We start from the raw sequence: 54,802 nt of genomic DNA, 5'->3' as shown, positions 1-54,802 counted from the left end.
CCTGCAACCGCCAGGACATGGCCCTGGACGATTGCCGCCACGGAACTGCCCATCGCCTGGATCGCGGCGGCAGGCGCCGGATCGACATGCGTCACGACATCGGCGGCCCGAAAATTATCCAGGTGCAGGCAGGCCGTATCCGACGCCGGCGCACAGCCCGCATATCCCATGCGAATCCCGGCATGCCCCGCTGCCGGGATCGAGTCGTCGGTCACGCTGATCGCTGCCGTGCCGCTGCCGCGCAGATACACCCTGAGCTGGTTGCCCACGCACTCCAGCCTGATGGAGGCGGACGTCCCCGTCTCCAGGTCGTACGCGGGATTTCCCAGCAGGGTCGCGACACCCGATACGAATTTGTACAGCTGGACACTGTCCGGATGATCGGATGTGTACCATCGCGCCATGTAGTACGTCTGCTCGGCCGGATGGCACCGCGCCACCACGCCCGCCCCGTAGGCGGCGTCCGACATCTCGTGGATGTCGGCCGAGACGGCGTAGTCGGCGGATGCCGGCTGGCCGGAATGATAATAGAGCGACACGCCGGAACCGTTTCCGCGCACTCGCCCGTCGATCAGCACGGATGAAATGGCCGACCCGGAATGCCGCACCCATGAGGAATCGTGGGCCGACAGATCCGTTCCGCCCGCACCGGCAAAACCATCCGAAGCGAACTGCGCCATCAGATCGGCTGATTCGCGGTATAGGTGATGCTCGGAAAACCGATCGTGTTGCCGCCCGTCACCACCTGGTCGCTGGTCTCGTCGGTCACCCACAGCACCTTCGCAGATCCATCCGTGAAGGCGATGTGCAGGTCCGGCGCCGGGCCGGAACCGGCGGATGCGGTGCCGCTCTTCGCGGCCACTGTGCATACCCGTGGATTGCCGGGCGCACCGGACAGGGTGAAATCGCCGGGAGCCATCGTGATCGTGCAGATGGCATTGCCGGCGACCGTGGCATAGCTGTCTCCCGCCGCGTATGCCTTGATCAGGAGCATGCGGGCGGCGCCGCCCCTGATCGCGTTCAACCCCCCGTCCAGTACGTCGGAATGCACCCACTTCGCCATGCCGTCCTCCTATTGAAAAGCCGCCTGCCCCCGGCGCAGGCCCGGAATCTACGCTTGCTTCAGCCCATCCATCGTCTCGGCCAGCACTACGCCCGTCACCTTCACATTGCCGGACAGCGCGATTTCCAGGTTGTCGGCCTTGTAGCCGGAGGGGAGTCGAAATGCCCGGCTGTCGGCCACCTGCCTCGAGAATCTGAGCCTGCCGTCCGCCCAGAGCTGGAACTGCAACTGGTCGATGGACAGGGGCGGCAAAGGCAGCATCCCGTCCCCGCCGACCTCGTGTTCCGCGAGCGGCTGCTCGGCCATGGCGTCGTTCAACCCGCAGGCATCGATCAACGCCTGGTTCGAGGCGACGATGGCCTGCCGCGCGTGACGCGCGTTCCTCTGTTCCTCCTCCGTCATCTCGAAGTCCGCATCGATTTTCGCCGTGCCGCAGTTCAGCGGTGCGGCCAGGATGAATTTCCTGCTTTTCCACTCATAGGCCAGCTTCGTGCCCGTATCGCCTTCCCATCGGCATATCCTGCCGTCCGTCGCCACGTACAGTTCGCCCGTGCGGGGATCGGCCCAGATGGCGGTGATTCTCTGGTTCACCTTGACGAACGACGCAGTCTCGGCCTTGTCGATCACCAGCATGAGCGAGCTGCCGTCCACCGCGTACCCGGCATAGTAGCGATTGTCCGCGGAGGCCGCGATGAAGCTCCCGGGGTTGAGCGCCAGCCACTCCCTCTGCGTGAACAGATCCTTGGTCACGACGTCGCTGAATCCGCCTCCCGCGATCACCAGACCCTGCGGCGCGGGGTAGCCCATTCCGAAGGCAAAGCCCGCCACGCCCCGCTTGGCCAGGCACGGCCAGGCCACTCCCAGCTTCTCCATGCCGCCGCCCATGGTCATCGGCTCCACGCCGGTGATGGTGAACGGGTTGCCTTTCGTCATTCCCACCAGAGTGGTGCCGTTGATCCCGATCGCCACGATGTCTTCGTCATATGTCTGGCGGTAGGCGAGCGGCCAGGCGTACGGCCGGAAGGGCTCGGAGAAGCAAATCTCGTTGCCGACGAAGCCGCAGGCGATGCCATTCGCCATGATGGCGATGCCGCGCATGCCCGCGGGCGGCATCAGCCAGCCCCCGGACGGCAGGATTTCTCCCAGTGCCGCGTCGGCCTCGCTCGCGGCATCGGCATACGTCGGCGTGGCCGCCGTCACCGTCGCGATATAGTGGTACTCGGTGCCGCTCGCGCTCGTCAGCGTGCGGTAGATGCGCTTGTTCATGCCCAGCGTGTTGTGCGGCGCGGCCCGCGTCCATGTACCGCCTGATTCGTACGCCTGCCCGGTGGACAGGATGACGATCACCCTGGCCGTATCGGCATCGACCCGCGCGAGCTCGAACGTCGCGTTCAGGTCGGTCATGCCCGCCACGGCGGCGAAGGTGACGGTCTCGCCCGGGCGCAGGCCGAAGACGGTATCCAGGGCCACGGTCACGCAGCCGGGCGCCGGTGCATTGCGCACCGCGCCGGATACCATGCCGCCGTTGGGCGGCGCCGCATCCATTCCGGACAGCAGCCAGGTATCGTCGATCCGCCCGGTCGTCACCGCCGACGCGGGGGATGGCGCGGACTCCTCTCCCCATGCCGTCACGAAGGTGTATACGTACGATCGGGAAACGGTGGCGCCGCTCCCGCCGGCAGGCAGAACGGCGGGAGCGGCCGCGGGCGGAGTCACGCCCAGGACATGGCACCCAGAGGGATGGGGGCCGGCACCCGCTGTCGCCGTGTCGTAGTCCGAGACGCGCGGCTCGCCGTCGCCGGTATAGTAGAACCGCTGCGATTCGTTTCCCGCCACCGGGGAGCGCGCCACGTCCACTTCCCGATTCCATGCAAGCCACTTCTCGTTGCCGTCCTTCTCCAGGCGGAACATGGAGCGTATCTCCCCCTGGATGGCAGGGGTGAAAACGTGCAGGGGAGCATTCCTGGGACGCAGGTCGCCGGAGGTCAGGATGCAGTTCGTCGCCACCTGGGCCTGGTTCGGAGCCAGCAGCTGCCGTGCCAGGCGCGGAACGAGGCCGGAAAAACCGGCGATGCGGAAGGCCGTCACGCGGCGCCATCCAGCGGCTCGGCAAGCCGCCGTCCCTCGCAGATGGCACGCTCCTCCGCCCGCCGCTTCGCCAGCCCCGGCAGCACTTTCCTGCCCCCCCTGCCATCGGGCCCCTTGTTGAAGGCCTCGATGCGCTGGCAGGCTTCCTCGTAGCGCCCCGCATTGATCAGGTCGATCAGGTTGGGAGGCCTGCCCGGCTTCGCCTTGCGGCAGAAGGCGCCGATCCCGATGTTGTATGCCAGCGACACGTAGGCCTCATACTCGTGCTGGTACAGCGGCACCGTGACGCAGCGCTTCACACCGGCCGCATACACACCCTCGATTTCGTCGAGCAGGCGCACCAGCGAGCGCTCCGGGGTCGTCCTGTCGCCCATCTTCACGCCGCCGGTAGCGCCGAAGCCGATGGTCGGCACGTCGCCCGCCACCGGAATGTAGGCCTCGTCGCGATACCCTTCGTGCACGGCGATTCCCACGAGCGTCGAGGCGGCGAGCACCATCACCGCGACCGCGGAACGTACCCGGAGTGGAGAAACATCATGCATGGGGGTTCATCCTGGAAAAAGGCAAGATTAAGCGCCTGGAGCGACCACCCGCCGGAACTTCTACTGCCTCTTGCCGCGAGGCCATTGTTCGATGATCCGGTCGAGCTTCTCGTTGAGCTCCTTTGCCGCTTCCCTCTGCTCGATGCGGATGGAGCGGATTTCCTCGGTCAGGTGCTCGTTGACCCTTTCCTGGTAGTGCTCTCCCCGCTTCAGGCTCGCGATGTCGTTCTGCACCGCGTTGTAAGTGGCCACGCCGGATGCCAGCAGGCTGATGATCGCGATCACGCCCCCGAACGAAAGCGTGGAAGTGGACGGCCCCCGCCGCCGCTCGATCTTGATGGGTTTTTCCATGTCCGTCATGTCAGTGCACGCTCCCCAGGAATGAAAGAATGACCACCGCGATCACCCCGTACAGTATCGCGGCGGTCCATCGGGAATAACGCAGCCTGTCGAGAAATCTGTCCGCTTCCGCCTCGGCTCCCGCGTATCGCCGCGCAACCTCTTCCCTGTTGTATCCTCTTCGAAATCGAGTCATTGCCGGCCTCCATAGAAAAAGATTCATCGAAGATTGCCGGGGAAAGAAAGCGGCACGGATTTTCAGGGAGATGATGGGTTGCGTTTCACTCCACCCATCCTACCTCCGCTTTCCGCCCCACCCGTGGATGGGTGAGCGCAGCGCAGCCCATCAAATCCACCCTCGCTTTCCGCCACATCCGTAGGATGGGTGGAGTGCAGCGTAACCCATCAAATCCACTTTCCACCCCATCCGCAGGATGGGTGAGCGCAGCGCAACCCATCAAATCCACCCCCGCTTTCCGCTCCACCCGTAGGATGGGTGGAGCGCAGCGTAACCCATCAAATCCATCCCCGCTTTCCGCCCACCCGTAGGATGGGCCAGCGCAGCGCAACCCATCAAAATCCACCCCCGCTTTCTGCCACATCCGCAGGATGGGCCAGCGCAGCGCAGCCCATCAAATCCATCCCTGCTTTCCGCCCCACCCGTAGGATGGGTGGAGTGAAACGCAACCCATCAAATCCACCCTCGCTTTCCGCCACATCCGTAGGATGGGTGGAGTGAAACGCAACCCATCAAATCCATCCCCGCTTTCCGCCCCACCCGTAGGATGGGTGGAGCGCAGCGCAACCCATCAAAGTCCACTCCCGCTTTCCGCCACATCCGCAGGATGGGTGAGCGCAGCGCAACCCATCAAATCCATCCCCGCTTTCCGCCCCGCCCGTAGGATGGGTGAGCGCAGTGCAGCCCATCAAATCCACCCCCGCTTTCCGCCCCACCCGTGGATGGATCAACGCAGCGCAACCCATCAAATCCACCCCCGCTTTCCGCCCCGCCCGTAGGATGGGTGGAGCGCAGCGCAACCCATCAAAATCCACCCCCACTTTCCGCCCCACCCGTAGGATGGGTGGAGCACAGCGTAACCCATCAAATCCACCTCGCTTTCCGCCACATCCGTAGGATGGGTGGAGCGCAGCGTAACCCATCAAAATCCCGCTTGAGGAAACGATGGGCTGCCACCCTTTTTCCGTGATGGGTTACTACCTGATGGGTTGCGTTTCACTCCACCCATCCTACCCCTGCTCCCATGAAAAAGGCCGCTTGCGCGGCCTCATGAACCCACGAACACCTGGTCACACGCCATCTCCGGCGCCAGACGGCGCAAAGGGAAAGGGTGCCGCCAGCCAGCGATCCACCGCCCACTGGAATTCCGACAGCGTATCCAGCCGGGTATTGGCCACGTCGTCGTACTCGACGTGGCCTTGCATTCCATCCCACTGCACCGCCCGCACGCCCGGCGGCAGCGCTGACAAGTCGATCCTCCTGAATACGCCGTCCACTCCCACGACGCCGTCATCCCGCACGATCGTCACTCGCATGCCTCGGCTCCCCCATGAGGCAGCGTGCGATGACCCGGCGCCAGCATGGCTTCCCGCGTCTTCCGCCCCTGCCGGGCCATCTCGTTGCGGAACGATTCGGTGGCCGCCGCCCCCTTGCGCGACTCATTGGCGGCATTGATCATGAGGGCGGGCAGCCAGGCGATGGCGCAACCCCAGTCGGCGGTCTCCTTTCCCGTATTCGCATCGACGCCGCGAATCTCGACGTACCAGGGGCAGCGATGAAGCACGGGAGTGCCTTCCATCCTGATTTCCTCGCATTTCGCGCCCAGGGGGCAATCCGCAATCCGTATATCCATCACGTCAGTCCTTGCTCGCAAGTATGGCATCGACATATCGTACCGACAGATCTATGGCCGTGCCCGTGAAGCTATGGTTATGGGCACCGCCTCCGCCAGTAAAGTTTGTGTATGCCAATGCATTCATGCTGTTTCCATCGGGAGGGTTGTAATCTGGCAGAACGCTACCTGCTCCAGAACCTATATAAAATGTATGCTGATGTGCAGGTATCTGGGCTTCCGTCAGCGTCGTGGCACTATTGACGCCGTTCACGGCCTGCACCGTGAATGCCGCGGTGAAGGCTACCGACCCTCCCGTGCCGCCCCCCGGCCCGTTCACGATCCGCATCGCCCTGTCGTGATGCGCAACGACCTGCGTCCAGCCGACCGGTGCCGTCGCCTGGAAAAAGGCCATGACGCTGCCGGCGGGAATCAGATCCGATGGAGCTGCGCCCAGCGTGGCGCGCGCTTCGCCCGCAGCGGCGTCATCCAGCAGGGTTCTCGCAAAACCGCTCAGGCTGGTCAGCGCCGCGATGCCGGCCCCGGAAAAATACGGCAGGGTATCCGCCGACGCCGCGAGCGACCCCAGCGCGGCGAGATTCGGATTGGAAAGCGATTCCTCCAGCGCCAGCCGGGTGATGCCGGCTACGAAATGGTCGCCCGCTGCCCAGGTCCTGGCCGTGGTGCCGTCCAATCCCCGTCCGCCCACCGGGATGGTGAAGGTGTCGCCGTTGCGGGCTTCGATCCTGACGATCTCGCGGTTGCCGGACGCGTCCTTGAACGTTCCGTAGAAGTAGTCACCGGTGCCCAGAGACGGAAACAGAATGCCCTTGCCGGCTTCCACCGAGAACTGCAGGCCGGTGGCGCCCTCGGGCGCGGAACCGATCTGCGCCCGCCCGAAATTCGAGAATCTGAGTCCCATTGCCGCTGTCCCCTCGCTTACCGCGCCATGACCGACGTTCGCAGCGCGCTGCGCCCGAATCCGCGGGCGGCGCGCAGCCCCTCCGCTGCCGTGCCGGCCTCGAACCGGCGCTGGTGGTGCGCGGCCAGCTGTGCATGGGTGTAGGGCTTTGCCGGCGACAGCATCAGCTCCGCCAGGGCACCATGCGCGATGGGCTGGCGAAACGCCTCGAACAGGGCATCGTCGATCCCGGCGCTGGCCATGGCAGGCTTCAGCGCCACTTCCAGTGCCAGGAGGCCCGGAGCGCGAGGTTCCGGCGCCAGCTTCACTGAGGTGGCGCTGCCGGAAATGCGCACCGGCCCATGGATCGGCGCAGGCCGATCCCACCGCGCCGGAGCGTGGCCATCCACGACGAAGCCGATCTCCATGCCGTCGAGCGCGGCACGCAGGACACAGGCGGCCACGGCATCCTCAGGAAGAACGAGCGCATATTCCGCCACGCCCGCTTCCACGGCGATGCCGGGATGGTCGAATCGCCAGGCCATCGACAGCTCGAAAAACGCGGCGGCTGCCCGGCGCAGCGCGTGATCGATCGCCTCGGGCGGGCAGCCGGGCAGATCGGGGGCCACCAGATCATGAAAACTGCGCCATGGCTTCACGGCCCGACCTCCATGCCGTACAGCCGTATGAACAGCGCCGCCCGGCCCGAACCGGCGTGCTCGTCGTCCACCATCTCCGCCCTGGCGGTGACGTAGTCCGCCACCAGCTGCGCGTATTCGGCGGGCAGGGGAAGCATGCTTCCCGCACTCTCGGTACCATCCGGCAGATCGCCGAACCTCCCGATGAACAGATCCGGCCGCCGCCTCCGCATCTGCAGCACCGCCTGGCGCGCGTACGACAGCAGCCGGCCATCCGGATGACGCACCCTGTCCTCGTCGTTGAGCGGTATCCTCGCCAGATCGAGGACATCCTGGTAGGTGAAGGCCATGGGCGCTCAGGCTGCCGCGTGGTGCGCCGCGAGCAGACCGACCAGCCTGTGCCGGACGGCATCCTCGCCGAGGCGCCGGTCCAGGCGCTCGTTGTAGGTGCGCTCGGCATACTCGATCATGGCCTCCTTGCTCATGCCATGCAAATCGATCACTGGCAGGGGCTCTTCGACCGTCGCCGCCTCCGCGGCCAGGCCGACCGGCTTGCCCGTCCGGGAACGGCGCGAGACTCCCTCCTTCTCGCGCACCCAGGTGTCGGAAAACGCCAGCAGTCTCTCGGCGGCCTCGGCCGTCACGTTCCTCACCTGGCCCGGCTTCCAGTGCAGGCCGAGCCGGTCTATGCTGTCCGTCTTGTCGCAGGAACCAATGTATTTCACATGCGGCATGTCGCACTCCAAAGAAAAAGGGCGGCCCGTGTGGGCCGCCCGCCGGTATCATACGAGGGGGTTTGCGCGCCTGTCTTTCTCGCCGCCGTCCGCCTCAGAGCGGCACGGTGGAGTCGACCGCGATCACGCCGAAGTCGGTCGGAACCTTGGCGCCGGTGCCGTCGTCGACGGAGAGGCGCACCTTCGCCTTGCCGCAGACCTTCTCGCCCATGACCTCAAGATTGCTTTCGAAGTTGTACCAGTGCTCCTTCCAACCGAACTGCAGGCCGGAAATGCGGGTACGGCCGTAGGCGACACCCAGCGCCTGGGCGCCGAGCAGCAGGCCGCGCTCCACGGCGTAACCGCCCGCCAGGCCCGCATTGACGATCTGGTTGGTCTCGGTGGCGGTCGCCGCGTTGGCCGCCGTGACGATCCGCGTCGTCTCGTTCGGCAGGAAGCGGATGGCACGCTCGTTCTTGATCACCAGGATGCCGTTCCACATGCCGACCTCGCCGGCGAACAGCGGATGGCGGGTGTCGAAGTAGGCAGCGCGGTTGACCGCATTCTGCTGGAATGCCCGCAGGGAACCCTCCGTCAGCAGCACCGAGTACTGGTTCGGCGTCGCCAGGAATATCCACATCTTCGAGGTCTGCGCCGCGCGGTCGCCCGCCAGCCTGACGGCCTGGAGCGGCTGATCCATGTCGTCCAGGCGCCGCCGCAGCAGGTCCAGATGGGACAGCTTCAGCATGTCGGTGGAGACGATGGCCCCCAGCTGCTGGCCGCCTGCGGTCAACTGGGCGCCGTTCACCACGAAATGACGATTATAGGTGGGGGCCTTCACGGGGTTGACCATGATCTCGGCGAACTTCGGGCTGGACTGCAGCGGAATGGTCCAGTCGGTACCCGACTGGGAACCGCGCGCGCCGGCCAGATGCACCAGGGATTCCTGCGTATCGAGCCGCGGGAAATAGCCCGACAGCTGGGCCAGCGCGATCTCGCGCAGGTTGTGCTTGGTGCGCTGCTGCGACATGCTGCCGCCCGCGTCGATCACCTTGCTGGCGAGATCGATGCGGATGTCCATGGACGAGAACGACAGGGCGCTGCCCTTGCCCTCACGGTCGACATCCCCCATCAGGGGCTCGCCGCCGATGGTGTCCACCAGATCCAGCGAGACGATGTCGCCGGCGCTCTTGGCCAGGTTATCGATGCGCACCAGTGGCATGCCGGGCTGGGTCTGTCCCGCGATCTTTTCCATCGCCGCGGTCGGCTCGACCGGCCCCACCAGGTTCTCGATGGCGGAGGCCCCCTTCAGCGTGTTGGCCAGGAGCGCGGCGCTGTAATGCTTGACGGCGATGGAGCTGCCGCTCGCTACGATTGTTTCAGCCATTTAGTTCATTCCTTCAGTCAAGATCGGCTCGCATGGCCGCCGCCTGGTGCGCGGGCATCTTCATGAGTCTCTGGGCCAGTGTCAGGGCGTCCAGGTTCTCGATCTGCTCGCGCTCGGAGGCCGGGTTTGCCCCGCCATGGATATCCGATAGGGTTACGGGTCTCCTCTCCGGAGCCTTGTCGAGCCTGGCCTTCGCCTCGGCCCTGATTCGCTCCGGATCGGACTGTGCCTGCGTTTTCGAAGCCTGGGGCAGAATGGCGCGCACGCGGCGGACGACTTCCTCGAACCGCTCGGCGTAGGGCCTGTTCGCCCACCTGCCGCCGGTACGGAGTATCTCGTCCTGGCGCAGCGCCTCCTCCCAGGCCTCCGGATCGGCCGTCTCCCAATGAACCAGGTCGGGATTGTTCTCCTTCGCCTCCTGCACCTGCTCGGCCACGCTGAGCTGACGGACGCGATCCGCTTCTTCCTTTTCGCGCTTCAGTTCGTCCAGCGTCCTGCGGAGTTCCTCTCCCTGCTTCCGGCCGCCCTCGAGCACCGCGGCGATGACCGGGTAGAGTCCGGGCATCTCGGCCTTGAGGGTGGCAAGGTGCCGCGCCAGCGCATCGTCGGAGACCTCCGCCTCCCCTTCCGCGGCGGCGTGCTCCTTGCGTCCGAGCAATTCCTCCAGCCTGCGGGCCGCCTCGGCCTGCGCCACCTGCGCCGCCTGCAATTGCTCGCGCAGCGATGAGTTCTCGACCCGAAGCTCCTTGTGCTTTTCGTAGGGGATGATTCCCCTGCCGCTCTTGTTCAGCACGACCGGAGCCGCCTCGCCCGTCTCCTCGCCGCCGGACGCCAATGCCTGCCCGGAGTCATTCCCTGCCTGCTCCCGTCCATCGAGAATCTCGGCCAGCTTCTCCGGATGATTCTCCAGCAGCTCGACCTGCTCGGGCGTCAGGCTTGCGACCTGTTCATTGGTCAACTGATCCACTTCCATTTTCCTTCTCCTCCAACTGCGGTGTCGTCGTGAGCACGCCGCCTGAGCGGGGGTTGATGAAACTGCGGTATCGCCGTGAGCGCGAGCCGTCCGGATGTTTCAGGCGGCTGAAAACAAAAAACCGCCCGAAGGCGGTTGCATCAAGTGACTCTTCATTCGATCTATATCTTATCCATTTTTACTCTAAGCTGGGTCACTTGAGGTGGGAATTTTGCCGGTACGGTTCTACATTCAAGATAGCTGCCCCCTGCTGGATAAACCTGCCTGAGGCCCTGCGCATATATCGTCAGATCATCTATACCCGCAGGGTAGCTTCCGGGAGCATATATTCCCTGTTTCCAGTAGCATCCGCGGGTAACTCCTTCATAGACTGTCGGCCCCAAATATCTATAAATTAGCTTGTCGTCCAGGTATAACTCAAAGACTCCATCACGCCCTGTTGACCAGTATATATAGCTTACGACATCATGCCAGATGAGTGAATCTACTGGCCAGAGTGCCACAATCTCGTATTTTTTTGGTGTATCAGATTGAGACCATTTTCTCAGACATACGCCAAACTCATTCACCACTACAGTCCATTTCGGATGGATAAAATTGTCAGTATTCCGAGTCTTGAATTGTTGAATATTAATGCTGTAGTCTTGCCATTGAGGATTCGTAGCTTTCAATAATTTGAATTTTTCAGCCCATTCTGGGTCAAGCATATAACTCCACCAGTACCATCCTCCTCCTGTTCCTAGAGCATACTCCGATGTGTAGTAATCCCGTGACAACTCAACCCGATAGGAGCCTGCAATAATCGGGTCGCCACGCACCAAACGTATCTTTACAACTTGACCTCGCAATCCTGTAGGATCTTCTACCATCATGATTCGATCAGGGTACGAACGTTCTTTAGCGTACTGCGCCGGATCCTCAAGAATCTCAGAAGAGATGATTCTCATGATATTGGGATTTATAGTCATATCATCACCAATTTTACTGAGTAACCGACGAGGTTGATTCGATCTGCCGTATGCGCCGACAGAATTCCAATCGAAACTGTCATGGCTTTCATCAGATCTATGTTAGCTGCTTTATCTTGCAATGCACCCGCAGTTGACGCACCGGGTGCCTGATAACTTACTGTGGTTACAGTTCCTTCATTGAACCAGAGCGACAAATATATTCGTGTATGAAGATTATTAGTTGCTGCAGGTGCTACAGAAAAGACGATCGAATCATTGACATTTCCCGCAGTACCAAGATGGATATTAGCAGTATAAGGACCATTTGCTCCTATTCTAAGAAGCGACGCCTCTATTTCAAGCTTTGCTCTACTTTCCAGTAGCATTCCAGCAGGAATAACCAGAGAACCTGCACCACCTATCGGCTGAAACAATCCATTAGCGACACCTGTTATCGAGCCGACTGGAGACGCCACCGTTCCCCAATTGGATGCCAACACCACAATACCATTCTGAGGAATCCATCCAGCATATGTTGACACCCATGTTGAACCTCCTCCAACATCAATTAGACTTATGGCTGTGCCTGCATCTACTGAAGTGAAATGTGGCTTCTCCGCCCAAGTGGATCCTGTTACCAAGGGAAGATTGATTGCATTTCCATCTGTGATAAGGTCCCTTTCAATGTTTGCTTCAAAATCAGCAATCATGCCAGGAACATAATATTGACCAGCCACGAAGCTATTGCACAAAAATTTGATCATGTCGATTCCTCCAGTTGTTTGATGCCCGGACCATGTTCATGATCCACGTTGTTCTCCGGCCATGGCACGCTGACGCATCATGACCCCGCCAGTGCGGTCATCTGCCGCAACCGCTCCGCCAACTCGTGCCGGTTCGGCACGTCCGACAGCTCCAGCATCGCCGGGTACAGCACCGCCTGGTACGCTGGCGGCGCGGCCTGCACGATGCGGGCGAATGCCTGCAGCTGCTGCGCCCGGAAGGTCGGCGTGGCCGGCACGTCTTCCAGCACGACCTTGACGCGGGCGGTCTCGACGTCGTTCTCGATCACCGCTCCCGCAGGGGTCTCGATCTCGCGGTTGAAATAGACGGTCCTGCGACCGTCGCCCTGCCCGACCGCAAATGCCACCTGCCGGCCAAGCAGGTCGTGCCTGATGAGCGCCAGGAGCTGCTGCCCCACCAGCCGGCGGGCGTAGCGGAAGTTGTCGTTGGGCTCCGCCAGCACGCTGGAACCTTGTTCCACCAGGTTGCTGATGGCAATGCCGCTGGCCGCCTGCGTGTGAGCCCCGAGCATGGCCCGGTAGACGCCGCTCACCGCCTCGATCCTGCGCTTGCGCTCCTCCACCAGCTGGAAGACCTGCGACGCCAGCGCATGCTCGCGCGTCACCTTGAATCCGCCCGCGTTCCTGCGCTGCGCGTTCAGCACCGTCATCGAGCGCAGGCTGCCGACGTTGCGGGCCACTTCCTGGTAGCTGTTCTGGGCCAGATCCAGGGCGTCGTTGTCCACCTCGACCTTCACCGAATTCAGCACCTCGTACAGCAGGATATCCAGATCGAGTATCTGGTCCTGTGGCCCGCGCATGTCGCGGATCAGCCCGTACGGCGCGCGCGAGCGATCCTTGCGGAAGCACCAGAACGGCACGTACGGAAAATCCCGGTGGGGCAGCGGGCTGGGCACGTCCATCAGCTTGTGCGGGCCCAGCCAGATCGACACCCGCATCCGCGGCAACAGGCATCTGCGGGCACGCACCAGCCCCTCGCCCAGGGCCGCCTGGTGATGGGGATTGTCCTCGCGGTATTCCAGCATCTGGCCATCCGGCAATACCAGCACGTATGCATTTTCCAGGTGGCGGTACCACAACTCCGACAGGCGCACCATGCCCGAGCCGCGATTGAGATACTCCTCCTGGAGGTGTCCCCAGGACTGGTTCCATGCCTGCTCCACCTCGCAGGCACGGGCCATGCGCGTGTCGGCGCCCTCGTACACGTCCAGGTGGTTCCAGCCGCTCCAGCTGCCGGCGATGAGCGCGTCCTGCTCCGGGAACATCCGGGCGGCCTGCGCCCGATCCACCCACTTGTCGCGGCGCAGGTAGCGCGCATCCGACAGATCCGGCTCCCTCGACGACCAGTCCCACCAGATCTCGTTGCGATGGATTTCACGCACCCGGTACGGGTAGCGCAGCGGATCGAATTCACGCGACACTTCGACCCAGCCGATCCCCGCGCGGATCATGCTGGAGTAGGCATCCGACATCGCGCGGTCGGCACGGGACTCGGTCTCGACTTCCTTGAGCCGGGCGGAAAGCCCCTCGGCGATTTCCATCTGGCGCTCGTCGTCCGCCATGACCCGGTAGTCCGTGCGGCTGCGCGCCTCGATGCCCAGCACGGCGTTGATGGTCGGCTTGATCAGGTTCGAATCCTGCGGCGGGATGCCGGCTTCCTTGAGCCGCCTGACGACGTCCACGCCAACCTGTGCGCCGTCGTAGTAGTCGCAGTCCGTATCCGAATCCAGGCGCCATCCGGGCTGGCTGCGGATATCCCGGCAGATCCTGCTGTAGGCCTCGACCGAGATGTCCGCCCCGATGTCCTCCGCATCCGCGCCCGCCGGCCCCGGGATCATGTGCGCCATCCCCTCATGCGGATGCCCCGGGCGCTGCCCCCTGGCCGGTCGTCCTCGGCGGCCACCGCGAAGTAGCGGAAGGCGTCCGCCGCATGGCTATGGAGGTCGTGCAGCGGACGCCCGCTGAACCCGCCCGTGGCGGGATCGACGTCGTAGCGATAGCGCCGCAGGCCCTGCAGGCCTTCCACGCACTTGTGTTCGTCGAACCAGCAGCGGTTGAACACCGTGCGGGCGGCATTGATGCCATCATAGATGGAGAGGTCGGGCACGATCCTCACCCGGCGACCGGCCGCGAGCATGATCTCCTCCACGCTGCGCCCCGTCGCCAGCGTCCTGGCGCGCGCGTCGTGCGGGAGCCAGTCGGTGCCGTATACGTACCCCCGTTCCTGCAAGGCGCCGATATAGTGCTGTATCGGCAGCTGGCTGTTGCTGTAGTAGTCGATCAATCTGAATTCGCTCCCAATGCTTTGCGCAAACCATATGCTGGTGCTGTCCGCCCAGCCGAGATCGAAGAACGTGTGCACCGGCCGCGCGGCGTCATAGACGATGCGCCCGATGCGCCCCTCCACCTGCGCCACCCGCAGTTCACGGGCATAGATGGCCCCGTCCAGGGCGGCGCGGCACCGGCCTTCCCAGATGTTCCGGTAGGCGTCGGGGTCGCGCGCCTTCAATTCGTCCTTTTCCCGCCTCAGCGTTTCGGGAAACCATGGGTTGTCGTCCCAGTTGACGTGGACGACCGCGGCGCCGGCGGGCGGGTCGGCCACGAAGCGCCGGTAGGTCTCGTCCGCCTCCAGTTCCGGGTTGAAGGTGATCCAGATCTCGGAGCCCTCCTTGCGGATCGTGGGAATCAATACCTCCCAGCTGCCCTTCGAGACTGCCTGGGCCTCTTCCACCCATACCCGGTCGATGCCCTCGAACGACTTGATCTTGGTGACGTTGTTGCGCAGTCCCGCGAACACGAACTCGGAGCCGTTGCGCCCGTGAATGGCGCTGTTCTGCACCTCGTAGAAGCCTTCCAGCCCGATCTCCGCGATCTGCGAGCGCAGCAGATGGTGCACCGATTCGGCGATGGAACTCTGCAGCTCGCGCGCGCACAGGATGCGCAGCGGCGCCTTCGCCGCCTGGATCAGCAGCGCGCGGGCGACGCTCCAGCTCTTCGCCCCGCCGCGACCGCCATAAAGCACCTTGTATCGGTGGGGCTCGAACAGGAACCTGAGCTTCTCGGGAAATTCCGCCCGGTAGACGGTCATGCCGTCCCGGCGGGCGAATCGCGTACGCCGGAGCCGCGGCCCATGCCTTCCTCACCCGCGCCGGAGGGCGCGACAAAGGCCACCTCGACGCTGTGAACAGCCGGCTTTTCCTGCCCTTCGTCCCACCGGGCGCCGGATGGCCTGTCCCCGTATTTTTTCGGTGCGAGCCTGGCTGCGTACCACTTGCGCGCGTCGATGCGCAGCTGAGAGCGCGCGATGATTTCGCGGTTCGTCACCTCCCTTCCCTTCTCGTCGACGGAAACGTCGCGGCTCCCGTCATCCGAGATTTCGATGATCTCCTCGGCGTAGGCATCCACGCCCAGTTCCCTGGCGCGCTGATACTGCCGCATCAGCCCCGCGTCGCCCGCAAGCCAGTTCCACAGCACCCGCTGGCTGACACCGGTCTCCGCGCACATCGCGCGCACCGATCTGCCCAGGGAAATGCCGCCGCAGATCGCATCCACCAGCTCGCGGGCACCGGGTGCAGGCGCTTTGCTTCCGCGAACCGGGCGCTGCCTGCCCGCATCCGCCGACTTTTGCCGGGAACGGCGCTCACTCATGGCCCGATTCAGGGTCCGATTCCCGCCGGGGCGCACCGTTGCAGCCCTTCACCGCGGCAAGCAGCCTGACCTCGCAGGCGGCGCGCTCCTCGATTTCCACGCGCAGGGCGCGGTTGATGGCCAGAGCGTCGTCCTTGGCGGAGACGCGGTCGACCGCATACGCCGAACTGCACTCCGCCGGCGTTTCCACCCGGCAGGGAACGGCCACCGGCACCTCCAGCAGCTGCGTCTGGATGACGGGCGTGCCGGCGCACCCGCCCAGCATCGCGACGGCCAGTACCCGTGCCGCCATCCTGCTACTGCGACGCGCCATGACGACGGCGATCCTGCACGTATTCCTGCTGTTCCCTGAAAATGGCCTCGCACTGCCCGTCGGCAGAAACATCCGCCACCGGCGGCAGCGCCCGGATCGCCCTGGCCTTTGCCGTATGGGCCGCCGCCACTTTTCCTGCCTCCCGCATCGCCCGGATCGCCTCCTTCTCCCGCCGGACTGCCGCCGCTTTCTGCGCATCCAGGGCAAAGCGCACCGATTCGATGTCGGTGGCGCACCGGTCGTTCGCAGCCGACAGCAGCGCGTTGTCGTTATGGAGCCGCTGTATCTGCATGGTGGCGCGCCAGTCGCCGAGGGCGAACCCTCCACCAAAAGCCAGTGCGACGAGCACCGCAATCACGATCGCTGTAACCGCTGGAGTACCGACCATCGATGCTATCTCCTATCTCCAAATGAAAAGGCCCGCGCGAGGCAGGCCGGAATGAACGATCCTGTGAATCTTCGAGACAAAAAAACCCGCCTGAGCGGGTTCGCGGCTTCCTTCACGGGAAAGGAAGGGTGCAACAAAAAACCCGCCTTCTGCCGGGAGAAGCGCGGGTTCCTGGTACCGCCCTCGCCTGCGGTGGACAACCTCGGGGCGGAGACGGCGGGCCGGCCGGCGTACAGCCAGGCGGCCGTGTGGATTCGACTCGGAATCTATATCCTATGAGCACAAAAATCCACTGTATGGATTCGCATTATAGGGCGTTTCCGGTATTTGTCAAGTTTTTTTGTGCATGCCCCGGTTTGCAGCGCCCGCGCATTGGGATAACATTGGAAATCGGCTTCTTTCCGCCCCATGCCTTCCCACGCGACGACTTCCGGCCGCTTCCCGCCCCACCGCCCGCGCGCGTGGCTCATCGCCTGCGCGGCCGGCGTCCTGCTCCTGGCGGGATGCGCCCGCTTCCGGCTCGCCGCGCCGATGCCCGATCCTGCCGGATACGGCGGGCAGGCCATGGAATACCGCAGGGTGATCGTGCATGACCGCTTCTGGGGCAGTGCCGCCGAACCCCGGATCCTCTTTACGGAATGCACCCAGGGCATCCGCGACGTGATCCTCCACCGCTCCCTCGCGCATGACCTCGCGGGCGTGCTGACGCTCGGGATGTGGATGCCCGTGGAGCTCCACTACCGCTGCGTGGTGCCGCCGGAGAAACCGGCGGCGCGGCCGTCGCCTTCCAGGAAGCGCTCCAGGACCCGGGGCCTGTCCTGAGGCGTGTTCGCCCTCCGCCGCTGGCGGGAAGGCGAAAGATGCCCATCCTACTGCAGCGGAGCCAGCCGCACCACGCGCGGATCGTCGGCAAATTCGAGCAGCAGCAGCCGCACGCGCGCCTGCCAGGCGTGCGCGAACGCGGCCCGCTGCGCGTCGTCGGCGCTGCCCTGGAGGATGGCGGCCAGGCGGCCGCCCTGGGCGGGGTCGCTGGGGATGAGGGAGACGTCGAGGCTGACCTGTACCCCTGCGCCGGTATCGACGCGCGTGAAGGTGATCGCCTCTCCCTCGCGGCGTTCGGCAAAGCTCAGCAGCCCCTTGCGCCGGAAGCGTCCCTGGATGCCGTGGAACCCATTGTCCGCCGCCGCCCCGGTCAACAGGGTCAGCACCTGCGCGGTCACCCCGGTGGTACCGTCGTCCTCGGGCGCGGGCATGCGCACCGCCACCGCGCCGCGCTCGGCCGGACCATCGGGGTAGAGGGCCGTCAGCGCCGCGCGGCCCATCAGGAAGGCGCCCGCGACGGTGGGACAGGAGTGGCCGGCCAGCCGCACCGCGTCCTCGTAGCGATATTCCAGCACGCCTTCACGGGCGGCACCCAGGGTTTCGGCAAATGCGTCCCGGGTGCGCACCACGGGCGCCTGGCTGAAGAAATGGGGAAAATCCATGCGAACCTCCTTTCCACGGAATGATGATGGCATCACGACCCGGCATTCGCGCCGACGACGCCGGGATGGCGCTGCAGCTGCGGAAACAGCACGCGCTCCTCGAAGCGGACGTGGCCGCTGATGAGTTCGGCGAAGCGCTGCAGGCGCGCTGCCGGATCCAGTCCGCACGCGCCCATGGCGAGCGCCCGCAATTCGGCGTGCTCGGCCAGCACCCGCCGCACCGCATGCGGGTCGAGCGTCGCCTGCGCCACGTCGATCAACGCCTCCTCGCGTTCGAAGTGCGCGACCAGTACCGCGCGCCAGTGCGCCTCCACGGCCGCCAGCGCAGCGGCGACCTCCCCCGCCGGGGGAGACTCGTTCGCCTCGAGCATGCGCCGCACGTCGCGCGCCAGCACCAGCGAGCCATGGTGCTCGCGCGACAACGCCAGCAGTGCGCCCAGCCGGGGCATTCAGCGGATGCCGGGATCGGCCATGCGACGCCCCGCTAGTGCAGGGGTTTCAACGCCTCTGCCCACTTGTGCAGCTCGTTCAGCAGTGCCGCGGCCGCGCGGCCGTGGTGCTCGTCCGGCAGGAAACCTCCCGTGCCGTCGAGGCGGGCGGCCACGTTCTGCACCGCCACGGCTTCCACCATCGGCATCATCTTCAACGTCGTGAAGGTCAGCTTCTCGATCAGGGCGGAACGCAGCCCGCCGGACACGCCGCCATAGCTGACGATTCCGGCGGGCTTGTAGTTCCATTCCTTGTAGACGTAGTTGAGCGCGTTCAGGAGGGAAGGCGGGGGGCCGAAGTTGTACTCCGGCGTCACGAACGCGTACGCATCGGCAGCGGCGACGCTGGCGGCCCATCGGCGGGTATGATCGTTCCGGTAGTCCTGGCGGACGGGATGCTCCGGCTCGTCGTACACCGGCAGCCCGAACTCGGCAAGATCGACCAGGATCGCCTCGAACCGGCCGTCCTGCCGCGCAAGCTCGTGGAACCACGCGGCGACTGCAGGCCCCACCCGGCCTGGGCGCGTGCTGCAGATGATGACGTGTAGCCTGAGTGCCATGGCTTCTTCCGCATGAAGGTGCGCCGCATCCCTGCGCGCAGGCGGGTCGCTGCCACGTATTGTATACCCTTTCGTCTCTCCATGTGGACGGGTGCGGCCATGGCGCGCCGGATGCCTCGCCGGCGGGCCGCCGGGGCGGAATCGTGGCGCCCGGCATGACAGGTGCAAGGAGGCTTCGTCGCGCCGGCCCGGCCGGAAAGACGGAACGGCGGAAATCTGCGCGGGAAGGCGGCTGCCGGGAAGAGAAAGAAGCCGTTTCGCCCCCGGGATCGAGCCCACCCGGGAAGGCTTCGCGGCGGGCGCTACACCAGTTCGATCTGGATCCTGCGTCCGACCAGGGTGGCGGCGCGCTGCAGGCTCGACAGGGTAATGTCGCTTCCCGGATCGAGCAGGCGATCCACCTGCGACCGGCTGGTCTTCAGCATGGTCGCCATCCGGCTCTTCGTCAGCGACTGCGCCTTCATCGCCTCGGCGAGCTGCCAGGCGACGGCTTCCTTGATCGCGCCGGCCTGCATGGCCTGCGCGTCCTGGAAAACGGATTCCTGCTTCAGAAAGCCATTGTAGGCCGATCCCGTCCGTAGCGTGCTCATATTGCGACTCCTTGTCTTTTGTATACGAATGATTGCCCTGTCATACTCCCAGCCACCGCTGCGCCCCGCGACGGCGCGAGCCGCCTGCCATGGCTCCGACGCGCCGGCGCGCCACTGCATGACCCTGCCGCGCCGCGATCGCGCTTCAATACCCTACTCTCATCGATGTTAAACGATAATGATAATTATTGTCAATTCAATTGCCCCTTTCCCGCGCAGGGTCGCGGAATCCGCCTGCGTGTGGACCACCGCACGCATCCTTCCGTGAAAACGCGATATGCTGATGCTGGACCTTGGCTTCACCCCTTGCGCCACACCATGACTCGGCTCAGAATGGGTACCCTCGCAACCCGATCCACGCCCGGTTCCCGCTTGAGCCCAACCACCAAGGAGCACTGACATGGCAAAGACCACAGCCCCGAAAAAACGCAATCCCAAGCCACGCCCGCTGGCTACGCCGACCGATCTCCCGACGGCGGCGACGCGGGACATCGTGCAGGCCATGAATGTCGTCCTGGCGGATGTCTACGCGCTCTACCTGAAGACCAAGAATTTCCACTGGCACATGAGCGGCCCCCATTTCCGGGACTACCATCTGCTGCTGGACGAGCAGGCGGTCCAGCTCTTCGCCATGACCGACCTCATCGCGGAACGCATCCGCAAGGTGGGCGGCACCACGCTCAAGTCGATCGGCGACATCTCCCGTAACCAGCGCATCCGCGACAACGACGCCGACTACGTCGAGCCGCTCGCCATGCTGGCCGAGCTGCGCGAGGACAACAAGACGCTCGCCTCGGGCCTGCGCGACGCCCACGATGTATGCGAAGAGCATCACGACATCGCCACCACCAGCCTGATCGAGGGATGGATCGACGAGACCGAGCGCCGCACCTGGTTCCTGTTCGAGGCCAGCCGCCATGGGGATGCGACCGGGCACTGAGCGGCCCTCGCCCGCGGAGCGTCGCGGAACGGGGATGAGGACGAACGAGGGAAAGAGGGAAAAGCGCGCGGGCGATCCCTCCCTGTCGATCCTGCGCGCCATCCTGGAATCGACCGCCGACGCCATTCTCACGACCGACAGGAAGGGCCGGATACTGCACAGCAACGCGTTGTACCTGCGGATATGGCCGCTTCCGGACGATCCGCCGGGCAATCGCGAGCACATGCAGGTGGTGGCGCTCTACGCGCACTATCTGAAGAATCCCCAGGACATCCTGGACAGGACCGCGCACATCTACGCCGCCTGGCCGGAAGACAGCTACGATCTCATGGAACTGCTGGACGGACGGGTGTTCGAGCGCATCTCCAGGGTGCAATATGCCGGGAAGCGATGCCTCGGCCGCGTCTGGAGCTTCCGCGACATCACCGCCCGGCTACGCGCCGAGGAGGCGCTGCGGGAGAGCGGGGAACGGCAGCACTTCATGGCGGAGGCGCTGCCGCTGAAGATCTTCACCACGCGCCCCGACGGCGTCGTGGACTACTTCAACCGCCAGTGGCGCGACTACGCCGGCTCCGGGCTCGACCGGCTGCGGGACTGGGGCACGGCCGACTTCATCCATCCGGACGACGCCGGCAGGAATGCGCACGGCTGGCGCCACGCGCTCGCCACCGGCACGCCCTTCCAGATGGAGATCCGGCTGCGGGGCGCCGATGGCACCCACCGCTGGCACCGGGTGCAGGTGCACCCCAGGCACGATGCGCACGGGCGCATCTCGATGTGGCTGGGCTCCAGCATCGACATCGACGACCTCAAGCGCTCGGAGGAGGAAAAGCAGCTGCTCCTCGAGAACGAGCGTTCCGCCCGCGGCGAGGCCGAGCAGGCCAGCCGGATGAAGGACGAATTCCTCGCCACCCTGTCCCATGAACTGAGAACGCCCCTCAACGCCATACTCGGATGGGCGCAGCTTCTCAGCCAGACGAGCGCGAGCGTGGAAACCCTCCGCCAGGGACTGGAGGTGATCGAGCGCAATGCGCGCGCCCAGAACCGGCTCATCAAGGATCTGCTGGAAATGAGCGGCATCGTCTCCGGAAAGATTCGGCTGGACCTGAGGCCCATGAATCTCGCGGAGGCGCTCGAGGCGGCCATCGAATCGATTTCTCCCGCCATGCAGGCCAAGGAAATCCATCTCGCGCGGGCGATCGATTCCGCCCCCGGCGCCATACTGGGCGATCCGGACCGGATCCAGCAGGTGCTCTGGAACCTGCTCGCCAACGCGGTGAAGTTCACCCCCCGGCAGGGGCGCATCGAGGTCATCCTGCGGAGCACGGATTCGCAGGCGGAAATCACCATCCGGGACTCCGGCATCGGCATACGGCCGGAGTTCCTCCTCTACATCTTCGACCGCTTCCGCCAGGCGGACTCCTCGCTTTCCCGGCACCATGACGGGCTGGGGCTCGGTCTCGCCATCGTGAAGCAGCTCGTGATCCTTCATGGCGGTGCGGTTTACGCGGAAAGCGCCGGCGAGGGACTGGGCGCCTCCTTCATCGTGACCCTGCCGCGCACCGCGGGCATGCACCGGGACCGTTCCGCTGCGGCGGCGCCGGATACCGGCGCCGCCGCCGATCGCAGCGCCGCGCTCCGCGGCGTCCGGGTGCTGGTCGTCGACGACGAGCCCGATTCCCTCGCGCTCGTCGCCCAGATACTGGCAGACCGAGGCGCAGGCATCACCACCGCGGCCGGCGCCGTGGAAGGGCTGGCCCTGCTGAAGCGCAGCCGGCCCGACGTCATGGTCAGCGATATCGGCATGCCCGGACGGGACGGATATCAGCTCATCCGCGACATACGCCACCTCGCCGAGGATGAAGGCGGATACACGCCCGCCATCGCCTTGACCGCATTCGCCGACGACGACGGAGTCCGGGCGATGAGCGAAGGCTACCAGATGCACCTCTCCAAGCCGGTCGAACCCAACGATCTGATCACCGCCATCGGCAGCCTCGCCAGAGGGAATCATCCTCCGGCAGCGATTCCCGTCCGGCATGCCGCGGGCTGAGCCGGCAGCCCGCCGTCCGGTGCGCGGCGGCCCCCGGCACGCCCTGCCGGCTCCCCGCGCCTGTCTCCCGGGGCGAGGACGGCGGCTCCGCCCTGCATGCGCCGCATCCTGACCGCCGTCCTGCTGGCCGGACTGGTTCCCCTGGCAGGTCTCGCCGGCCTGGGAGAACTGCTGAGCGGACCCGTGCCCACCTCGGTCGACAGCCTGGCAGCCTCGATCTCCGCCGACTTCCCGGTCGAGTCCGTCGAAATCCCCGCAGCCGACGGCACCCGTGTGCACGGCTGGCTGAAGCGCGGCATGCCCGGCGCGGGCGCGGTGCTGCTGGTGCATTCGCTGCGCAGCAACCGCGTCGAGATGCTGAGCCGCGCGAAGTTCCTCAACGCCGAGGGATACGGCGTCCTGCTCATCGATCTGCGCGCGCACGGCGAGACGCCGGGCGACCGCATCACCTTCGGCGCACGCGAGGCGGAAGACGTGGAAGCGGCCGTGGCCTACCTGCGGACGCGCTTCCCGTCCGAAGCCATCGGCGCCATCGGCGTGTCGCTGGGCGCGGCCGCCATCGTGCTGGCGCCCGGTCCGCTCAACCTGCGCGCGGTCGTGCTCGAATCCATGCACCCCACGATCCGGGAGGCGGTCGACAACCGCATGCGGCTGCATCTGGGGGAATCGGGGCCGGCGCTCTCCCCGCTGCTGCTGTGGCAGCTCACCTTCCGACTGGGCGGCACCGCCGAACTCGATCCCATCGCGCGCATCGCCGGTCTCGACGCGCCTGTGCTGCTGATCTCCGGCACCGACGACCGCCACACCCCCGTCGCGGAAACCGAGCGCCTGCTGGACGCCGCGCGCGCCCCCAAGCAGGCGTGGATCGTCCCGGGCGGCGGACACTTCAACATGCACGCCTACGCCGGCCGGGAGTACGAGGATCGCATCCTCGAATTCCTCGGCGCCCACATGCGCCGGGCGTGATCCGCGTAGCCGGCTGGCCGGCGCCGAGGGAGCGCGCTGCCGGTCAGCCGGCCGCGTCCAGCGCCTGGGAAATGTCGGCGATGATGTCGTCGATGTGCTCGATGCCCACCGATATCCTGACCAGGCCTTCCGGCACGCCCGCGGCCTTCAGCTCGGCAGGGCTCAGCTGGCGGTGGGTGGTGGAGGCAGGATGGCAGGCGAGGGAGCGCGTGTCGCCGATGTTGACCAGGCGCAGGATCATCCCGAGCGCATCGATGAAGCGCCCGCCCGCCGCCGCGCCGCCCTCGATCTCGAAGCTCAGGATGCCCGAGGCCCTGCCTCCGCTCAGCCGCTTGCACAGGGCGTGGTACGGGCTCGCCGGCAGCCCCGCGTAGTTCACCCGCAGCACCCTGGGATGGGCCTCCAGGTAGCGCGCCACCTGCAGGGCATTCTCGCAGTGCCGTTCCATCCGCAGGCCCAGCGTCTCCAGCCCCTGCAGGATCAGGAAGGCGCTGTGCGGCGCCAGCGCCGCCCCGGTGTTGCGCAGCGGCACCACGCGGCAGCGGCCGATGAAGGCCGCCTCCCCGAACGCTTCGGTGTACACCACGCCGTGGTAGGAGGGATCCGGCTCGTTCAGCAGTGGGAAGCGGCTCCGGTGCAGCGCCCAGTCGAACTTCCCCGAATCCACGATGATGCCGCCGATCGTGGTGCCGTGGCCGCCGATGTACTTGGTCAGCGCATGCACCACGATGTCGGCGCCGAGCTCGAAGGGCCGGCACAGATAGGGCGTCGAGACGGTGCTGTCGACGATCAGCGGCACGCCATGGCGATGGGCGATCCGCGCCAGGCTCTCGATGTCGACCACGTTCCCGGCGGGGTTGCCGATGGATTCGCAGAAGATGGCGCGGGTGGCGCCGTCGATGCTGCGCTCGATGGCGTCGTGGTCGTCGTGCGGCACCAGGCGCGCCTCGATGCCCTGCCGCGGGAAGGTGTGCGCAAACAGGTTGTAGGTGCCGCCGTACAATTGGCTGGTGCTCACGATGTTGTCGCCGGTGCTGGCGATGCACTGGATGGCGTAGGTGATCGCGGCCATGCCCGAGGCCACCGCCAGCGCGCCCACGCCCCCCTCCATCTCCGCGATGCGCTGCTCCAGCACCGCGCTGGTGGGGTTCATGATGCGGGTATAGATGTTGCCCGGCACCTTGAGGTCGAACAGGTCGGCCCCGTGCTGGGTGCTGTCGAACGTGTAGGAGGTCGTCTGGTAGATGGGCACCGCCGCCGCCCGCGCCGGGGCCTCCGCGGTGTATCCATGGTGCAGCGCCAGCGATTCCAGTTTCATGCGATTTCCTCCTGTCTGTCCGGTTGGGTTCGGGGGCGCCGCGCTTCGTCGCGTCCGTCGTCCCGGCGAGGCCCTACCATTTCTCCGCGTAGGGGCGCAGGTCGAGCTCGAATGTCCAGGCCTGCCGGTCCTGCTGCGAGAGGAAATAGACCGACTCGGCGATCCGGGAAGGCTCCAGGAAGAAATCGTCCGGCCTGTCGGCCAGCCGTGCCCGGGTGCGCTCCAGGTTGACGATGCCGTCGAGGATCACGTAGGCGACGTGGATGTTCTCCGGCCAGAGATGCCGCGCCAGCGACTGCGCTAGGCCGCGCTGGCCCGCCTTGGCGGAGGCGAACGGGGCGAAGCCCGCCCCTCCCCTGAGGGATGCGGTCGCCCCGATGGCGACGATGCAGCCGCCGCCCGCGGCGCGCATGTCCGGGATCACGGCCTTCGCGGCGAGGAACAGCCCCCGGCAGTTCACCTCCCAGGCGGCCTGGAAGTCCTCGACGGTGGCATCGTCGATGTTGGCGAAGGCGCCCGCGCCCGCGTTGTAGACGAGCACATCCACCGGGCCGAGCTGCTGGCGGATGCCGGCGAAGGCGCCGGATATCCCCTCCACATCGCGTACGTCATACTCGAACGGCATTGATCCCGCGATCGTCGCGGAGATTTCGCGCAGCTTCGGCAGGTCGCGCGCGCACAGCGCCACCCGGTAGCCCTGCATGGCGAAGTGGCGCGCCATCGCGGCGCCATTGCCGTGCCCCACGCCGACCACCGCGCATACTCCCTTGTCCATGTGGCCCTCTCAACGATCCGTCCGCCCGCAGGCACCCGCCTGAAGCTGAGCAGGCGGCGCACGTCCCGCTAGCTTAATCCACCGCAGTGGGAAGTGCAACGCGCCGGCCTGCGGATTGCGGCACGTTCCGTTTGACAGGCCGCCCCGATCCTCGTATAGTCATTTTTGATTGCATAATGCAATCATTTATCGTGCAGATCCGGACCCCCGCCCATGGATACCCCGGGTACGTCGGTCCGGCCCGCAAAAACAACAGCCGGCGCCGCGCACGCGTCACCCGCGCGCCGCCTTCTTTGGAGAAACGACATGCCACTCTGGAAAGTCTACCACCCAGCAGAAGCGTTCACCCCCGCGGACAAGCAGGCCCTGGCCGAACAAGTGACGAACATCTACGCGCAGGTTCCCATCCCGCGGTTCTACGTGGTGTTCATTTTCGAGGAAATCGCCCGGGGATCCTGTTTCGTGGGCGGCCAGCCGCACGACCGGTTCATCCGCTTCAAGGTCGACCACATCGCCCGGACGCTGCCCGGCGCCGTCATCCGGGAATGGTGGGTTCGGGCGATCGACGAGGCCATCGCACCTTACGTCCGCGACAAGGGATACGACTGGGAGGTCTCCATCGACGAGACGCCGTTCGACCTGTGGTCACTCCAGGGCGAGATACCCCCGCCCTTCGAATCCGTGGCGGAAAAGCGATGGGTCAAGGAAAACAGGGCCAGCCCCTACACGCTGGCGGAGAAGTTGCCGGTCAACTTCATCCTCACGCCGGGCATCGCGGATCGCTAGCCCCGGCGGCCGGGAGCGGCCGGCCCGGCCGCTCCCGGCCAGCCCCTCCACCCGGACCGAGGAGAATCGCCATGACCTACCAGACCGTCAATCCCGCCACCGGCGAGGTGCTCGCCACCTATGCCAACGCCACCGACCGCGAGCTGGAAGCGTCCGTGGCACAGGCCCATGAAACCTTCGCCACCGACTGGCGCCATCGTCCCGTCGAGGCGCGCGCGGCGATCATCTCCGCCGCAGCCGCCCTCCTGCGCACCAGGAGCGAGGAATACGCCCGCCACCTCACGCTGGAGATGGGCAAGCTCATCGCCGAGGCGCGCGCGGAAGTGGCGCTGTCCGCCGACATCCTCGACTACTATGCGGGCAAGGCCGCAGACTACCTGCGGCCCCGGACGCTGCCCGGATCGCCCGGCGCGGAGCTGCACGTCGAGCCGATCGGCGTCATCCTCGCCATCGAGCCGTGGAACTTTCCCTACTACCAGGTCGCGCGGGTGGCCGGGCCGCAGCTGATGGTCGGCAACGTGCTGCTCCTGAAGCATGCCGAGATCGTGCCCCGATCGGCGCTTGCCCTCGCCCGCCTGTTCGAGGAGGCGGGTGCGCCCGCGGGTGTCTACACGAACCTCTTCGCCGGCATCGAACAGATCGGAAGGGTGATCGAGGATCCACGCGTGCGCGGCGTCACCGTCACCGGCAGCGAGCGGGCCGGCGCGGCGGTGGCGGAGCGCGCCGGGCGCAGCCTGAAGAAGTCCGTGATGGAGATGGGCGGCAGCGATCCCCTGATCGTGCTCGAGGATGCACCCCTGGCGTCCGCGCTCGACGGCGCGCTGTTCGGGCGCATGTTCAACGCCGGCCAGTGCTGCGTCGGGTCGAAGCGCATCATCGTCGTCGGCAGGACGCGCGGGCGGGCGTTCCTGGAAGGCCTCGTCGATCGCATGAACGCGCTGCGGGCCGGAGATCCCGGCGCACCCGGCACCACGCTGGCGCCGCTGGCGTCCGAGAAGGCATTGAATCTCCTGCTCGATCAGATCGAATCGGCCCGCCTGGGGGGAGCCCGGGTCGCGTGCGGCGGCAACAGGGTGGATCGGCCCGGCTTCTACCTCGAACCGACCGTGCTCGCCGACGTCGCCCCGGACAACCCGGTCTACACGCAGGAGCTGTTCGGCCCGGTCGCGGCCTTCCACGTCGTCGAGAGCGAGGAGGAGGCCATCCGCCTGGCGAACGCGACGCCCTTCGGCCTCGGCGCCTCGGTGTTCACCGCCGATGTCGAGCGTGGCCGCGCCCTGGCGGCGGAGATCGAGAGCGGCATGGTCTTCATCAACCAGCCGGCATGGACGGCCGCCGAGCTGCCGTTCGGCGGCGTCAAGAACTCCGGTTTCGGCCGCGAACTGTCGGAACTGGGCCTGCGCGAATTCGTCAACGAAAAGCTGGTCAACGTCGCGCCCGCCGGCGCACCGCCGTGGGGGCCCGTCGCCGCCTGAGGCAGTCCGGCTCAGAACGGCGTCAGGAAGGACACCCCGCTCGCGCCCACCGCCGTGCCCTCGCGCAGGCGCCGCGCGAAACGGTCCCCTTCCGATTCGCCGTCATCGCCCAATACCCGCGCCACCCGGTTGCGGTGAAAGTTCGACAGCTGCCGGGAAAAGGGAATGACTCGGCTGGCATCGTCCCCGTGGCGCGCCAGATGCAGCGCCGGCAGCGCATGCCAGGGCGTGGCCGGGCGCGCGTGGTGCGCGCCGTGGTAGCCGAAGTTGAGCACCAGCAGGTTGAGCCACGGATGCTTCAGGGAGATCGGGTTGCTGAAGGTGTGGGCCTGCTCGTAGGCACGGTCGCCGCGGTGGGCAGGCACCCCAGCGTCACCCGGTATGCACGGCGCGGTCTCGTAGTTGTGCTGCAGCGCGTCCATGAAGCGCAGTATCGTCATCATCAGGCTGCAGGCCAGCAGGTAGCACGCGGCCGCCGCCGGCGAGTACAGCCATGCCGCCGCCAGGATGCTCCAGCGCAGCGCAGCCACCGCCAGCACCCGCCGCCGTGCCGCCGCCTTCGCCTCCCCAGGAGCGAAGGGCGCGAGGACGAGCATGGCGTGCATGAGCCATTCCACCGCCGGCAGGTAGCACCACTCCAGCGCCTGGATCACCCGCAGCAGGCGCGGATGGCGGCGGAGCCAGCCGCGATGGTCGAGGATCGCGGCATCCGTGTGGTCCACATGATGGCGCATGTGGGCCAGGCGCAGTTCCTGGAACGGCCCGTAGCAGCCGCCCGCCAGCCAGTTCAGCGCTTCGCCCAGCCTGGCGTTGTGGTGCGGCACCCGGAACAGCGCATGGTGCCCGCAATCGTGGATCAGGTAGGCGGCGATCACCATGCCGTGCGCCATGGCGAGCGTGCCGGCGGCCATCGCCGCGGGATGCAGCGACAGGATCAGCCAGGCGCCGCCGAAATAGGCCGCGACGCAGTAGGCCACCGCCGCGGCGTTCGGCAGCAGGCTGCCCCGGTGGCGCAGCCAGGTCTGTTCGATGGTATCGATCACGCCATACCCTCCTCGACATCCGATGATATTTCTGCCATTATACATGTAAATTTACATGTATAATGGCAGAAATGGCCTCCGCCGCAAACCCTGCCCCTGGCGCATCCGAAGCCTCGCGCGACGCCCGGCGCCGCTGGCTCATCCGGTTGATCCACGACACCGACCGCTACTGGATCGACATCCTGGGGGATGCGCGCTTCCACGACCTGAACTACTACGACCTGTTCACGCGCATGTGGCTGCGCCTGGACACCGCCGCCGAACCCGCCTTCCGCAAATCGGAGCTGTACCGGCTCATGCCCAACGTCAGCCAGCGCACCGCGATCCGCCACGTGCAGGCCGCGATCGACCAGGGCCTGCTCATCGAGCACGCGGATCCCTCGGATTTGCGCTCCAGGCGGATCACCCTGTCGGACGATCTCCGGCAGCGCGTCGAGCGCTTCCTGGACTACTCCCTCTCTGTGCTCGAAGCCTCCCCGCTCCCCGGCAGAACTTCCCGGCGGCCTTGAAAGGGTTTACGGCGCAAGGTGGAACGTCAACTCCACGCCGATGCGTTCGCCGCGATGCACGCGGCTGACGGCATGCCGGAGATGGACGCGGCAGTAGCCCCCGGCCCCCCTGGAAGGGCGTGCGGCCGTGCCGATGATGGCGGCGTCGCCCAGCGCCAGCGGCACCACCATGGGGCGCGACTGCCTCCGGGGGCGCTGTTCGGTCATGACGAATTCGCCGCCCTGGAAGTCGGCGCCCGGTTCGGACAGCAGCGCGACGACCTGCAGGGGGAACACCCATGCGCCGGCGTCACCCCGGTGAAGCGGCATATATTCCTCCGCGCGCAGCCGGTTCAGGTGGGATTGCTCCCGAACCCGGCCCGCTTCCCGGTTGCGTTGGAGAAACGCCCCCAGGTCTTCCGGATAGCGGGCGCCGACGCGCAGGACGTCATTCCACCGGTTGGCGATGACGGCCAGGTGGCGATAGAACGCCGTGCGCCAGCCCCCCCATGGCGCCGGCAGGCGGGTCCCGAAGTGGAACAGTTCGCCGCGCCCCGGCTCGCCCGGTGCCGGCGGCGGGCGCTGGGGAGCGCCGAGGATCCGGATCTGCCGCGCCGACCTGCGCGCCGCGGCCACGTTCAGCAGGCCCGGCAGCACGGCATGGCCTTCCTCGTCCAGTTGCGCGGAAATGGCCGACCAGTCCAGGCCGTCGATGGCTGCAGCCGGCGCAGCCGCAACCGGCCATGCCATCAGGCCGGCTCTTCCCGGCGCAGCAGCTCGCGCTTGCGCTCCACGCCCCAGCGGTAGCCGCCGGGATCGCCGTCGCGCCGCACCACGCGGTGGCACGGAATGGCCACGGCGATGCGGTTCGCGCCACACGCCCGGGCGACGGCGCGCACCGCCCTGGGCGCGCCGATGCGCCCGGCGATCTCCGCGTAGCTCACGGTCGTCCCCGGCGGAATCTCCCGCAGCGCGCGCCAGACCCGCTCCTGGAAGGCCGTGCCCTGCACGTCCAGCGGCAGGCGCAGGCCCATGGCCGGCGCTTCGATGAACCCCACGATCTCGGCGACCTGGCGCTCGAACGCGTCGTCGCCGCCGATGAAGCGGGCCCTGGGAAACTGGTCCTGCAGGTCGCGCACCAGCACGTCCGGCTCCCCGCCCAGCATGATCGCGCAGATGCCCCGCTGGCTTTGCGCCACCAGGATGGCCCCCAGGGAACACTCCCCGACGGCGAAGCGGATGGCCATCCCGGCGCCGCCGGCCCGATAGTCGCGCGCCCGCATGCCCAGCAACCGGTCGCTGGCCTCGTAGAACCGGCTGTTGGAATTGAAGCCGGCATCGTAGATGGCCTCCGTGATGGAGGCGCCGGAGGCGCTCAACTCCTCCCGCAGCCTGCGGGCGCGGCAGGCGGAACCGTAGGCCCTGGGAGTCAGGCCCATCTCGGCCCTGAACAGGCGGTGGAAGTGGAACGGACTCATCCCGACCCCCGCCGCCAGCTCTTCCAGGCGCGGCGGTGTCTCTGCCGCTTCGATCAGGCGGCAGGCGCGCGCCACGAGCGCGGCCCGTTCCGCGGCGGCGCTGGTGCGGTCGGCACGGGCGCGGCGGCTGGCGCGGTAGCCGGCCGCCTCCGCATCCTCGGCCGAATCGAAGAACTCCACGTTCTCCCGCCTGGGCAGACGCGCCTGGGAACTGGGACGGCAGTACACGCCCGTGGTGCGCACCGCGTAGACGAAACGTCCGTCGGCGGCAGGGTCGCGCGTCCGCACCGCTTCCCAGCGGGCCTCTTCCGTTTCATGGCAGGCGAGGGTCTCATTCATGGCGAACGTCCGGGCAGTCGTCGATCACAGGGTCAGGATAGACCGGATCGCGCGCGCGGGCACTCCGATTCTTGCGCGCGAATTGCCCCGCCCGGGAGCGGGGCCGGGCCCCTCCAGGGTCAGCGCGCGTCATGGAAGATGAGGCCCACGGTGTGGCGCCTGCCGCTGCGGACGCAGCTGACGCCGTGCCGCATCGCCGCCCTCCGGATGCCACGCCGGCCGGCCACCGGCCGCTGGTCGACGGCGAAGACGACCGCGTCGCCCTGGCGCAGCGCGACGACCTCGGCACGCTGGCCGTCGCCCGCACGCTCCGTCATGACGAATTCGCCGCCGGTGAAATCCCTGCCGGGCGCCGACAGCAGGATCGTCACCTGCAGCGGAAAGACGTGCGCGCCGTAGAGATCCTGGTGCAGGCAGTTGTAATCGCCTGCGCCGTATTCGAGGATCAGCGGCGTCGGGCGCGTCTGCCCGGCCCCGTGGCAGCGCCGCAGGAAGGCGTCCAGCGTGTCCGGGTATTGCGCGGCGATCCGCAACTGCCGGTTCCAGCGGTTGGCCACCGGCGCGAGCCGTGAATACAGCGCGTGGCGCAACCGGTGGAGCAGCGGCGGCAGGGGGTAGGCGAAATACTTGTATTCGCCCCGCCCGAATCCATGGCGAGCCATGATGATCCGCGTGCGCCAGCCTTCCGCGCGGGGATAGAGCGCGGCAAGCGCGCCGCACTGCTCCGCGGGCAGCAGGCCCGGCAGCACCGCGTTCCCCCGCGCATCGAGCGTACGCTCGACATCGGGCCAGTCGTACGCCGCCAGGTCCGCCGTGGCCGTCATGGTCGCTCCCGCGCGGATGGCATGCCCGCGCCTGCGGGGATGGCCGCTGCGCCTGCGCGCGGAAGGAAACGGGTTCCCGGAGTTTTCATGGCGCACCGCTCGACCGGCTGGAAAAAAAACCAGTATAGCAATCCGTCCGGCGCCCGAAACTCCGCTTCTTGCGGCCTAACCCTGTTTGATTTCATGGAGATCTTTGCTATGCTGGGAAATATCGCTCATCGACGTTGGCATCGTTCCACGCGGAGAGGAGTAGCCAGGATCGAAAAACAACGCAACACTCCGTTCCCCAGGTCCGCGATCGCCCCCCCGCGGGAAGACACGGCATACTGCGTCGCGCCCGGCCCGGCCCGCGGCATGCGCCCCGGCTTTCCCTCCGCTCCCGACCCGCACCCTGCAGCTGCCGCCCGGTGGATGCCGGCCCCTCCCCCCAGACCCGCGAGGATGCATTGAATTCCACTGCGCTCGATCAGCTCTGCGACCGGTACGGCATCTTCCCGTGGTACAACGACATCTGGGGCAACGCCCACCATACCTCCGAAACGGCGAAACGCGCCCTGCTCGCCGCCATGGGCGTGGCGGCGGCGACCGAAGAGGAAGCCTGCGCCTCCCTGCACGCCTTCGAACGGGAGCACTGGCGGCAGCCGCTGCCGCCGGTGCAGGTGGTACGGCTGCCGGCGCCGCTGCGCATCCCGGTCGCACTCCCGGCGGACGAGGATGGCCAGCCCTGCCGCTGGCGCGTGCGCCGGGAATCCGGCGCCGAGGACGCCGGCGAGTTCACGCCCGCGGTGCTGGACGACGTGGAGCATGGACAGCTGGACGGCAGGTGGCGGGTGCGACGGATATTGCACCTGGATCTGGCGCTGGAGCCGGGCTACCACCGCTTTTCCATCGAGCGCGCCGACGGATGCCTTCTCGGGGAGATGCCCCTGATCGTGGCCCCCGCCGGCTGCTACGATCCTCCCGCGCTGCAGGGCGGCCGCCGCGCATGGGGCCTGGCAGCCCAGCTCTACGGCATCCGCTCGCGGCGCAACTACGGCGTCGGGGATTTCGGCGACCTGTGCCGCCTGGTGGAATTCGGCGCAGAGGCGGGGGCAAGCACGCTCCTGCTCAACCCCCTGCACGCGCTCTTCCCCGACGCACCCGCGCACGCCAGCCCCTACAGCCCCTCCAACCGCGCCTTCTTCAACACCCTGTACCTCGACGTGGAGGCGATCGCCGACTTTCCCGAGTGCGAGGAGGCGCGGACGCTGGCTGCCGCGCTCCCGTTCCAGGCGCGCCTGCGCGTGCTGCGGGCCGCCCGGCAGGTGGACTACGAAGGAGCGGCCGAGGCGAAGCACCAGATTCTCGAATGCCTGTACCGCCACTTCCGCCGCCGCCACCTTGCGCGCCACAGCGCCCGCGCGGATGCCTTCCGCGCCTTCCAGGCCGAGCACGGCGACAGCCTGCGCAAGCAGGCGCTGTTCGAAACCCTGCAGGCGCACTTCTGCGCCGGAGACAGCGCCGTGTGGGGCTGGCCGGCGTGGCCCCTGGCCTACTCCCGCCCCGACACGCCCGAGGTCGCCGCCTTCCGCGACGCCCACCTGGAGCGGATCGAGTACTACGAATACCTCCAGTGGCAGGCCGCCGTGCAGCTGGAAGCCGTGCGCATGCGCGCCGTGGAGACGGGGCTGGAGCTGGGCGTGATGCTCGACCTCGCGGTGGGCGTGGCGGAGGGCGGCAGCGCCACCTGGGGGCGGCGCGAGCTCTATGCGCTGGACGCCAGCACCGGCGCGCCGCCCGACGAGTTCAACCGCCTCGGGCAGGAGTGGGGGCTCCCGCCCTGGATTCCGCACCGCCTGACCGCGATCGCCTACGCGCCCTTCATCGAGCTGCTGCGCGCCAACATGCGCTACGCCGGCGCGCTGCGCATGGATCACGTCATGGGCCTGCACCGCCTGTTCTGGGTCGCGCGCAACCTGCCGGCCACGGAAGGCGCCTACGTCCGCTACCCGTTCGAGGATCTGCTGGGCATCCTCGCCCTGGAGAGCCACCGCAACCGCTGCCTGGTCGTGGGCGAGGATCTGGGCACGGTGCCGGACGAGGTGCGGCACGCGCTGCACCCCATCGGCGTCCTGTCCACGCGGCTGCTGTATTTCGAGCGGCACGGCGACGGCCGCATGAAGGCGCCGGGCGAATACCCGCTCAACGCGGCGGCGGCGGTCACCACGCACGACCTGCCCACCCTGGCGGGCTACTGGCAGGGGCTGGACATCGATCTGCGCCACCGCCATCGCCTGTTTCCCGAGGCGGGCATGCACCACCGGCAGATCATCGAGCGCGCCCTGGAGCGCGCACAGTTGCTGCTGACGCTGGAGAACGAAGGCGTGCTGCCGCCGGGAACCAGCCTGCACCAGACCGATTTTCCGGGCATGACGGCGGAGCTCGCGGCGGCGGTGTACGCCTACCTCGCGCGCACTCCCTCGAAGCTGCTGCTGATACAGGCCGAAGATGCCTTCGGCGTGCGCGAGCAGCCCAACGTTCCCGGCCTGGTGGAGCCGGCCTACCCCTGCTGGCGGCTCAAGCTGCCGCTGGAGCTGGAGGACTGGAGCGACAGCGCCTGGCTGCAGACGCTGCTGGCCGTCCTGCGCCGGGAACGTGCGACGCTGCGCGCCCTGGATTTCATGGGCAGCGAAACCGCAGTGGGCGCCAAGGCGTAGGCGCAACGCCGGAAATCCGCGCTCCCCGTCACGGATGCGCCGGGCCGACGGGCAGCAGGACGACCGCCTCCGGCCGCCGCTCCCCGCCCCGGCGGGACAATTCCCCGCCCTCCTGCATCTCCTGCAATCCGCGCAGGATCAGCTGCTCGAGCATGCGGCCGAAGGCCTCGTCCGAGGGAAAGGCCTCGATGTCCTGGGAAATCCCGACGTTGCCGACGGTGGTGTGGAAGGCGTGCCGCAGGCCCGTCCGGCGAACCGTCCTGCCCTGCCGGGTGATGGCGATCGACATGACGTAGGCATCGGTGATGGTTTTGCCGGCGAGCCAGGGGGGCAGGCCGGCGCGCGCACCGCCGGCCGCGGACACGACCGCGTCGCCGTCGGTGACGTTATTGAGCACGAGGCGGATGACGCCCTCCTCCCGGTCTCCCGCAGCCGGGATCACGCCGATGGGCGCAACCACCCCGCTTGCCCGAAGTATCTGAATGGCATAGTCGCGCAGGGGGATGTCGCCCTTGGGAAAGGAAATCCCGTCGCGCTGGAATTCCACGGCCACCTTCAGGGACAGCGGCGGCACCCGTTTCTCGACGTCGGCGTATCTCACCCTGGGCACGTCGGTGCTCAGGAAGGAGCGCGACGACGCGCACCCCGCCAGCGACAGAACGGTGGCGACGGTGGCGACGAATGCCGTCGACGTTCGACGATCGAGAACCATGCATGCTCCCCGGATGAAGGGCAAGCGTAGTGCATTGCGCGCCATTGCGCAACCGGAGACGTTGCGCAGCATCGTCACGCGCGCGCCAGGCCGGCGCGCGTCATGCAGCATGGCTTGCCCGCTCCGCCATTCCTCTCACGCCGGCCCGGGGCCGCGCGCCGCTCCCAGCCGGACGGTGCGCAGCGTATCCGGCACCCCGCCGCTGCCGGAGGCGGCGACCAGCACGACCGGATCCCCCGGCGCCGCCAGCCCCTGCGAGACCAGCCACCGCCCCGCCTGGGCCAGGCCGCTCCCGTCCCCCTCCCCGCCGCCGGCGGGAACGAACAGCGGCGCCACCCCCCGCACCAGCGCCAGGCTGCGGTACAACCGCGCGGAACCCGTCACCGCGAGCAGCGGCACCCGCGGACGCAGGCGGGCGATCCCGAGCACGCCGGCCAGCGTACCCGCGGGCATCACGATGGCACGCGCGCCGAGGCGCGCCGCGAGCTGGCAGGCGGCGAAGCCCAGCGCTCCCTCGGGCGCATCCCGGGAGCCGGCGGCATCCCCTGCGCGCATCCGGTCGTGCGCCGGGCCGGGATCGGCCTCCCGCTCCGTCGCGGCCAGCACCCGCGCGAGAAAGCGCACGGCCGCGGCCGGGAATCGCCCGATGGCGGTCTCGGCGGAGAGCATCACCGCATCGGTGCCGTCCAGCACCGCGTTGGCCACGTCGGTGGCCTCCGCCCGCGTCGGACGCTCGCGCTCGACCATCGATTCGAGCATCTGCGTGGCCGTGATCACCGGACGCCCGCATATATTGGCCGCCGCGATGATGCGCTTCTGCACCAGCGGAATCTCGGCGAGATCGGTCTCCACCCCCAGGTCGCCGCGCGCCACCATCACCCCGTCCGCCGCGGCCACGATGGCGTCGAGATCCGCCAGCGCCCGGCGCTTCTCGATCTTGGCCACCAGCAGCGGCCCCTCGCCTCCGGCGGAAACGGGCAGACACGCCCGCACCCGCGCCAGGTCGCCCGTCGACTGCACGAACGACACCCCTACCCATTCGATCTCCTGCGCCACGGCGAACGCGAGGTGGCGCCGGTCGTCGCCGGTGGGCACGAGCTCGCCCAAGGTGGAGTCCGGCACGTTGATGCCCGAGCCGGAGCGCACGGTACCCCCGGCCCGCACCTCGCAGCGGATGCCGGCGGCCTCGCGGGCCGCCACGCGCAACTCCACCAGGCCATCGGCCAGGAACACCGACTCGCCCGCCCGCAGCGCCTGCAGCAGTTCCGGATCGCGCAGCGGCAGGACATGATCCGCCGCGGCCGGCACGGAGCGCTCGTCCATGGCCAGCCACGCCGACTCCCCCTCGGCCAGCGTGCGGGCGCCGTCCGCAAGGTCGCCGATGCGGAACTTCGGGCCGGGCAGATCCATGAGGATCGCCACCGGCTGGCCCCGCGCCCCGGCCACTTCGCGCACCCGCCGGATGCGCCGCGCGTGATCGGCGTGCCCGCCATGCGAGGCGTTCACGCGCGCGACGTCCATGCCGTACTCGATCAGCCCTTCGATCACGCCGGGCGCGTCCGTCGCCGGACCGAGCGTGCACACGATCTTGGTTCGCTGCCAGCTGCCGGGAGTCATGGGAATCATGGGGGTCATGTCGAACGGCGGGATCGAGCCGGCCCGCCTCGCGATCGAAGATGAAGGCAGGATATACCATTAATCCCTCCCGGCGGGAATCCCCTGCCGGCACCGCCCTGGCCACGGATGCGCGAAACCGGCCCGAATCCGCTATCATCGGGGCACAGCCGCCGCCCGCCTGGATGGCGCCTTTCGCACGCCCGAGTCCCGCCACACCTCCGGAGGATATCCGCATGCCGCTCACCCTGCTCCTGCGCTGCAACGACCTGCGGGAAACCCGCGACTTCTACCGCTCGGTGCTCGGTTTCGAGGTGGCCGACACGGCCGATACGCTCACGGTCGAGAAGCACGGCGGAAAACTGATCTTCACCGATCGGGATCTCTGGCAGGGCCCGCCGGCGTGCTCCGGCACCCTCTACTTCCAGGTACCCGACGCGGATGCCCTGTTCGCCTCGATCCGTGACACGGCCGAGGTCGCCTGGCCGATCCAGGACATGCCCTACGGCTCCCGGGAGTTCGGCGTCAGGGACTGCAACGGCTACCACCTGGCGTTCCAGCAGCAGACCTGACATCGGTGCCCGGGAAGAAGGGCCCCCACCACGCGCCGGCGCCGCTACGCCTCCCCCGTTCCGCTGTCCCCTTCCCTGCAGAGCGGGTATACTTCCCCCACGGAGATGGCATGCCTCCGACAACCGCCGCGCCCGCGCGGCTGATGATGCCTACGCAACAGCCGGACAGGCTGCGTAGGCACGTGCCTGTCCCTCGACGAACCTCTCACCACAAGGACAGGCCATGCTGCACTCCATCCTCGCTGTCGCGGCCGGCTCGGTGCTCGGCGGACTCTTCCGCTGGGGACTCAGCCTCAAGCTCAACCCCCTGTTGCCCATGCTGCCGCCGGGCACCCTCGCCGCCAATCTGATCGCGGGCTACGTCGCCGGCCTCGCGGTCGCCTGGTTCACCCAGGTGCCCGGCATCGCGCCGGAATGGCGCCTGCTGCTCATCACCGGCTTCTGCGGCGGACTCTCCACCTTCTCGACCTTCTCCCTGGAGGTCGCGGCGCTGCTGCAACTGGGACGACCGGCCTGGGCGGTTGCCGTCATCGGCGTCCACGTCGCCGGTTCGCTGCTCATGACCTTCGCCGGCATCGCCACCTGCCACTGGATCGGGTCGCGCTGACGCGAGGAGCGCTGGGCATCCGGGCGATCGGCGCCCTGCCCTTCATCCAGCAGTCGCAGCGCTTGGCTGCCCCCTCCCGCGCCTCTCCGAACACCGGACGGAATGCCGGGATCGGCGAACCTTGTCTGCCGAGCCTTCCCTGCCTGTATGCCAGCCTGATAAACTGCAGGGTGTCTCCCGCTGCCCACTCCGGGATCACGGACCGTGGACGACCGGACCCTGTGCGACAACGCGAGTAATGCATTCGTCATATTGAAATGGAAGGAGCGCCAATGGCACAGAATGACAGGAACGGCGGCGCCCTCGGCTTCGAGGCGGAACTGTTCAGGGCAGCCGACAAACTGCGCGGCAACATGGAGCCCAGCGACTACAAGCATGTGGCACTGGGCCTGATCTTCCTCAAGTACATCTCCGACGCCTTCGAGACGCGCCACGCCGAACTGCTGGCGGAGGGCGCCGCGGCCGCCGAAGACAAGGATGAATATCTCGCGGACAATATCTTCTGGGTACCGAAGGAGGCTCGGTGGTCGCATCTGCAAGCCAACGCCAGGCAGAGCAGCATCGGCACGCTGATCGACGATGCGATGCGCGCCATCGAGAAGGACAACGAATCCCTGAAGGGCGTGTTGCCCAAGGACTACGCCCGCCCGGCGCTGAACAAGGTGATGCTGGGCGAACTGATCGACCTGATCTCCGGCATCGCCCTGAACGAAGGCAACGACAGATCAAAGGACGTGCTGGGCCGCGTGTACGAGTACTTCCTCGGCCAGTTCGCAGGCGCGGAAGGCAAGCGCGGCGGCGAGTTCTACACACCCCATTCGGTCGTGCGCACCCTGGTGGAGATGCTGGAACCGTATCATGGCCGCGTCTATGACCCCTGCTGCGGCAGCGGCGGCATGTTCGTGCAGAGCGAGAAATTCGTCGCCGAACACGGCGGGCGCATCGGCGACATCGCCATCTATGGGCAGGAAAGCAACTACACGACATGGCGGCTGGCGAAGATGAACCTGGCCGTGCGCGGCATCGACAACAGGATTTTCTGGAACAACGAAGGCAGCTTCCACAAGGACGAATTCGCGGCCCAGCGCGGCTCCGACGGCGCACCGATGAAGGCCGACTTCATCCTCGCCAACCCGCCCTTCAACATCAGCGACTGGGGCGGCGAACGCCTGCGCGAAGACGTGCGCTGGGCTTTCGGTGCACCGCCGGTGGGCAATGCCAACTATGCGTGGCTGCAGCACATCTTCCACCATCTCGCACCGCACGGTTTCGCGGGCGTGGTGCTGGCCAACGGCTCGATGAGTTCGCAGCAGGGCGGCGAAGGCGATATCCGCCGCGCGATGGTCGAAGCCGACGCGGTGGATTGCATGGTCGCCCTGCCCGGCCAGTTGTTCTATTCCACGCAGATTCCGGCCTGCCTGTGGCTCCTCGCGAAAGACCGCAGCAATGGCTTGATGAAGAAGACCAGGCTGCGCGATCGGCGCGGTGAAGTGCTGTTCGTCGACGCGCGCAAGATGGGGGTGCTCGTCGACCGCACGCGGCGCGAACTGACCGATGAGGAGATCGGCCGGATCGCCGTCGCCTACCACGCGTGGCGCGGCGAAGCCGATGCGGGCGAATATTCGGATATCCCCGGTTTCTGCAAGTCCGCCACCCTCGACGAGATCCGAAGGCATGGCCATGTGCTGACGCCCGGCCGCTACGTCGGCGCCAAGGCACAGGAGGACGACGGCGAACCATTCGAGCAAAAGATGCGGCGGCTGGCCGCACAATGGCGCGAGCAGCAGGTGGAAGCGGCAAGGCTGGATGCAGTAATTGCAGCCAACCTGCAGCACTTGGGCTATGGAGGGTAAGCACATGGCTAGCAAAAAAATCAGCAAACAGCATCAAACTACCTTCGACGGCATCCGTCATCAGGATGAGAACGGCAATGAATACTGGCGCGCCCGGCAACTGGCAAAGGTGTTGGAATACTCGGAATACCGGCATTTCCTGCCCGTCATCGAGCGCGCCAGAACCGCCTGCCAGACCAGCGGCCAGCGTGTAGCCGACCATTTCGAGGACATCCTCGAAATGGTCGAAATCGGCTCCGGCGCACAACGCGAAGTGGGCGATATGCGCCTGTCACGCTACGCCTGCTATCTCATCGTGCAAAACGGCGATCCGGCCAAGCCCGTTATCGCCAACGGCCAGACCTACTTCGCCCTGCAAACCCGCAGGCAGGAACTTGCCGACGATGTCAGATTCGCGCAGCTTTCCGAAGACGAAAAACGCCTAGCCATCCGCAACGAACTGACCGTCCACAACAAGCAGCTTGCCGCCGCTGCGAAAGACGCTGGCGTCGCAACCTCGCTGGACTACGCCATCTTCCAGGATCACGGCTACAAGGGCTTGTATGGTGGCCGGGGTGCGAAGGATATCCATGCGCGCAAAGGCTTGAAGAAAAGCCAAAAAATCCTCGACCACATGGGTAGTACCGAGCTGGCGGCCAATCTGTTCCGCGCCACCCAGACCGAGGAAAAGCTACGACGCGATCAAGTGCGTGGAAAGACCCAGGCCAACCAGACGCATTTCGATGTGGGCCGCAAGGTACGCCAGACCATCCAGGAGCTGGGCGGCACCATGCCGGAAAATCTCCCCGCGCCGGACAAGAGCATCGCGCAGATTGAATCGGCAAAGAAGAAGCAAATTAAAAAGGCAGACAGGTGATGGTGAACTTCGAAGAAAAAACTACGAGCTGCGTAACAAATTTATGGGAGCTTGGCTATGACGGGTAAGTGGCGCCAGCAGCAGGCCGAGGCAGGAAAACTCGACAAGGCGATCGAGAACAATCTGAGAAACCTCGGATTCTGACAGGAGAACGACGATGGCAGAGAAACTCGACCTTGGCGCGTTGCGTAGTGCGGTATCCTCGCTGGAAGACGGATTGGACGTGGTCAGCGATGATCACTGGTTCAGCCAGCAGTCGGCCAAGGTCCAGAACACTCGACGATTTTTCCGAATCGGATTTGCCGTGGAAGGTGGATGTTGTCGATTGGGCGGTGACCAGCGAATCATTCCGCAGGACCATTGAGCGCGACAAGGTGCTGGTGCAGGAGTCAATCGACATGAGCGACTGGCACGAAACTACTCTCGGTAAAATTTGCGAGAAACAGGGAGGATCCGTCCAAACCGGCCCATTCGGGAGCCAATTGCATGCATCTGATTATACGGTTGTTGGAACGCCAGTCGTCATGCCGATGAATCTGGTTGATGGAAATATTGACGATCAAGGCATAGCACGCATTTCAGATAAAAATGTCTCCAGATTGGCGAAACACAAACTTGTCCGCGGCGATATCGTGTTCAGTCGCCGTGGAGATGTGACCCGATTTGCGCTTGTTTCCGATCGCGAAGCAGGTTGGCTTTGCGGCACGGGTTGCTTAAAGATCTCTATCGGCAACCCAACGATTGCCACGCCCGATTTCATCGCCACAGTGCTTGCCTCTCCAAATTCAAAAGAATGGCTGATTCGTCACGCCGTCGGTGCAACGATGCCGAATTTAAACACCGCAATTCTTGAGAACGTCCCCATCACGCTTCTACCCATCGAAGAACAACGCGCCATTGCCCACATCCTCGGCACGCTGGACGACAAGATCGAACTCAACCGGCGCATGAACCTGACGCTGGAAGCCATGGCCCGAGCGTTGTTCAAGTCATGGTTCGTGGATTTCGAACCCGTCCGCGCAAAGGCTGAAGACCGAGATCCTGGCCTCCCCAATGAGATCGCCGACCTTTTTCCTTCTCGCCTAGTCGACTCCGCACTTGGGGAGATTCCGGAAGGGTGGGAAATCGCACCAGTCAGTAAGTTGATCGACTTCAACCCGAACGAGCCATTGCGGAAAGGAGAGCTTGCCCCGTATCTCGACATGGCATCGCTACCGACTGCCGGCAGCTGGCCGAAAGCACCCATCATTCGCCCCTTCGGTAGTGGGATGCGATTCAGAAACGGGGATACCTTGCTCGCACGAATCACGCCTTGTCTAGAGAACGGAAAAACCGCTTTCATCCAATGCCTGCCGGATGGCGTCGTTGGATGGGGGTCCACAGAGTACATCGTCATGAGACCCAAACCACCGGTACCGCCTGAGTTTGCATATTTGCTCGCCAGACATCCGGCATTCCGCGAGCAAGCAATAAAGAGCATGACCGGCACCTCCGGTCGTCAGCGTGCTCAAGGAGAATCGGTTGCTGCCTTCAAGTTGGTAGCGCCTACCGGTGAAAAGCTTTGGCATGCCTTCGCAAGGTTTGTGGTACCGGTATTCCAAAACATAAAATCCCATTCGGAAACATCGTTAACACTTGCTGTCTTGCGCGACACGCTACTACGCAGGCTAATCTCCGGCGAGATGAGGGTTAACGGGCTGATCAAAGAGGTGCGGCCGTGAGCACTTCCAAGTATCCACGTGGATCAGAATGGCGAAAATGGGATCTTCATCTTCACGCGCCAGGAACGAAACAGAACGACCAATTCAATGTGACTGGCAACGACGATGTGTGGGCTGAATATTGCCGGCGACTCCACGATTCCGACGTACAGGCATTTGGTATCACAGACTACTTCTCGGCGGACACGCTCCCAGCCTTCGATAACCGCCGTCTCAAGTACCGCAAGCAGCAACGCGGGGCCTCCCGAACACCTGCTGCGGAGGTAGGCGAATGAGCAACGTTAATATCAAGCGGGCGATCGAGAACATCCGGGCGAACACGATCGTTTACGCGCCCATCGTCGATATGATCGTCAACGGCATTCAGGCTATAGAGGAGACGAGCCGTAAGGACGGCAATGTGCAGATCCGCGCACGGCGGAGCAGCCAGGTCGAACTAGATGGCAGCCTGCCGGAGGTCGTCGGATTCGAGATCGAGTATAACGGCATCGGTTTCACGGATGCCGGACCGGCTGGGCTGATTCCAGTGGATGGACAATATCCCCTCTGTATCGAAGTCTTAAGCTGAGATTAGGTGCCTATAATAAGGACGCGAAGATGCGCAACCAGATTTTTTTCCAGAAACTGGGAAGTTGACCGTTTTGCTATGGATGACATGACCCGCATCCCCATCAATCCCGAGCTGCTCACCTGGGCGCGCGAGCGCGCCGGGATGGATACGTTCGCGCTGAAGAGACGGTTTCCGAAGCTCGACGCATGGGAAAGCGGCGCGCTGCAACCCACGCTGCGACAACTGGAGGACTTTGCCCGCAAAGTCCATGTACCCATTGGATACCTGTTCCTCCCCGAGCCGGTGCAGGAGTCGCTGCCGATCCCGGATTTCCGGACGCTGGCTGATCGCGCTATCACACGTACCAGCCCCAATCTGCTCGATACGCTCTACCTGTGCCAGCAACGCCAGGACTGGTACCGCGACCACGTTCGCCTGCACGCCCTCGACCCATTGAGTTTCATTGGTAGCGCCACGGTGGCGGACGATCCGGTGATCACGGCGGAAGCCATACGTACCACGCTCGACCTCTCCCTGGCCGAACGGCAGCAGTTGCCGACCTGGACCGAAGCCTTGCGTCAGCTCGTTTCCAAGGCCGAGGAGGCCGGCGTACTGGTCATGGCCAGTTCCATCGTCGGCAGCAACAGTCATCGCAAGCTGGATGTCGCGGAGTTCCGTGGCTTCGCGCTGGCTGACGAACTGGCGCCGCTGGTATTCATCAACGCCGCCGACAGCAAGGCGGCACAGATGTTCACCCTGGCCCATGAGCTGGCGCACCTTTGGCTGGGTGAGAGCGGTGTTTCCGATCCCGAGGCGGGACGAATACCCGAACAGGCCATCGAGCGCTGGTGCAACATGGTCGCCGCCGAATTTCTGGTGCCGATGGAAGCCCTGCACGCGGCGTATCTCGCCGACGGCCGCCCCGCTGCGGAGATTCAGCGCCTGGCACGGATGTTCAAGGTCAGCACACTGGTGGCGCTGCGCCGGCTGTTCGATGCCGGTTTCATCGACCAGGCGACCTTCTGGCAAACCTACCGCGAGGAACTGGCGCGGATTCGCACACTCGATCGTGGCGGCAGCGGTGGCGGCGATTTCTACCGCACGCTTGGCACGCGCACCGGCAGGCGCTTCGCGCGGGCGGTCCTCTCCAGCACACTGGAAGGCCAGACCCTATTCCAGGACGCCTTTCGCATGCTGGGAGTGCGCAAGACCGCCACCTTCTACGAAGCGGCCCGCGAGCTGGGGGTCATGCTGTGACCTACCTGCTCGATGCCAACGTTTTCATCCAGGCGAAGAACCTGCACTACGGTTTGGATTTCTGCCCAGCTTTCTGGGACTGGCTGATCGATAGTAATGCTGCGGGTCGTGTGTTCAGCATTGACAAGGTAGCCGACGAAATCGCTGCCGGAGCCGATGAATTGACCGACTGGATGCGGGAACGAGCCAATGGGTTGTTCCGCAAGACCGATCCGCATATTGCCACGCAGTTCGGCAAGGTGAGCACCTGGGCAACGAGTCAACGTTACGAGCCGGCGGCCATCAACACTTTCCTGCAGGTGGCCGATTTCTATCTGGTGGCCCATGCCCTGGCGGATAGCCATATAGTGGTTACCCACGAAGTGCCGGCCAACTCCACCAAGCGCATCAAGATACCCAATGCGTGCATCGGCCTCGATCTGCGCTTCATGACGCCTTATGAAATGCTGCGTCGGGAGCGTGCACGTTTCGTGCTTGGAGGGGTGCCGACATGACTGTTCCCTATTTACCCGAAACATTGAGTAAAAATACCCAAAGTTTCAACAGGGGTAGAGAGAGGTAATGGCGTTTCTGTCCGAAGCCGAAGTCGAACGAGCCCTGCTGGAGCAGATGCGCGGGCTGGGCTACGCCGTTGTCTCGGATGATGCCATCGGCCCGGACGGCAACGCGCCGGAGCGTGACAGCCACGATGCCGTCATCCTGCACGAGCGGCTGAAGGATGCCGTGCTGCGGCTCAATCCGCAGCTCCCACCCGAAGCGCGGGCCGATGCCGTCCGCAAGCTGACGCAGTCCGTTTTCCCCGCCCTGCTGGAGGAAAACCGCCGCATCCACGCGCTGCTGACCGAGGGCGTGGACGTGGAATACTACGGTAATGACGGCGTGCTGACGGCGGGCAAGGTGGCGCTGCTGGACTTCGATGCGCCTGCACGCAACGACTGGCTGGCGGTGCCGCAGTTCGTGGTCATCAGCGGCCAGATCAAGCGCAGGCCGGACGTGGTGCTGTTCGTCAACGGCCTGCCGCTGGCGGTGATCGAACTGAAGGCGCCGGGCAGCGCCGGCGCGCATCTGGCCGGCGCCTTCAACCAGCTGCAGACCTACAAACAGCAGATTGCGGCGCTGTTCCATGCCAATGCGCTGCTGGTCACGTCCGACGGCATTGCGGCGCGCGTGGGGTCGCTGTCCGCCGATCCGGAACGCTTCATGCCCTGGCGCACCACCGACGGCAACGCGGTCCTGGAAAAGGGCCTGCCGGAACTGCCGACACTGATCGAGGGTGTGTTCGAGCAACGGCGTTTCCTCGACCTGCTGCGTCATTTCACCGTGTTCGGCGAAACCGGCTACGGGCTGACCAAGATCGTCGCAGGCTACCATCAATACCACGCCGTCAATCGCGCCATCGAATCGACGATCCGCGCTGCCGACCACACGGCCGGTGAAGAACCGGCCAAGTACGGTTTGCCCAGTGTGGCGACGCAGCACAAGGGTGATCGGCGCGCGGGCGTGATCTGGCACACGCAGGGTTCCGGCAAAAGCCTGCTGATGGCCTTCTACGCCGGGCGGCTGGTCAAGCACCCGGCGCTGGAGAACCCGACACTGGTGGTGCTGACCGACCGCAACGACCTGGACGACCAGTTGTTCGCCACCTTCTCGATGTGCCGCGACCTGATCCGCCAGACGCCGGTGCAGGCCGAAAGCCGCGAGGATCTGCAAAGGCTGCTGGCGCGGGCTTCGGGCGGGGTGATCTTCACCACCTTGCAGAAGTTCGGGGAGGTGAACGCGCCGCTGACCACGCGCCGCAACGTGGTGGTCATCGCCGACGAAGCGCACCGTTCGCAATACGGCTTTCGTGCCCGGGTGGACGCCAGGAGCGGCGAAATCTCCTACGGATTCGCCAAATATTTGCGCGATGCGCTGCCCAATGCCTCCTTCATCGGCTTCACCGGCACGCCCATCGAGGCGACGGACGTGAACACGCCAGCAGTGTTCGGCAATTACATCGACATCTATGACATCAGCCGCGCGGTGGAGGACGGCGCGACGGTGCCGATCTACTACGAGTCGCGGCTGGCGCGCATCGAACTGGACGAGGACGAGAAGCCCAGGCTCGACGCGGAAGTGGAGGCGCTCACTGAGGACGAAGCGCAGGCCGAGCAGGAGAAGCTCAAGCGAAAATGGGCCACCATCGAGGCGCTGGTCGGCAGCGAGAAGCGGCTGGCGCTGGTAGCCAGGGATCTGGTCGAACACTTCGAGCACCGCATTGCGGCGCTGGACGGCAAAGGCATGATCGTGTGCATGAGCCGCCGCATCTGCGTGGCGCTCTACGGCGAAATCATCAGGCTGCGCCCGGACTGGCACAGCACCGATGACAACGCGGGAGCCATCAAGATCGTGATGACGGGCGCAGCCAACGACCCACCCGAATGGCAACAGCACATCGGCAACAAGGCGCGACGCGACCTGCTCGCCAGGCGCGCCCGAGATGCGGAAGACCCGCTCAGGCTCGTGATCGTGCGCGACATGTGGCTGACCGGCTTCGACGCCCCGTGCATGCACACGATGTACGTGGACAAACCGATGCAGGGCCACGGTCTGATGCAGGCCATCGCGCGCGTGAACCGCGTGTTCCGCGACAAGCCTGCCGGCCTGATCGTGGACTACATCGGCATCGCGCAGAACCTGCAGTCGGCGCTGGCGCGGTATTCGGCGCGCGACCAGGAAACCACGGGCATCGACGAGGCACGGGCCGTGGCGGTACTGCTGGAAAAGTATGAAGCGGTACGCCACATGTACCACGGCTTCGACTATGTTGCAGCGTTGAACGGCACGCCGCCGCAGCGGCTGGCGATGATGGCCGGGGCCATCGAGTGGATTCTGGACAGGCAGCAGCAGTGGGCAGCGGCGGAAACCACGGCCGAGAACAAGAAAAACGCCCAACGGCGCTACCAGGATGCGGTGCTGGCCCTATCGAAGGCGTATGCGCTGGCTTCCGCTTCCGACGAGGCGCGCGATATCCGCGAGGAAGTCGGTTTCTTTCAGGCCATTCGCGCAGCGCTGGTGAAGTCGGCCACCGGTTCCGGCATCGCCTCGCAGGAGCGCGATTTCGCCATCCAGCAGATCGTCAGCCGCGCGGTGGTTTCGACCGAGATCGTGGACATCCTGAAGGCGGCGGGCATCCAGTCGCCGGACATCTCCATCCTGTCCGACGAATTCCTTGCCGAAGTGCAGCAGATGCAGAAGAAGAACCTTGCGCTGGAAGCCCTGCGCAAGCTCATCAACGATGGCATCCGCTCGCGCAGCAAGGCCAACATCGTCGAGACGCGGACCTTTTCGGAACGGCTGGAACAGGCAGTCGCGCGATACCACGCCAACGCCATCACCACCGCCGAGGTGTTGCAGGAGCTCATCCTGTTGGCGAAGGACATCCGCGCCGCGCGGCAGCGTGGCGAGGAATCCGGCCTCAGCGACGAGGAAATCGCCTTCTACGACGCGCTCGCCGAGAACGAGTCGGCCGTGCAGGCGATGGGCGACGACAGGCTCAAGGTGATCGCGCACGAACTGCTGGTGAGCCTGAAGGGCAGCGTATCGGTGGACTGGGCGCACCGCGACTCGGCGCGTGCCCGGATGCGCGTGCTGGTCAAGCGCATCCTGCGCAAGTACGGCTATCCGCCGGATTTGCAGGACGCGGCGGTGCAGACGGTGTTGCAGCAGGCCGAGGTGTTGTCGGCTGCATGGAGTGCGGAGCAATTCGATCGGGCGGGCGCCGATGCCTGATCACCCTTCCGCTGTCCTTGCCCGCAAGGTGGCACGAATGCAGGCCACCTCATCCCGCCTTGCAATATATGACGCACCCGCTTCTCACGAGCTGCACGAGAGCGCCGAGCAGCCCGGCCGGTGGCGCGCCCACTCGGGGCGCCGCCCGGCCAGCGCCTCGTGCGCCGGCTGTTCGTCACAGGGGTGCCGCAGCACCTCCATGAGCCGCTCCAGCACCGAGCTGTCACCCTGCTCCAGCGCATCGATGGCCTCCTGCGCCAAGTAGTTGCGCAGCACGTACTTCGGGTTGGCGCGCTGCATGCGCGCGTGCCGCGCCGCCATGAAGGCCGTTCCGTCCGGGGCGCCCGCGTCTTCCCGCACGCGTGCCGCGTAGCGGCGCAGCCAGTCCGCCAACACGCCATGGTGGCCGGACGCCAGTATCTCCCCGTCGTAGAACGCGGGGCGCAGGGGCTCGACCCGTGCCGCACCGTCGAGCGCGTCCGCCGCGTCCTCCAGCGGCACGTGCATGAGCCCGCGGAAGAACAGCGTCATGTCGGTCTCCACCCGCTGCAGCAGCTCGAACAGGTCCCCCAGCAGGGCCTCGTCACCCACCTGCCCCAGCGCCGCCAGCCCGAGCTTGTCCGCCAGCGCCTCGCGCCAGGCGGCGTGGAAGGCCGCATCGAAGGCCGCCAGCCCCTGCGCCAGCGCGGCGGCATCCCCGACCAGCGGCGCCAGCGCGTGAGCCAGCCGCTCCAGGTTCCAGCGCGCGATCTCCGGCTGGCTGCCGAAGCGGTAGCGCCGCCCCTGCGCATCCGTGGTGTTGGGCGTCCAGCCGAGGTCGAAGCCCTCCAGCCAGCCGTAGGGGCCGTAGTCGATGGTGAGTCCCAGGATCGACATGTTGTCGGTGTTCATCACGCCGTGGACGAAGCCGACCCGCATCCACTGTGCGATCAGCACGCCCGTGCGCCGGCAGACTTCCTCGAACCACTGCGCGTACACCGGCGCCGACGGCGCGCCCAGGGCGGGAAAATGGGTGCGGACGACGTAGTCCGCCAGCCGCCGGAGCACCTCGGTCTCGCCGTCGGCGGCGAGGATCTCGAAGCTGCCGAAGCGCACGAACGAGGGTGCCACGCGGCAGACGACGGCGCCCGGCTCGGGCCGCGGGTTGCCGTCGTAGAACATGTCGCGCACCACCGCCTCCCCGGTCGCCACCAGGCTCAGCGCCCGCGTGGTCGGCACCCCCAGCGCGTGCATGGCCTCGCTGCAGAGGAACTCGCGCACCGAGGAGCGCAGCACCGCGCGCCCGTCGGCGGTGCGCGAATAGGGCGTCCTGCCTGCCCCCTTGAGTTGCACCTCGCGCCGCAGACCGTCGGGGCAGGCGATCTCGCCCAGCGTGATGGCGCGCCCGTCCCCCAGCTGCCCGGCCCAGTGGCCGAACTGGTGCCCGCCGTAGCGCGCCGCGTAGGGCCGCATGCCGGGCAGGAGGCGGTTGCCGCCGAGCACCTGCGCCGCCTCGCCGTCCGGCACCGGTGGCGGCGCGATCCCCAGCAGGTCTCCGGTCTCCCGCGCCCAGGCCAGCAGGCGCGGCGCGCGCACCGGCGTGGGATCGACGCGGGTGTAGCAGGCGCCGTGCACCGGCCGGGGCACGTTGCGGGTCTGCGGGTCGCCCGGCAGCTCGCGCACGAAGCTGTCGTCGAAGCGCGCACCGTCCAGGCCGGCGTATCCTCCATCCGCACGATCGGCACGGTTCCGGATGGTGGAAGTGGAATCCAGGATGTCCATCGTCCATAGCGTACCCTATCCCCCGCCGTTTTTCACTTCCTGCCTGCGGCTCCGCATGCGCGCAGACGTCGGGCAGACGCATTGTCAGCGGCGGGGATTAGCGGGTATGCTTGCCGCTTCGGCACCCGTCACCCGCCATCGAGCCCGGACGCATGGAATTCAAGGACTACTACGCCATCATGGGCGTCGCACGCGACGCCTCCCAGGACGAGATCAAGCGCGCCTACCGCAAGCTCGCGCGCAAGTACCACCCGGACGTCAGCAAGGAGAAGGACGCGGAGACCCGCTTCAAGGATCTCGGCGAAGCCTACGAGGTGCTGAAGGATCCGGAGAAGCGGGCCGCCTACGACCGTCTCGGCAGCGACTGGAAGGCCAACCAGGAGTTCCGCCCGCCGCCGGGCTGGAATGCGGGCTTCGAATTCTCCGGACGGGATTTTTCCGCCGAGGACGCGGCGCGCTACAGTGACTTCTTCGAATCCCTGTTCGGAAAAGGATTCAATGGTGGCCACAGCGCGGGCGGCGGCGCCTTCCGCCATCCGCCGGGAGAGGACCACCATGCCAAGGTGCTGATCGACCTGGAGGACGCCTATACCGGCGCGGTGCGCACGCTGACGCTGCAGGCGCCGGGCGTCGACGCGCAAGGGCGGCCGGCGGCGCGCGAGCGCACCCTCAACGTCCGCATCCCCAAGGGGGTCAGGCCCCGCCAGCACATCCGCCTCGCCGGGCAGGGCGGACAGGGACACGGCGGGCACGGCGACCTCTACCTGGAGATCGAGTTTCGTCCCCATCCCCACTACCGCGTGGACGGCGCCGACGTCCACCTGGACCTGCCCATCGCCCCGTGGGAGGCCGCGCTGGGGGCGACCGTGCAGGCGCCCACGCCGGATGGAAAGGTGGACCTCAAGATACCCCCCGGCTCCCTGCCGGGGCGCAAGCTGCGGCTCAAGGGACGCGGGATCCCCGGCAAGACGCCGGGCGACCTCTACGTCACCCTCCAGATAGTGCCGCCTCCTGCCGCGGACGACCGCGACCGGGATTTCTACCGCGACATGGCCGAGCGGTTCAAGTCCTTCAATCCCCGCGCCAGACTGGGAGTGACGTCATGACGAGCAAGCATCCCCCTTCCTCCCCCGGCCGGCCGCAGGGCGGCCGCGCCGATGCTGGCGGCGAGGCGCCGGGCGAGCTGAGCGGAACGCTGCTGGACGAGCAGGCCGCCCTGACCATCACCGAGATCAGCCGCATCTGCGCGGTACGCACCGAGTACATCGTCGAACTGGTGGACGAGGGCCTGATCGTTCCTGCCGCCCCGTCCCGGCCGGATGGCGACACACGCCAGGCCTGGCGCTTCACCGGCACCCAGATGCGCCAGGCGCGGATCGCCGCGCGCCTGCACGCCGACCTCGGCATCAACACCCCCGGCGTGGCGCTGGCCCTGCAACTGCTGGAAGAGGTGGAGGCGCTGCGCGCGCGGCTGCACGCCCGCGGGACGCTGGACGACGGCTGACGCGCATCCTCCATCCATGCCGGGCATTCGCGGCCGTCGCAAAAAGGCGGGCCGGCCGAAGCCGGCCCGAAGTGGACCACAAGCGGACTACAGAGGAGGAACCACGTCGGCGAATCTCAGCAGATCCGTCATGAAGAACTTGCCCGGCCCCGACGCCGAGGGCAGCGACGGCGTCCAGGTGCTGTCCTGCCGCAGATAGCTGGTGGCGTCGCCTTCCAGCAGGCCGATGAAGACCTCGGCGACGATGCGCGCGCCCACCTCACCCAGACAGGTGCCGTTCTGGGTCGTCCCGGCCTCGCGCAGGATGTAGAACCACAGGGGCGTGCGCGTATCGAGCCCGTACTGCGCAAGATCGGCGAAATCGGACGCAGGCAGCACCGGCAGCTTCATCGCCTTGGCAACCGCCTGGCCGGACGGCAGCTTGAAGGTGAGATGCCGCAGCAGGTTGCGCTGCGCCAGCGACTGCGGCTCGCTCGCCGGAAAGCCGAGCAGGTCCATCAGCGGCGAGGAGAGCCTGGTGTCGATGCGCTTGCTGTGGCGCATGTTGCCGTCGCCGAAATCGAAGAAGGTCTGCCAGTCGATGAACCGCCGCGGCTGGCGCAGGCCGCCGCGCATGTCGTCCGGATCGGGGTGCGCGGCGTTCACGGGCGTGTCGTCGAACAGGCGCAGGAACACGTCCCCCCCGGCCGCCGGGCCGAAGTTGATGCGGTAGGAGGGACGCACCTGCGAGTGGCCGAAGCGATAGGCCGCGACCGCGAACTCGACCGGGATGAACGGCGCGTTGCGCCACTTGTAGAACTTGCGGCCCTTCGCCAGCACGTCCTCCACCGTCCCCTGCTTGCAGGTCTTGGCCAGGAACTCGTGGATCACGATCCACTGGTAGTGCCAGCGCACCAGGCGCTGCGCCTCGTTGAACACCTCGCCGGGCGAGGTCAGCGCCGTGTTGGCCCGCACGTGGTCCACGCAGGCGTTGTGGAAGCGCAGGAAGGCAAGGTGCAGCTGCGAGAGCACGAGGTTCTCGTCGCTGCGCACGTCCCCGATCAGGGCCGTGCCCTGGCTGTTGCGGGGCAGATCGAAGCGCTGCGCATTGTTGCGCGACTGCGCGGGCGATCCCGGATTCTCCTCCACCAGGAGCTTGACCGGATCCGTCGCATCGTAGAGATGCGCGCTGTTCGAAGGCCCCTGGCCGTAGACGTTGTCGAGCGCCAGGGTGGGAATGCGGAAGTTCTCGATGGCCTCCGGATCCACCTGCTGCTCCAGGCTCGACGTCGTGTCGAGCGTGATGTCGTGATCGATGAACTGCCCCAGGAACGTCATACCCGCCGTCATGGCCGGGTTGTCCGGGTTGTTCAGGCTCAGTGCCGGATTGGTGATCAGGTCCGCCGCCGGGACGGCGGGGTCGTCCTGGGCATCCATGATGCCGTCCTTCTCACCGATCTTCATGAGCGCCGCGCGCAGCGTAGGCGTATCGGCGGCGAACGGCGGAAGCGCCGGGAACATGCGCCCGTAGCGCCCGTGTTCATAGAAACCGGATTTCGGGGGATTCTCCCCCCTCTGTGCTGAACCGTGGCCCATCTTCATCTCCTTTCCGTATTTATGTTTGTGTGCGGCAGCCGCATCCCGCAAGCCCCGCCGGGGCGGGAAGGGGGCGCGGCATCCCTCTCGGTCATTCCGGATGGATACCCGGAACGATTATCAGCATAGCCGCAATTCCCCCCTGCCGCTGTGGCAAAAATCACAACATCATGGAAGATATGGAAGGGGCGGGCAGGAGCGGTAGGATGGGTGGAGCGCAGCGCAACCCATCGTCTCCCTGATACAGGCAAGGTTCGATCAGCGACAAGCCATGTGGACAATCTACCTGATTCCCGCCCGCCACAAGGTGGTGCGCCCCACGTTCAGACGCAAGGCAATATCCGCAAAGGACAGGTTTTCACGGGTGCGCATCAGTTCCGCCTGACGCACCTGACGGGCTGTCAGGCAGCGCGGGCGGCCCAGTTTCTTCCCCCGCTTGCGGGCCGCCTGCAGGCCGATCTTGGTCCGCTCGGACACCAGCGCAGCCTCGAACTCGGCAATTGCGCCGAGCATGTGAAATAGCAGCTTGCCCGTCGACGTGCCGGTGTCGATGCTGTCCGAGATCGAGCGGAAGCGCACGTCCCGGCTCTCCAGATCCTGCAGAATGGTGATGAGGTTCTTCAGCGACCGGCCCAGCCGATCCAGCTTCCATACCACCAGCGTGTCGCCGGATCGCAGGGCGGCCAGGGCCTTGTCCAGCGCGGGCCTGCGCCCCCGTGTCCCAGGCGTTTTCTCTTCGAAGATCCGGCCGCAGCCATCCGCGAGCAGCTGATTGCGCTGGGCGTCGAGATTCTGATCCTCGGTGGAGACGCGCGCATACCCGATCTTCATCCTACGCCGCATCCCCTCTCATGCCGTACTCCGTTCACATGGACATGGCACGGGACTGGCGCCCGCCGTACGTTCCAGAAATGAACCTTTTGGGAATTATACTGAAGTGTTTAAAAAGATCAAGAAAATCCGAGCCCGTTCCTTACCGAGCTCTTCTTTTTTTCACCGTCCCGAAGACGTTCCTTTGTTGGACGATGCGCACGCCTGACCACAGCCGTTCGAGATCCGCTGGCGTGAAAGCTCCCTACAAGGAATCGACCGGCAGGCGACTCCCCGGTTCCTTCACGCGAAGAATGAAGAAGAACCACCGATAGCGAATTCCATTCTGGATCCCGCAGGGAATGCAACAGGAATATGGCGACAGATACGGAACGATATCGTGATGTCATCTGCAGCGCAGCAGTTGTGAACGGGAAACGAACTCTTTGCGGTATTCATGCTTAAAACCCTAAATGGAGGATGCAATGCTATACAAGAAGGCCCTTTTCCTTTGTCTGATTTCCGTATCCTTTTCCGCGGTGGCAACTGCTCAGACTAATGTCGATCAGGTTGGTTTCGATCTGAAAGCAGAATGCACTACCCGGGGAACAGATTGGGATGGTACTGGACATGGTTGTACATCTGATCCTCAAACGTACACAGCGCCTTCCGGTTACGTGATCGTGAAGGATAGCGTGCAGGCTCTCGAAAATTCAGGCGCAGGAAGGAGGCACAATTGT

The 54,802-nt window shown here is 66.0% G+C and carries 58 protein-coding genes and 1 riboswitch (2 of these 59 only partly in view); of the genes, 22 read left to right on the top strand and 36 right to left on the bottom strand.

The features are described 5' to 3' along the window. From BT108_RS05460 to BT108_RS05370, 21 genes are all read right to left on the bottom strand, one after another. Positions 1–680: the 5' portion of a hypothetical protein gene (locus BT108_RS05460; RefSeq protein ID WP_072293525.1), read on the bottom strand. The gene continues 646 nt to the left of window position 1, outside the view; only the first 680 of its 1,326 coding nucleotides appear in the window; its start codon is at positions 678–680; its stop codon lies beyond the left edge, outside the window. After that, entirely contained in the window at positions 680–1,063 is a 384-nt protein-coding gene (locus tag BT108_RS05455) for a hypothetical protein (protein ID WP_072293524.1), read from the bottom strand. Before BT108_RS05455 ends, BT108_RS05460 begins: the two co-directional genes overlap by 1 nt. 48 nt (positions 1,064–1,111) lie before the next feature. Further along, positions 1,112–3,151, bottom strand: a complete 2,040-nt coding sequence (locus BT108_RS05450; RefSeq protein WP_072293523.1) for a hypothetical protein — start codon at positions 3,149–3,151, stop codon at positions 1,112–1,114. After that, positions 3,148–3,693 (bottom strand): glycoside hydrolase family protein, encoded by a 546-nt coding sequence (locus tag BT108_RS05445; protein ID WP_072293522.1) that lies wholly within the window; start codon positions 3,691–3,693, stop codon positions 3,148–3,150. The genes BT108_RS05450 and BT108_RS05445 overlap by 4 nt, the downstream gene beginning before the upstream one ends. 60 nt (positions 3,694–3,753) lie before the next feature. Next, the gene (locus BT108_RS05440; RefSeq protein WP_072293521.1) at positions 3,754–4,053 is read right to left on the bottom strand and encodes a hypothetical protein; all 300 of its coding nucleotides are present in this window, start codon (positions 4,051–4,053) and stop codon (positions 3,754–3,756) included. 1 nt (position 4,054) lies between these two features. Continuing rightward, entirely contained in the window at positions 4,055–4,228 is a 174-nt protein-coding gene (locus BT108_RS13800; RefSeq protein ID WP_177257259.1) for a hypothetical protein, read from the bottom strand. Between the two features lie 1,112 nt (positions 4,229–5,340). Next, on the bottom strand, positions 5,341–5,586 hold the full coding sequence (locus BT108_RS05435) for a hypothetical protein (RefSeq protein WP_072293520.1): 246 nt from the start codon (positions 5,584–5,586) through the stop codon (positions 5,341–5,343). Continuing rightward, positions 5,577–5,903: a hypothetical protein gene (locus BT108_RS05430; protein ID WP_255369630.1), complete on the bottom strand. Its 327-nt coding sequence runs from the start codon at positions 5,901–5,903 to the stop codon at positions 5,577–5,579. Before BT108_RS05430 ends, BT108_RS05435 begins: the two co-directional genes overlap by 10 nt. A gap of 4 nt (positions 5,904–5,907) precedes the next feature. Next, a complete protein-coding gene (locus BT108_RS05425) occupies positions 5,908–6,804 on the bottom strand; it encodes a hypothetical protein (RefSeq protein WP_072293519.1) in 897 nt (298 codons plus the stop codon). Positions 6,805–6,821: 17 nt separating this feature from the next. Beyond that, a complete protein-coding gene (locus BT108_RS05420) occupies positions 6,822–7,442 on the bottom strand; it encodes a hypothetical protein (RefSeq protein ID WP_072293518.1) in 621 nt (206 codons plus the stop codon). Beyond that, the gene (locus BT108_RS05415) at positions 7,439–7,771 is read right to left on the bottom strand and encodes a hypothetical protein (protein WP_072293517.1); all 333 of its coding nucleotides are present in this window, start codon (positions 7,769–7,771) and stop codon (positions 7,439–7,441) included. Before BT108_RS05415 ends, BT108_RS05420 begins: the two co-directional genes overlap by 4 nt. 6 nt (positions 7,772–7,777) lie before the next feature. After that, positions 7,778–8,155: a hypothetical protein gene (locus tag BT108_RS05410; protein ID WP_072293516.1), complete on the bottom strand. Its 378-nt coding sequence runs from the start codon at positions 8,153–8,155 to the stop codon at positions 7,778–7,780. Between the two features lie 94 nt (positions 8,156–8,249). Beyond that, on the bottom strand, positions 8,250–9,521 hold the full coding sequence (locus BT108_RS05405) for a phage capsid family protein (protein WP_072293515.1): 1,272 nt from the start codon (positions 9,519–9,521) through the stop codon (positions 8,250–8,252). Positions 9,522–9,534: 13 nt separating this feature from the next. Beyond that, positions 9,535–10,494 carry a hypothetical protein gene (locus tag BT108_RS05400; RefSeq protein WP_072293514.1) on the bottom strand — a complete coding sequence of 320 codons (960 nt, stop codon included), beginning with the start codon at positions 10,492–10,494 and terminating at the stop codon, positions 9,535–9,537. Between the two features lie 161 nt (positions 10,495–10,655). Beyond that, positions 10,656–11,462 carry a heparin lyase I family protein gene (locus BT108_RS05395; protein WP_072293513.1) on the bottom strand — a complete coding sequence of 269 codons (807 nt, stop codon included), beginning with the start codon at positions 11,460–11,462 and terminating at the stop codon, positions 10,656–10,658. Further along, on the bottom strand, positions 11,459–12,208 hold the full coding sequence (locus BT108_RS13510; RefSeq protein ID WP_143142406.1) for a hypothetical protein: 750 nt from the start codon (positions 12,206–12,208) through the stop codon (positions 11,459–11,461). The genes BT108_RS05395 and BT108_RS13510 overlap by 4 nt, the downstream gene beginning before the upstream one ends. 77 nt (positions 12,209–12,285) lie before the next feature. Then, a complete protein-coding gene (locus BT108_RS05390; RefSeq protein ID WP_255369629.1) occupies positions 12,286–14,094 on the bottom strand; it encodes a portal protein in 1,809 nt (602 codons plus the stop codon). Beyond that, entirely contained in the window at positions 14,082–15,335 is a 1,254-nt protein-coding gene (locus BT108_RS05385) for a PBSX family phage terminase large subunit (protein WP_072293512.1), read from the bottom strand. Before BT108_RS05385 ends, BT108_RS05390 begins: the two co-directional genes overlap by 13 nt. Beyond that, on the bottom strand, positions 15,332–15,895 hold the full coding sequence (locus BT108_RS05380; RefSeq protein WP_072293511.1) for a terminase small subunit-like protein: 564 nt from the start codon (positions 15,893–15,895) through the stop codon (positions 15,332–15,334). Before BT108_RS05380 ends, BT108_RS05385 begins: the two co-directional genes overlap by 4 nt. Next, positions 15,888–16,208, bottom strand: a complete 321-nt coding sequence (locus BT108_RS05375) for a hypothetical protein (RefSeq protein WP_143142405.1) — start codon at positions 16,206–16,208, stop codon at positions 15,888–15,890. Before BT108_RS05375 ends, BT108_RS05380 begins: the two co-directional genes overlap by 8 nt. Further along, entirely contained in the window at positions 16,192–16,596 is a 405-nt protein-coding gene (locus BT108_RS05370) for a hypothetical protein (RefSeq protein ID WP_072293509.1), read from the bottom strand. The genes BT108_RS05375 and BT108_RS05370 overlap by 17 nt, the downstream gene beginning before the upstream one ends. A 51-nt stretch (positions 16,597–16,647) precedes the next feature. On the opposite strand from BT108_RS05370, the gene BT108_RS05365 reads away from it, so the two are divergent. Continuing rightward, complete coding sequence (locus BT108_RS05365) at positions 16,648–16,875, top strand: hypothetical protein (RefSeq protein WP_072293508.1); 228 nt, start codon at positions 16,648–16,650, stop codon at positions 16,873–16,875. A gap of 129 nt (positions 16,876–17,004) precedes the next feature. Continuing rightward, complete coding sequence (locus tag BT108_RS05360; RefSeq protein ID WP_072293507.1) at positions 17,005–17,418, top strand: hypothetical protein; 414 nt, start codon at positions 17,005–17,007, stop codon at positions 17,416–17,418. Between the two features lie 47 nt (positions 17,419–17,465). On the opposite strand, the gene BT108_RS05355 is transcribed toward BT108_RS05360, so the two are convergent. The 4 genes from BT108_RS05355 to BT108_RS05340 all read right to left on the bottom strand — a co-directional run bounded on the left by BT108_RS05355 (position 17,466) and on the right by BT108_RS05340 (position 19,718). Beyond that, on the bottom strand, positions 17,466–18,080 hold the full coding sequence (locus tag BT108_RS05355; RefSeq protein WP_072293506.1) for a hypothetical protein: 615 nt from the start codon (positions 18,078–18,080) through the stop codon (positions 17,466–17,468). A 32-nt stretch (positions 18,081–18,112) separates the two neighbouring features. Beyond that, entirely contained in the window at positions 18,113–18,529 is a 417-nt protein-coding gene (locus tag BT108_RS05350) for a hemerythrin domain-containing protein (RefSeq protein WP_072293505.1), read from the bottom strand. Positions 18,530–18,564: 35 nt separating this feature from the next. Beyond that, the gene (locus tag BT108_RS05345; protein ID WP_072293504.1) at positions 18,565–19,128 is read right to left on the bottom strand and encodes an NADPH-dependent FMN reductase; all 564 of its coding nucleotides are present in this window, start codon (positions 19,126–19,128) and stop codon (positions 18,565–18,567) included. Between the two features lie 302 nt (positions 19,129–19,430). Further along, complete coding sequence (locus BT108_RS05340) at positions 19,431–19,718, bottom strand: XRE family transcriptional regulator (protein ID WP_072293503.1); 288 nt, start codon at positions 19,716–19,718, stop codon at positions 19,431–19,433. Positions 19,719–20,118: 400 nt separating this feature from the next. Between BT108_RS05340 and BT108_RS05335 the strand changes: the two genes are divergently transcribed. The 3 genes from BT108_RS05335 (at position 20,119) to BT108_RS05325 (ending at position 23,677) form a co-directional block, all read left to right on the top strand. Next, on the top strand, positions 20,119–20,658 hold the full coding sequence (locus tag BT108_RS05335; RefSeq protein WP_072293502.1) for a Dps family protein: 540 nt from the start codon (positions 20,119–20,121) through the stop codon (positions 20,656–20,658). Positions 20,659–20,692: 34 nt separating this feature from the next. Then, the gene (locus tag BT108_RS05330; protein WP_072293501.1) at positions 20,693–22,711 is read left to right on the top strand and encodes a PAS domain-containing hybrid sensor histidine kinase/response regulator; all 2,019 of its coding nucleotides are present in this window, start codon (positions 20,693–20,695) and stop codon (positions 22,709–22,711) included. Between the two features lie 96 nt (positions 22,712–22,807). Continuing rightward, on the top strand, positions 22,808–23,677 hold the full coding sequence (locus BT108_RS05325; RefSeq protein ID WP_072293500.1) for an alpha/beta hydrolase: 870 nt from the start codon (positions 22,808–22,810) through the stop codon (positions 23,675–23,677). Between the two features lie 43 nt (positions 23,678–23,720). Here the strand turns inward: BT108_RS05325 and BT108_RS05320 are convergent, their stop codons facing one another. Both BT108_RS05320 and BT108_RS05315 read right to left on the bottom strand, forming a co-directional pair. Next, complete coding sequence (locus BT108_RS05320) at positions 23,721–24,995, bottom strand: O-acetylhomoserine aminocarboxypropyltransferase/cysteine synthase family protein (RefSeq protein ID WP_072293499.1); 1,275 nt, start codon at positions 24,993–24,995, stop codon at positions 23,721–23,723. A 73-nt stretch (positions 24,996–25,068) separates the two neighbouring features. Then, positions 25,069–25,770 carry an SDR family NAD(P)-dependent oxidoreductase gene (locus tag BT108_RS05315; protein ID WP_072293498.1) on the bottom strand — a complete coding sequence of 234 codons (702 nt, stop codon included), beginning with the start codon at positions 25,768–25,770 and terminating at the stop codon, positions 25,069–25,071. 306 nt (positions 25,771–26,076) lie between these two features. Here BT108_RS05315 and BT108_RS05310 point away from each other — a divergent pair, with 306 nt between their 5' ends. Further along, on the top strand, positions 26,077–26,556 hold the full coding sequence (locus BT108_RS05310) for a tautomerase family protein (protein ID WP_072293497.1): 480 nt from the start codon (positions 26,077–26,079) through the stop codon (positions 26,554–26,556). 71 nt (positions 26,557–26,627) lie between these two features. Continuing rightward, entirely contained in the window at positions 26,628–28,031 is a 1,404-nt protein-coding gene (locus BT108_RS05305; protein ID WP_072293496.1) for an NAD-dependent succinate-semialdehyde dehydrogenase, read from the top strand. An 11-nt stretch (positions 28,032–28,042) separates the two neighbouring features. On the opposite strand, the gene BT108_RS05300 is transcribed toward BT108_RS05305, so the two are convergent. Next, positions 28,043–29,074 (bottom strand): fatty acid desaturase, encoded by a 1,032-nt coding sequence (locus tag BT108_RS05300; protein WP_072293495.1) that lies wholly within the window; start codon positions 29,072–29,074, stop codon positions 28,043–28,045. A gap of 71 nt (positions 29,075–29,145) precedes the next feature. Here BT108_RS05300 and BT108_RS05295 point away from each other — a divergent pair, with 71 nt between their 5' ends. Further along, on the top strand, positions 29,146–29,583 hold the full coding sequence (locus tag BT108_RS05295) for a MarR family transcriptional regulator (RefSeq protein ID WP_072293494.1): 438 nt from the start codon (positions 29,146–29,148) through the stop codon (positions 29,581–29,583). A 6-nt stretch (positions 29,584–29,589) separates the two neighbouring features. On the opposite strand, the gene BT108_RS05290 is transcribed toward BT108_RS05295, so the two are convergent. From BT108_RS05290 to BT108_RS05280, 3 genes are all read right to left on the bottom strand, one after another. Beyond that, complete coding sequence (locus BT108_RS05290; protein ID WP_072293493.1) at positions 29,590–30,312, bottom strand: 2OG-Fe(II) oxygenase; 723 nt, start codon at positions 30,310–30,312, stop codon at positions 29,590–29,592. Next, positions 30,312–31,379, bottom strand: coding sequence for a bifunctional DNA-binding transcriptional regulator/O6-methylguanine-DNA methyltransferase Ada (gene ada / locus BT108_RS05285; RefSeq protein ID WP_072293492.1), 1,068 nt, complete (start codon positions 31,377–31,379; stop codon positions 30,312–30,314). Before ada ends, BT108_RS05290 begins: the two co-directional genes overlap by 1 nt. A gap of 119 nt (positions 31,380–31,498) precedes the next feature. After that, positions 31,499–32,203 (bottom strand): 2OG-Fe(II) oxygenase, encoded by a 705-nt coding sequence (locus BT108_RS05280; RefSeq protein WP_072293562.1) that lies wholly within the window; start codon positions 32,201–32,203, stop codon positions 31,499–31,501. 407 nt (positions 32,204–32,610) lie between these two features. On the opposite strand from BT108_RS05280, the gene malQ reads away from it, so the two are divergent. Further along, a complete protein-coding gene (malQ, locus tag BT108_RS05275) occupies positions 32,611–34,899 on the top strand; it encodes a 4-alpha-glucanotransferase (RefSeq protein WP_255369628.1) in 2,289 nt (762 codons plus the stop codon). A gap of 28 nt (positions 34,900–34,927) precedes the next feature. Here malQ and BT108_RS05270 read toward each other — a convergent pair whose 3' ends face one another. Together BT108_RS05270 and pyk are read right to left on the bottom strand one after the other, a co-directional pair. Then, positions 34,928–35,722 carry a hypothetical protein gene (locus BT108_RS05270; RefSeq protein ID WP_072293491.1) on the bottom strand — a complete coding sequence of 265 codons (795 nt, stop codon included), beginning with the start codon at positions 35,720–35,722 and terminating at the stop codon, positions 34,928–34,930. A gap of 24 nt (positions 35,723–35,746) precedes the next feature. Next, the gene (gene pyk, locus BT108_RS05265; protein ID WP_072293490.1) at positions 35,747–37,246 is read right to left on the bottom strand and encodes a pyruvate kinase; all 1,500 of its coding nucleotides are present in this window, start codon (positions 37,244–37,246) and stop codon (positions 35,747–35,749) included. A 215-nt stretch (positions 37,247–37,461) separates the two neighbouring features. Between pyk and BT108_RS05260 the strand changes: the two genes are divergently transcribed. From BT108_RS05260 to BT108_RS05215, 10 genes are all read left to right on the top strand, one after another. Beyond that, positions 37,462–37,797, top strand: coding sequence for a VOC family protein (locus BT108_RS05260; RefSeq protein ID WP_072293560.1), 336 nt, complete (start codon positions 37,462–37,464; stop codon positions 37,795–37,797). Between the two features lie 92 nt (positions 37,798–37,889). After that, positions 37,890–37,957, top strand: a riboswitch (Fluoride riboswitch). Between the two features lie 63 nt (positions 37,958–38,020). Beyond that, entirely contained in the window at positions 38,021–38,404 is a 384-nt protein-coding gene (gene crcB / locus BT108_RS05255; protein WP_072293489.1) for a fluoride efflux transporter CrcB, read from the top strand. Between the two features lie 272 nt (positions 38,405–38,676). Beyond that, complete coding sequence (locus tag BT108_RS05250; protein WP_072293488.1) at positions 38,677–40,257, top strand: class I SAM-dependent DNA methyltransferase; 1,581 nt, start codon at positions 38,677–38,679, stop codon at positions 40,255–40,257. 4 nt (positions 40,258–40,261) lie between these two features. After that, the gene (gene dinD, locus BT108_RS05245) at positions 40,262–41,113 is read left to right on the top strand and encodes a DNA damage-inducible protein D (RefSeq protein WP_072293487.1); all 852 of its coding nucleotides are present in this window, start codon (positions 40,262–40,264) and stop codon (positions 41,111–41,113) included. A gap of 157 nt (positions 41,114–41,270) precedes the next feature. Continuing rightward, positions 41,271–41,477, top strand: coding sequence for a hypothetical protein (locus tag BT108_RS05240; protein ID WP_072293486.1), 207 nt, complete (start codon positions 41,271–41,273; stop codon positions 41,475–41,477). A gap of 34 nt (positions 41,478–41,511) precedes the next feature. Next, positions 41,512–42,834 carry a restriction endonuclease subunit S gene (locus tag BT108_RS05235; protein ID WP_072293485.1) on the top strand — a complete coding sequence of 441 codons (1,323 nt, stop codon included), beginning with the start codon at positions 41,512–41,514 and terminating at the stop codon, positions 42,832–42,834. Between the two features lie 271 nt (positions 42,835–43,105). Further along, entirely contained in the window at positions 43,106–43,402 is a 297-nt protein-coding gene (locus BT108_RS05230) for a hypothetical protein (RefSeq protein ID WP_072293484.1), read from the top strand. A gap of 87 nt (positions 43,403–43,489) precedes the next feature. Next, the gene (locus tag BT108_RS05225) at positions 43,490–44,641 is read left to right on the top strand and encodes an ImmA/IrrE family metallo-endopeptidase (protein ID WP_072293483.1); all 1,152 of its coding nucleotides are present in this window, start codon (positions 43,490–43,492) and stop codon (positions 44,639–44,641) included. After that, the gene (locus BT108_RS05220; RefSeq protein WP_072293482.1) at positions 44,638–45,135 is read left to right on the top strand and encodes a DUF4411 family protein; all 498 of its coding nucleotides are present in this window, start codon (positions 44,638–44,640) and stop codon (positions 45,133–45,135) included. Before BT108_RS05225 ends, BT108_RS05220 begins: the two co-directional genes overlap by 4 nt. A gap of 67 nt (positions 45,136–45,202) precedes the next feature. Beyond that, positions 45,203–48,412, top strand: coding sequence for a type I restriction endonuclease subunit R (locus BT108_RS05215; protein ID WP_072293481.1), 3,210 nt, complete (start codon positions 45,203–45,205; stop codon positions 48,410–48,412). A gap of 84 nt (positions 48,413–48,496) precedes the next feature. On the opposite strand, the gene BT108_RS05210 is transcribed toward BT108_RS05215, so the two are convergent. Further along, positions 48,497–50,173, bottom strand: a complete 1,677-nt coding sequence (locus BT108_RS05210; RefSeq protein ID WP_083566229.1) for a protein adenylyltransferase SelO — start codon at positions 50,171–50,173, stop codon at positions 48,497–48,499. Between the two features lie 152 nt (positions 50,174–50,325). Between BT108_RS05210 and BT108_RS05205 the strand changes: the two genes are divergently transcribed. After that, positions 50,326–51,279 carry a DnaJ C-terminal domain-containing protein gene (locus BT108_RS05205; protein ID WP_072293480.1) on the top strand — a complete coding sequence of 318 codons (954 nt, stop codon included), beginning with the start codon at positions 50,326–50,328 and terminating at the stop codon, positions 51,277–51,279. Further along, positions 51,276–51,677 (top strand): chaperone modulator CbpM, encoded by a 402-nt coding sequence (locus tag BT108_RS05200; RefSeq protein ID WP_083566228.1) that lies wholly within the window; start codon positions 51,276–51,278, stop codon positions 51,675–51,677. Before BT108_RS05205 ends, BT108_RS05200 begins: the two co-directional genes overlap by 4 nt. Positions 51,678–51,764: 87 nt before the next feature. On the opposite strand, the gene BT108_RS05195 is transcribed toward BT108_RS05200, so the two are convergent. Both BT108_RS05195 and BT108_RS05190 read right to left on the bottom strand, forming a co-directional pair. Beyond that, entirely contained in the window at positions 51,765–53,252 is a 1,488-nt protein-coding gene (locus tag BT108_RS05195; RefSeq protein ID WP_072293557.1) for a peroxidase family protein, read from the bottom strand. A 282-nt stretch (positions 53,253–53,534) separates the two neighbouring features. Continuing rightward, positions 53,535–54,083, bottom strand: coding sequence for a recombinase family protein (locus BT108_RS05190; protein WP_072293479.1), 549 nt, complete (start codon positions 54,081–54,083; stop codon positions 53,535–53,537). A 464-nt stretch (positions 54,084–54,547) separates the two neighbouring features. Between BT108_RS05190 and BT108_RS13505 the strand changes: the two genes are divergently transcribed. Further along, positions 54,548–54,802, top strand: partial view of a hypothetical protein gene (locus BT108_RS13505; protein WP_143142404.1) — the 5' portion only. 168 nt of this gene lie beyond the right edge of the window; 255 of the gene's 423 nt are visible here — the first part of the coding sequence; its start codon is at positions 54,548–54,550; its stop codon lies beyond the right edge, outside the window.

Origin of the sequence: Nitrosovibrio sp. Nv17 (genome assembly GCF_900119085.1) — a bacterium.
Taxonomy (GTDB): Bacteria; Pseudomonadota; Gammaproteobacteria; order Burkholderiales; family Nitrosomonadaceae; genus Nitrosospira.
The sequence above is the reverse complement of the archived record's forward strand: the minus strand, read 5'-3'. Positions and strand labels throughout refer to the sequence as shown.

Excerpts from the sequence above, each read along its gene's own strand:
- BT108_RS05455 (WP_072293524.1), bottom strand. The coding sequence starts at position 1,063 with ATGGCGAAGTGGGTGCATTCCGACGTACTGGACGGGGGGTTGAACGCG.
- BT108_RS05445 (WP_072293522.1), bottom strand. The coding sequence starts at position 3,693 with ATGCATGATGTTTCTCCACTCCGGGTACGTTCCGCGGTCGCGGTGATG.
- BT108_RS05440 (WP_072293521.1), bottom strand. The coding sequence starts at position 4,053 with ATGACGGACATGGAAAAACCCATCAAGATCGAGCGGCGGCGGGGGCCG.
- BT108_RS13800 (WP_177257259.1), bottom strand. The coding sequence starts at position 4,228 with ATGACTCGATTTCGAAGAGGATACAACAGGGAAGAGGTTGCGCGGCGA.
- BT108_RS05435 (WP_072293520.1), bottom strand. The coding sequence starts at position 5,586 with ATGCGAGTGACGATCGTGCGGGATGACGGCGTCGTGGGAGTGGACGGC.
- BT108_RS05430 (WP_255369630.1), bottom strand. The coding sequence starts at position 5,903 with ATGGATATACGGATTGCGGATTGCCCCCTGGGCGCGAAATGCGAGGAA.
- BT108_RS05425 (WP_072293519.1), bottom strand. The coding sequence starts at position 6,804 with ATGGGACTCAGATTCTCGAATTTCGGGCGGGCGCAGATCGGTTCCGCG.
- BT108_RS05415 (WP_072293517.1), bottom strand. The coding sequence starts at position 7,771 with ATGGCCTTCACCTACCAGGATGTCCTCGATCTGGCGAGGATACCGCTC.
- BT108_RS05410 (WP_072293516.1), bottom strand. The coding sequence starts at position 8,155 with ATGCCGCATGTGAAATACATTGGTTCCTGCGACAAGACGGACAGCATA.
- BT108_RS05405 (WP_072293515.1), bottom strand. The coding sequence starts at position 9,521 with ATGGCTGAAACAATCGTAGCGAGCGGCAGCTCCATCGCCGTCAAGCAT.
- BT108_RS05400 (WP_072293514.1), bottom strand. The coding sequence starts at position 10,494 with ATGGAAGTGGATCAGTTGACCAATGAACAGGTCGCAAGCCTGACGCCC.
- BT108_RS05395 (WP_072293513.1), bottom strand. The coding sequence starts at position 11,462 with ATGACTATAAATCCCAATATCATGAGAATCATCTCTTCTGAGATTCTT.
- BT108_RS13510 (WP_143142406.1), bottom strand. The coding sequence starts at position 12,208 with ATGATCAAATTTTTGTGCAATAGCTTCGTGGCTGGTCAATATTATGTT.
- BT108_RS05390 (WP_255369629.1), bottom strand. The coding sequence starts at position 14,094 with ATGGCGCACATGATCCCGGGGCCGGCGGGCGCGGATGCGGAGGACATC.
- BT108_RS05385 (WP_072293512.1), bottom strand. The coding sequence starts at position 15,335 with ATGACCGTCTACCGGGCGGAATTTCCCGAGAAGCTCAGGTTCCTGTTC.
- BT108_RS05380 (WP_072293511.1), bottom strand. The coding sequence starts at position 15,895 with ATGAGTGAGCGCCGTTCCCGGCAAAAGTCGGCGGATGCGGGCAGGCAG.
- BT108_RS05375 (WP_143142405.1), bottom strand. The coding sequence starts at position 16,208 with ATGGCGCGTCGCAGTAGCAGGATGGCGGCACGGGTACTGGCCGTCGCG.
- BT108_RS05370 (WP_072293509.1), bottom strand. The coding sequence starts at position 16,596 with ATGGTCGGTACTCCAGCGGTTACAGCGATCGTGATTGCGGTGCTCGTC.
- BT108_RS05365 (WP_072293508.1), top strand. The coding sequence starts at position 16,648 with ATGAACGATCCTGTGAATCTTCGAGACAAAAAAACCCGCCTGAGCGGG.
- BT108_RS05360 (WP_072293507.1), top strand. The coding sequence starts at position 17,005 with ATGCCTTCCCACGCGACGACTTCCGGCCGCTTCCCGCCCCACCGCCCG.
- BT108_RS05355 (WP_072293506.1), bottom strand. The coding sequence starts at position 18,080 with ATGGATTTTCCCCATTTCTTCAGCCAGGCGCCCGTGGTGCGCACCCGG.
- BT108_RS05350 (WP_072293505.1), bottom strand. The coding sequence starts at position 18,529 with ATGCCCCGGCTGGGCGCACTGCTGGCGTTGTCGCGCGAGCACCATGGC.
- BT108_RS05345 (WP_072293504.1), bottom strand. The coding sequence starts at position 19,128 with ATGGCACTCAGGCTACACGTCATCATCTGCAGCACGCGCCCAGGCCGG.
- BT108_RS05340 (WP_072293503.1), bottom strand. The coding sequence starts at position 19,718 with ATGAGCACGCTACGGACGGGATCGGCCTACAATGGCTTTCTGAAGCAG.
- BT108_RS05335 (WP_072293502.1), top strand. The coding sequence starts at position 20,119 with ATGGCAAAGACCACAGCCCCGAAAAAACGCAATCCCAAGCCACGCCCG.
- BT108_RS05330 (WP_072293501.1), top strand. The coding sequence starts at position 20,693 with ATGAGGACGAACGAGGGAAAGAGGGAAAAGCGCGCGGGCGATCCCTCC.
- BT108_RS05325 (WP_072293500.1), top strand. The coding sequence starts at position 22,808 with ATGCGCCGCATCCTGACCGCCGTCCTGCTGGCCGGACTGGTTCCCCTG.
- BT108_RS05320 (WP_072293499.1), bottom strand. The coding sequence starts at position 24,995 with ATGAAACTGGAATCGCTGGCGCTGCACCATGGATACACCGCGGAGGCC.
- BT108_RS05315 (WP_072293498.1), bottom strand. The coding sequence starts at position 25,770 with ATGGACAAGGGAGTATGCGCGGTGGTCGGCGTGGGGCACGGCAATGGC.
- BT108_RS05310 (WP_072293497.1), top strand. The coding sequence starts at position 26,077 with ATGCCACTCTGGAAAGTCTACCACCCAGCAGAAGCGTTCACCCCCGCG.
- BT108_RS05305 (WP_072293496.1), top strand. The coding sequence starts at position 26,628 with ATGACCTACCAGACCGTCAATCCCGCCACCGGCGAGGTGCTCGCCACC.
- BT108_RS05295 (WP_072293494.1), top strand. The coding sequence starts at position 29,146 with ATGGCCTCCGCCGCAAACCCTGCCCCTGGCGCATCCGAAGCCTCGCGC.
- BT108_RS05290 (WP_072293493.1), bottom strand. The coding sequence starts at position 30,312 with ATGGCATGGCCGGTTGCGGCTGCGCCGGCTGCAGCCATCGACGGCCTG.
- ada (WP_072293492.1), bottom strand. The coding sequence starts at position 31,379 with ATGAATGAGACCCTCGCCTGCCATGAAACGGAAGAGGCCCGCTGGGAA.
- BT108_RS05280 (WP_072293562.1), bottom strand. The coding sequence starts at position 32,203 with ATGACGGCCACGGCGGACCTGGCGGCGTACGACTGGCCCGATGTCGAG.
- BT108_RS05270 (WP_072293491.1), bottom strand. The coding sequence starts at position 35,722 with ATGCTGCATGACGCGCGCCGGCCTGGCGCGCGCGTGACGATGCTGCGC.
- pyk (WP_072293490.1), bottom strand. The coding sequence starts at position 37,246 with ATGACCCCCATGATTCCCATGACTCCCGGCAGCTGGCAGCGAACCAAG.
- BT108_RS05260 (WP_072293560.1), top strand. The coding sequence starts at position 37,462 with ATGCCGCTCACCCTGCTCCTGCGCTGCAACGACCTGCGGGAAACCCGC.
- crcB (WP_072293489.1), top strand. The coding sequence starts at position 38,021 with ATGCTGCACTCCATCCTCGCTGTCGCGGCCGGCTCGGTGCTCGGCGGA.
- BT108_RS05250 (WP_072293488.1), top strand. The coding sequence starts at position 38,677 with ATGGCACAGAATGACAGGAACGGCGGCGCCCTCGGCTTCGAGGCGGAA.
- dinD (WP_072293487.1), top strand. The coding sequence starts at position 40,262 with ATGGCTAGCAAAAAAATCAGCAAACAGCATCAAACTACCTTCGACGGC.
- BT108_RS05240 (WP_072293486.1), top strand. The coding sequence starts at position 41,271 with ATGGCAGAGAAACTCGACCTTGGCGCGTTGCGTAGTGCGGTATCCTCG.
- BT108_RS05235 (WP_072293485.1), top strand. The coding sequence starts at position 41,512 with ATGAGCGACTGGCACGAAACTACTCTCGGTAAAATTTGCGAGAAACAG.
- BT108_RS05230 (WP_072293484.1), top strand. The coding sequence starts at position 43,106 with ATGAGCAACGTTAATATCAAGCGGGCGATCGAGAACATCCGGGCGAAC.
- BT108_RS05225 (WP_072293483.1), top strand. The coding sequence starts at position 43,490 with ATGACCCGCATCCCCATCAATCCCGAGCTGCTCACCTGGGCGCGCGAG.
- BT108_RS05215 (WP_072293481.1), top strand. The coding sequence starts at position 45,203 with ATGGCGTTTCTGTCCGAAGCCGAAGTCGAACGAGCCCTGCTGGAGCAG.
- BT108_RS05210 (WP_083566229.1), bottom strand. The coding sequence starts at position 50,173 with ATGGACATCCTGGATTCCACTTCCACCATCCGGAACCGTGCCGATCGT.
- BT108_RS05205 (WP_072293480.1), top strand. The coding sequence starts at position 50,326 with ATGGAATTCAAGGACTACTACGCCATCATGGGCGTCGCACGCGACGCC.
- BT108_RS05200 (WP_083566228.1), top strand. The coding sequence starts at position 51,276 with ATGACGAGCAAGCATCCCCCTTCCTCCCCCGGCCGGCCGCAGGGCGGC.
- BT108_RS05195 (WP_072293557.1), bottom strand. The coding sequence starts at position 53,252 with ATGGGCCACGGTTCAGCACAGAGGGGGGAGAATCCCCCGAAATCCGGT.
- BT108_RS05190 (WP_072293479.1), bottom strand. The coding sequence starts at position 54,083 with ATGAAGATCGGGTATGCGCGCGTCTCCACCGAGGATCAGAATCTCGAC.